The organism is Nonomuraea aridisoli (genome assembly GCF_003236395.1).
Taxonomy (GTDB): Bacteria; Actinomycetota; Actinomycetes; order Streptosporangiales; family Streptosporangiaceae; genus Nonomuraea; species Nonomuraea aridisoli.
The window spans coordinates 1-49,065 of the sequence record NZ_POUD01000031.1 but is presented as its reverse complement, the minus strand read 5'-3'; the positions used below and the strand labels follow the sequence as shown (position 1 = coordinate 49,065).

The 49,065-nt window shown below is 72.4% G+C and carries 47 protein-coding genes; 26 read left to right on the top strand and 21 right to left on the bottom strand.

Features of this window, described 5'->3' with window-relative positions; genetic code table 11:
- Window positions 1-185 precede the first annotated feature (185 nt).
- The 3 genes from C1J01_RS10745 (at window position 186) to C1J01_RS10735 (ending at window position 2,044) form a co-directional block, all read left to right on the top strand.
- On the top strand, window positions 186-575 hold the full coding sequence (locus C1J01_RS10745) for a hypothetical protein (RefSeq protein WP_111178751.1): 390 nt from the start codon (window positions 186-188) through the stop codon (window positions 573-575).
- 11 nt (window positions 576-586) lie between these two features.
- Window positions 587-973: a hypothetical protein gene (locus C1J01_RS10740; RefSeq protein ID WP_111178749.1), complete on the top strand. Its 387-nt coding sequence runs from the start codon at window positions 587-589 to the stop codon at window positions 971-973.
- A 207-nt stretch (window positions 974-1,180) separates the two neighbouring features.
- Window positions 1,181-2,044 (top strand): TIGR03560 family F420-dependent LLM class oxidoreductase, encoded by an 864-nt coding sequence (locus C1J01_RS10735; RefSeq protein ID WP_111178747.1) that lies wholly within the window; start codon window positions 1,181-1,183, stop codon window positions 2,042-2,044.
- On the opposite strand, the gene C1J01_RS10730 is transcribed toward C1J01_RS10735, so the two are convergent.
- Complete coding sequence (locus C1J01_RS10730) at window positions 2,025-3,407, bottom strand: sensor histidine kinase (RefSeq protein ID WP_235854372.1); 1,383 nt, start codon at window positions 3,405-3,407, stop codon at window positions 2,025-2,027. The two genes, C1J01_RS10735 and C1J01_RS10730, sit on opposite strands and share 20 nt — an antisense overlap.
- A gap of 336 nt (window positions 3,408-3,743) precedes the next feature.
- Between C1J01_RS10730 and C1J01_RS10725 the strand changes: the two genes are divergently transcribed.
- The 4 genes from C1J01_RS10725 to C1J01_RS10710 are packed head-to-tail and all read left to right on the top strand — an operon-like array spanning window position 3,744 to window position 7,496.
- A complete protein-coding gene (locus C1J01_RS10725; RefSeq protein ID WP_111178745.1) occupies window positions 3,744-6,182 on the top strand; it encodes a sensor histidine kinase in 2,439 nt (812 codons plus the stop codon).
- A complete protein-coding gene (locus C1J01_RS10720; RefSeq protein ID WP_111178743.1) occupies window positions 6,163-6,594 on the top strand; it encodes a roadblock/LC7 domain-containing protein in 432 nt (143 codons plus the stop codon). The genes C1J01_RS10725 and C1J01_RS10720 overlap by 20 nt, the downstream gene beginning before the upstream one ends.
- Window positions 6,584-6,934, top strand: a complete 351-nt coding sequence (locus tag C1J01_RS10715; protein ID WP_111178741.1) for a DUF742 domain-containing protein — start codon at window positions 6,584-6,586, stop codon at window positions 6,932-6,934. Before C1J01_RS10720 ends, C1J01_RS10715 begins: the two co-directional genes overlap by 11 nt.
- Window positions 6,915-7,496, top strand: coding sequence for a GTP-binding protein (locus C1J01_RS10710; RefSeq protein ID WP_111178739.1), 582 nt, complete (start codon window positions 6,915-6,917; stop codon window positions 7,494-7,496). The genes C1J01_RS10715 and C1J01_RS10710 overlap by 20 nt, the downstream gene beginning before the upstream one ends.
- A 3-nt stretch (window positions 7,497-7,499) precedes the next feature.
- Here C1J01_RS10710 and C1J01_RS10705 read toward each other — a convergent pair whose 3' ends face one another.
- Window positions 7,500-8,474 (bottom strand): GlxA family transcriptional regulator, encoded by a 975-nt coding sequence (locus C1J01_RS10705; RefSeq protein ID WP_111178737.1) that lies wholly within the window; start codon window positions 8,472-8,474, stop codon window positions 7,500-7,502.
- Between the two features lie 98 nt (window positions 8,475-8,572).
- Between C1J01_RS10705 and C1J01_RS10700 the strand changes: the two genes are divergently transcribed.
- From C1J01_RS10700 to C1J01_RS10680, 5 genes are all read left to right on the top strand, one after another.
- The gene (locus C1J01_RS10700; RefSeq protein WP_111178735.1) at window positions 8,573-9,193 is read left to right on the top strand and encodes a hypothetical protein; all 621 of its coding nucleotides are present in this window, start codon (window positions 8,573-8,575) and stop codon (window positions 9,191-9,193) included.
- A gap of 9 nt (window positions 9,194-9,202) precedes the next feature.
- Window positions 9,203-10,168, top strand: a complete 966-nt coding sequence (locus tag C1J01_RS10695) for an NAD(P)-dependent alcohol dehydrogenase (RefSeq protein WP_111178733.1) — start codon at window positions 9,203-9,205, stop codon at window positions 10,166-10,168.
- An 83-nt stretch (window positions 10,169-10,251) separates the two neighbouring features.
- Window positions 10,252-11,457: a cytochrome P450 gene (locus C1J01_RS10690; protein WP_181448682.1), complete on the top strand. Its 1,206-nt coding sequence runs from the start codon at window positions 10,252-10,254 to the stop codon at window positions 11,455-11,457.
- Window positions 11,451-12,137: a TetR/AcrR family transcriptional regulator gene (locus tag C1J01_RS10685; protein ID WP_111178731.1), complete on the top strand. Its 687-nt coding sequence runs from the start codon at window positions 11,451-11,453 to the stop codon at window positions 12,135-12,137. The genes C1J01_RS10690 and C1J01_RS10685 overlap by 7 nt, the downstream gene beginning before the upstream one ends.
- Complete coding sequence (locus C1J01_RS10680) at window positions 12,138-12,422, top strand: SDR family NAD(P)-dependent oxidoreductase (protein WP_111178729.1); 285 nt, start codon at window positions 12,138-12,140, stop codon at window positions 12,420-12,422. It abuts the gene before it with no gap.
- Between the two features lie 102 nt (window positions 12,423-12,524).
- On the opposite strand, the gene C1J01_RS10675 is transcribed toward C1J01_RS10680, so the two are convergent.
- Window positions 12,525-14,159 (bottom strand): FAD-binding protein, encoded by a 1,635-nt coding sequence (locus C1J01_RS10675; RefSeq protein ID WP_111178727.1) that lies wholly within the window; start codon window positions 14,157-14,159, stop codon window positions 12,525-12,527.
- A 220-nt stretch (window positions 14,160-14,379) separates the two neighbouring features.
- Here C1J01_RS10675 and C1J01_RS10670 point away from each other — a divergent pair, with 220 nt between their 5' ends.
- Entirely contained in the window at window positions 14,380-15,423 is a 1,044-nt protein-coding gene (locus C1J01_RS10670) for an endo-1,4-beta-xylanase (RefSeq protein WP_111178725.1), read from the top strand.
- Window positions 15,424-15,494: 71 nt separating this feature from the next.
- Here C1J01_RS10670 and C1J01_RS10665 read toward each other — a convergent pair whose 3' ends face one another.
- The 5 genes from C1J01_RS10665 to C1J01_RS10645 all read right to left on the bottom strand — a co-directional run bounded on the left by C1J01_RS10665 (window position 15,495) and on the right by C1J01_RS10645 (window position 19,752).
- Window positions 15,495-16,355 (bottom strand): alpha/beta fold hydrolase, encoded by an 861-nt coding sequence (locus C1J01_RS10665; RefSeq protein ID WP_111178723.1) that lies wholly within the window; start codon window positions 16,353-16,355, stop codon window positions 15,495-15,497.
- A 67-nt stretch (window positions 16,356-16,422) separates the two neighbouring features.
- Window positions 16,423-17,034, bottom strand: coding sequence for a hypothetical protein (locus C1J01_RS10660; RefSeq protein ID WP_111178721.1), 612 nt, complete (start codon window positions 17,032-17,034; stop codon window positions 16,423-16,425).
- On the bottom strand, window positions 17,031-17,420 hold the full coding sequence (locus C1J01_RS10655; protein ID WP_111178719.1) for a hypothetical protein: 390 nt from the start codon (window positions 17,418-17,420) through the stop codon (window positions 17,031-17,033). Before C1J01_RS10655 ends, C1J01_RS10660 begins: the two co-directional genes overlap by 4 nt.
- Window positions 17,417-18,691 carry a DUF8832 domain-containing protein gene (locus C1J01_RS10650; protein WP_111178717.1) on the bottom strand — a complete coding sequence of 425 codons (1,275 nt, stop codon included), beginning with the start codon at window positions 18,689-18,691 and terminating at the stop codon, window positions 17,417-17,419. Before C1J01_RS10650 ends, C1J01_RS10655 begins: the two co-directional genes overlap by 4 nt.
- Complete coding sequence (locus tag C1J01_RS10645; protein WP_235854371.1) at window positions 18,688-19,752, bottom strand: hypothetical protein; 1,065 nt, start codon at window positions 19,750-19,752, stop codon at window positions 18,688-18,690. The genes C1J01_RS10650 and C1J01_RS10645 overlap by 4 nt, the downstream gene beginning before the upstream one ends.
- A 216-nt stretch (window positions 19,753-19,968) precedes the next feature.
- Between C1J01_RS10645 and C1J01_RS10640 the strand changes: the two genes are divergently transcribed.
- On the top strand, window positions 19,969-21,060 hold the full coding sequence (locus C1J01_RS10640) for a PP2C family protein-serine/threonine phosphatase (protein ID WP_111178713.1): 1,092 nt from the start codon (window positions 19,969-19,971) through the stop codon (window positions 21,058-21,060).
- Here the strand turns inward: C1J01_RS10640 and C1J01_RS51195 are convergent.
- The 4 genes from C1J01_RS51195 to C1J01_RS10625 form a co-directional block, all read right to left on the bottom strand.
- Complete coding sequence (locus C1J01_RS51195) at window positions 21,045-21,347, bottom strand: hypothetical protein (RefSeq protein WP_220039839.1); 303 nt, start codon at window positions 21,345-21,347, stop codon at window positions 21,045-21,047. The genes C1J01_RS10640 and C1J01_RS51195 overlap by 16 nt on opposite strands.
- Window positions 21,281-21,907, bottom strand: coding sequence for an ADP-ribosylglycohydrolase family protein (locus C1J01_RS53715; RefSeq protein ID WP_369122753.1), 627 nt, complete (start codon window positions 21,905-21,907; stop codon window positions 21,281-21,283). The genes C1J01_RS51195 and C1J01_RS53715 overlap by 67 nt, the downstream gene beginning before the upstream one ends.
- A 68-nt stretch (window positions 21,908-21,975) precedes the next feature.
- Complete coding sequence (locus C1J01_RS10630; RefSeq protein ID WP_111178711.1) at window positions 21,976-22,923, bottom strand: glucosyl-3-phosphoglycerate synthase; 948 nt, start codon at window positions 22,921-22,923, stop codon at window positions 21,976-21,978.
- A gap of 32 nt (window positions 22,924-22,955) precedes the next feature.
- The gene (locus tag C1J01_RS10625) at window positions 22,956-24,428 is read right to left on the bottom strand and encodes a helix-turn-helix domain-containing protein (RefSeq protein ID WP_438943111.1); all 1,473 of its coding nucleotides are present in this window, start codon (window positions 24,426-24,428) and stop codon (window positions 22,956-22,958) included.
- A 280-nt stretch (window positions 24,429-24,708) separates the two neighbouring features.
- On the opposite strand from C1J01_RS10625, the gene aceA reads away from it, so the two are divergent.
- Window positions 24,709-25,995: an isocitrate lyase gene (gene aceA / locus C1J01_RS10620; protein WP_111178709.1), complete on the top strand. Its 1,287-nt coding sequence runs from the start codon at window positions 24,709-24,711 to the stop codon at window positions 25,993-25,995.
- 166 nt (window positions 25,996-26,161) lie between these two features.
- Here aceA and C1J01_RS10615 read toward each other — a convergent pair whose 3' ends face one another.
- The 3 genes from C1J01_RS10615 to C1J01_RS10605 form a co-directional block, all read right to left on the bottom strand.
- Window positions 26,162-27,685, bottom strand: a complete 1,524-nt coding sequence (locus C1J01_RS10615; RefSeq protein ID WP_181448681.1) for a serine/threonine-protein kinase — start codon at window positions 27,683-27,685, stop codon at window positions 26,162-26,164.
- Window positions 27,686-27,881: 196 nt separating this feature from the next.
- Entirely contained in the window at window positions 27,882-28,703 is an 822-nt protein-coding gene (locus C1J01_RS10610) for a siderophore-interacting protein (RefSeq protein ID WP_268958646.1), read from the bottom strand.
- A 90-nt stretch (window positions 28,704-28,793) separates the two neighbouring features.
- On the bottom strand, window positions 28,794-29,771 hold the full coding sequence (locus C1J01_RS10605) for an alpha/beta hydrolase fold domain-containing protein (protein WP_235854370.1): 978 nt from the start codon (window positions 29,769-29,771) through the stop codon (window positions 28,794-28,796).
- A 397-nt stretch (window positions 29,772-30,168) separates the two neighbouring features.
- Between C1J01_RS10605 and C1J01_RS10600 the strand changes: the two genes are divergently transcribed.
- From C1J01_RS10600 to C1J01_RS10590, 3 genes are read left to right on the top strand one after another with little or no spacing between them, the layout of a single operon-like run.
- Entirely contained in the window at window positions 30,169-30,855 is a 687-nt protein-coding gene (locus tag C1J01_RS10600) for an ABC transporter permease (RefSeq protein WP_235854369.1), read from the top strand.
- The gene (locus C1J01_RS10595; protein WP_111178658.1) at window positions 30,848-31,636 is read left to right on the top strand and encodes an ABC transporter permease; all 789 of its coding nucleotides are present in this window, start codon (window positions 30,848-30,850) and stop codon (window positions 31,634-31,636) included. The genes C1J01_RS10600 and C1J01_RS10595 overlap by 8 nt, the downstream gene beginning before the upstream one ends.
- A gap of 5 nt (window positions 31,637-31,641) precedes the next feature.
- The gene (locus tag C1J01_RS10590) at window positions 31,642-32,388 is read left to right on the top strand and encodes an ABC transporter ATP-binding protein (RefSeq protein WP_111178757.1); all 747 of its coding nucleotides are present in this window, start codon (window positions 31,642-31,644) and stop codon (window positions 32,386-32,388) included.
- Here C1J01_RS10590 and C1J01_RS10585 read toward each other — a convergent pair.
- Window positions 32,382-32,831, bottom strand: coding sequence for a hypothetical protein (locus tag C1J01_RS10585; RefSeq protein WP_235854368.1), 450 nt, complete (start codon window positions 32,829-32,831; stop codon window positions 32,382-32,384). The genes C1J01_RS10590 and C1J01_RS10585 overlap by 7 nt on opposite strands.
- A 153-nt stretch (window positions 32,832-32,984) precedes the next feature.
- Here C1J01_RS10585 and C1J01_RS10580 point away from each other — a divergent pair, with 153 nt between their 5' ends.
- Both C1J01_RS10580 and C1J01_RS10575 read left to right on the top strand, forming a co-directional pair.
- Window positions 32,985-33,524, top strand: a complete 540-nt coding sequence (locus C1J01_RS10580; RefSeq protein WP_235854367.1) for a PEP-CTERM sorting domain-containing protein — start codon at window positions 32,985-32,987, stop codon at window positions 33,522-33,524.
- Window positions 33,525-33,571: 47 nt separating this feature from the next.
- Window positions 33,572-34,303, top strand: a complete 732-nt coding sequence (locus tag C1J01_RS10575) for a YcnI family copper-binding membrane protein (protein WP_111178654.1) — start codon at window positions 33,572-33,574, stop codon at window positions 34,301-34,303.
- Window positions 34,304-34,345: 42 nt separating this feature from the next.
- On the opposite strand, the gene C1J01_RS10570 is transcribed toward C1J01_RS10575, so the two are convergent.
- Genes C1J01_RS10570 through C1J01_RS10560 form a run of 3 tightly spaced genes read right to left on the bottom strand, consistent with a single transcriptional unit; the run spans window position 34,346 to window position 37,543 of the window.
- Window positions 34,346-35,422, bottom strand: a complete 1,077-nt coding sequence (locus tag C1J01_RS10570) for an ABC transporter permease (RefSeq protein ID WP_235854366.1) — start codon at window positions 35,420-35,422, stop codon at window positions 34,346-34,348.
- A complete protein-coding gene (locus C1J01_RS10565) occupies window positions 35,409-36,398 on the bottom strand; it encodes an ABC transporter ATP-binding protein (RefSeq protein WP_111178652.1) in 990 nt (329 codons plus the stop codon). The genes C1J01_RS10570 and C1J01_RS10565 overlap by 14 nt, the downstream gene beginning before the upstream one ends.
- Window positions 36,395-37,543, bottom strand: coding sequence for a LolA family protein (locus C1J01_RS10560; RefSeq protein ID WP_111178650.1), 1,149 nt, complete (start codon window positions 37,541-37,543; stop codon window positions 36,395-36,397). Before C1J01_RS10560 ends, C1J01_RS10565 begins: the two co-directional genes overlap by 4 nt.
- A gap of 275 nt (window positions 37,544-37,818) precedes the next feature.
- Between C1J01_RS10560 and C1J01_RS10555 the strand changes: the two genes are divergently transcribed.
- Window positions 37,819-38,493, top strand: coding sequence for a response regulator transcription factor (locus C1J01_RS10555; protein WP_111178648.1), 675 nt, complete (start codon window positions 37,819-37,821; stop codon window positions 38,491-38,493).
- Window positions 38,486-39,832: a sensor histidine kinase gene (locus C1J01_RS10550; protein ID WP_111178646.1), complete on the top strand. Its 1,347-nt coding sequence runs from the start codon at window positions 38,486-38,488 to the stop codon at window positions 39,830-39,832. Before C1J01_RS10555 ends, C1J01_RS10550 begins: the two co-directional genes overlap by 8 nt.
- A gap of 991 nt (window positions 39,833-40,823) precedes the next feature.
- Here C1J01_RS10550 and C1J01_RS10545 read toward each other — a convergent pair.
- Window positions 40,824-41,693, bottom strand: coding sequence for a LysR family transcriptional regulator (locus C1J01_RS10545; protein WP_111178644.1), 870 nt, complete (start codon window positions 41,691-41,693; stop codon window positions 40,824-40,826).
- 520 nt (window positions 41,694-42,213) lie between these two features.
- On the opposite strand from C1J01_RS10545, the gene C1J01_RS10540 reads away from it, so the two are divergent.
- Together C1J01_RS10540 and C1J01_RS10535 are read left to right on the top strand one after the other, a co-directional pair.
- The gene (locus C1J01_RS10540) at window positions 42,214-43,203 is read left to right on the top strand and encodes a neutral zinc metallopeptidase (RefSeq protein ID WP_235854365.1); all 990 of its coding nucleotides are present in this window, start codon (window positions 42,214-42,216) and stop codon (window positions 43,201-43,203) included.
- A 382-nt stretch (window positions 43,204-43,585) separates the two neighbouring features.
- Window positions 43,586-45,016, top strand: a complete 1,431-nt coding sequence (locus tag C1J01_RS10535; protein WP_235854364.1) for an LCP family protein — start codon at window positions 43,586-43,588, stop codon at window positions 45,014-45,016.
- A gap of 40 nt (window positions 45,017-45,056) precedes the next feature.
- Here C1J01_RS10535 and C1J01_RS10530 read toward each other — a convergent pair whose 3' ends face one another.
- Window positions 45,057-47,093: a spermine/spermidine synthase domain-containing protein gene (locus C1J01_RS10530; protein WP_111178638.1), complete on the bottom strand. Its 2,037-nt coding sequence runs from the start codon at window positions 47,091-47,093 to the stop codon at window positions 45,057-45,059.
- Between the two features lie 187 nt (window positions 47,094-47,280).
- Between C1J01_RS10530 and C1J01_RS10525 the strand changes: the two genes are divergently transcribed.
- Both C1J01_RS10525 and C1J01_RS49720 read left to right on the top strand, forming a co-directional pair.
- The gene (locus C1J01_RS10525; RefSeq protein WP_111178636.1) at window positions 47,281-48,636 is read left to right on the top strand and encodes a S8 family serine peptidase; all 1,356 of its coding nucleotides are present in this window, start codon (window positions 47,281-47,283) and stop codon (window positions 48,634-48,636) included.
- 158 nt (window positions 48,637-48,794) lie between these two features.
- Window positions 48,795-48,953, top strand: a complete 159-nt coding sequence (locus C1J01_RS49720; RefSeq protein ID WP_181448680.1) for a hypothetical protein — start codon at window positions 48,795-48,797, stop codon at window positions 48,951-48,953.
- Window positions 48,954-49,065 lie beyond the last annotated feature (112 nt).

Here is a 49,065-nt window from a genome sequence, read left to right as displayed (position 1 = left end):
GGGGGTGGGCAGCGCCGAATTCTTCGGAATTCGCCCCTTTCGACCCGGCGGAACGGCCGGATGCCCGCCCCGGTGGTCAATTTTTCTTGGGTATCGCCGTGCGGGGTGGTTCGTGGCGTGAGGGGTCCCTCTCACCTACGTTTTCGGCTGCAGATCACTTCTGTGTGTAACCGAAAGGGGACTCCATGTTCCGTCGTACCCTGGCGGGTGGGCTCGCGCTGGCCGCCACCGGTCTCATCCTGGCCACCGCCCCGGCGGCGAACGCCGAAATCTACGCCCCGTACACGAGGGCCGCGGCGATCGTCAACGCGAACGGCACGCTGATCAACGCCAAGAACATCATCAACTCCCGGCGCGCCGCGGCCGGGACGTACTGCGTGCAGGTCAAGGGCCGGGTGAACGTGGCGGACTCGCTCATCCAGCTCACCCCGCGGCACGCCAGGCGAGTGCCCTTCATCGCCTACCGCAGCCCGTCGGCGCTCTGCGGCAACCAGGAGAACACGGTCACCGTCCAGGTGTACAGCACGATCACGAACCGGCCCGCCGACGGCGGCTTCGACCTCGCGATCCTCTGACGGCGGCGATCGTGAGGACCATCCACCGCCTCGCCGCGGGGCTGCTCTCGGGCGCGGCCGTGCTGACGTTCACGGCTCCCGCCGGGGCCGACACGCCGTACGCCCAGGCGTCGGCGCTGGTCGCGCCGGACGGCTCGCTGGAGAACGGCACGAACATCATCCGCAGCTGGCGCGTCGGGGCGGGCGACTACTGCGTCGCGGTCGACCCGAGCGTCAACCTGGAGGAGACGCAGGCGGTCCACGCGACCCCGGCCGGCCACGACCGCCCCGTCCGGGTGCTGTCGGTCCACGTCGGGTCGCCGATGTGCGGTGACTGGCGGGTCGACGTCATCGGGGTGCACAGCAGGGACGTGCGCGACCGCGGGCGTGACACGGCGTTCTACCTGACCGTCTCCTGACGTTCTGAAGGGCGCCACAGCCGCGCCGGCACCGCGACGACGGTGCCGGCGCGATCCCAAGGCGTGATCCAGGGCCCTTGGCCATGAGAGAATGAGAAAGACGGCCCTCTCCGCTTCGGCGAGAGGGTTTTTTCGTGCCCGCGTATCCGTGGTGACTCTTCCCGCGGCGGGCGCTTCCCCTTCTCACCCCGCACAAGGAGTGCTCTCATGGAGCTCGGTCTGACCTGCCCGCGTTTCCTCTGGCCCGGAGGCGACGCCGCCATCGCCGAACGGTTCGCCGCCGTCGCCTGCGGCGCCGACCAGGCGGGCCTGCGCAGCCTGTGGGTGATGGACCACCTGTTCCAGATCCCGAACTTCGGCGCGGTGGAGGACCCGATGCTGGAGGCGTACGGGGCGCTGTCGTACGCCGCCGCGCTCACCTCGCGGGTCACCCTCGGCGCGCTGGTGACCGGCGTCTGCCAGCGCGAGCCGGGCCTGCTCGTGAAACAGGTGAGCACCCTGGACGCCCTCTCCGGCGGCCGCGCCGTGCTGGGCATCGGCGCCGGCTGGTACGAGGCGGAGGCCCGCGGCCTCGGCCTGCCCTTCCCGCCGGTGGCCGAGCGGTTCGAGCGGCTGGAGGAGACGCTGCGGATCGCCCGGCTCATGGCGAGCGACGCGGACGGGCCGTACGAGGGCCGCCACTACCACCTGGAACGGACGCTCAACGCGCCGCAGGCGAACCCGCCCATCCTCATCGGCGGCAGTGGCGAGACCAAGACCCTCCGCCTGGTCGCCCAGTACGCCGACGCGAGCAACCTCCTGTACGGCGCCGACGTCCGGCACAAGCTGGGCGTGCTGCGCGCCCACTGCGAACGGCTCGGGCGGCCGTACGAGGAGATCGAGAAGACCCTCCACATGCGCATCGCCGACGGGCAGAGCATGCGGGAGAGCGTCGAACGCTGCGCGGACCTCGCCGCCCAGGGCATCGACCACGTCATCGTGGCCGTGCCCGACCCGGCGGACGGCGCGTGGCAGGCGTACCTGGCCGAGCTGGCCGAGCGGATCGCCCCGATCACTCCGGCGGGTCGCTGAGGCGCTCCAGGAGCGGCAGGCGAAGGACGAAGCGGGCGCCCCTGTCGGAGTCCTCGATCGTCAGGGTGCCGTCGTGGACCTGGGCGGTCTCGCGGGCGATGGCCAGACCGAGGCCGGTGCCGCCGGCGTCGCGGCTGCGCGAGGCGTCCAGGCGGGTGAAGCGCTGGAAGACGATCTCACGCTGGTCGGGCGCGATGCCGGCGCCGTCGTCGAGCACCTCCATGACGGCCGTGCCGCCCTCGCGCCGCACGGTCACGTCGATCCGGCTCTCGGCGTGCCGTTCGGCGTTGTCCAGCAGGTTCGTCAGCAGCCGGGCCAGCTGGAGCCGGTCGCCCGAGACGACCACGCCCTCCTGCAGCGAGGTGGTCACGGGCTTGGCGCGCGGCCGCGCGGTCTCGTCCTCGACCAGCCCGGCCAGGTCCACCGGGATGCGCTCGGCGGGGACATGGGAGTCCAGCCTGTTCAGGGTGAGCAGGTCGGCCACGATGGCCTGCAGCCGGTCGAGGCTGGTCAGCACCTCTCCGCCCACCTCGCGCCAGTCGGTGTCCTCGGGGTGCAGCAGGGCCCCCTCGATCTGGGTGCGCATCGCGGTGATCGGGCTGCGCAGGTCGTGGGAGGCGTCGGCGGCGAACCTGCGCTGCTGCTCCATCGCGACCTCCTGCTGCCGCAGCGCCGTCTGGAGCCGTTCCAGCGTCTGGTTGGCGGTCACGGCGAGGTCGTGGATCTCGTCGTCGCAATCGGGGACGGGGATCTGCATCCCGCCGCCGCCCGCGCTGATCTCGCCCAGCCGCCTGGTGATGCCGCCGACCGGCGCCAGCGTCCTGGAGACGACGCGGTAGACGCCGAACCAGGTCAGGACGACGAGCAGCAGGGTGACGCCGATCTGGAAGAGCAGCACCTCGGGGCCGACGTACCAGGGGACGGCGGGGCCGAAGGCGTAGACGACCCATTCGCCGTCCGGCTGGAAGGCGACCAGGGTCACGACGAGCTTGCACTCCTCGTGGAAGGCGGGCAGGCCGCAGATCTCGGCGCTGTCGTTCGCCAGGCCGCGGCGGGGGATCGCGGTCAGCTGGCGCGGCTCACCGGACAGGTTGGGCGTCCAGGCGACCAGGCGCCCGCCGGCGTCGACCACCTGAATGCCGTCGAGGCCGTCGGCGTCGAGGGTCATCGGCAGACTGTCGCGCTTGACCATGAGGAGCACGCGTACGGCCTTGCTCGAGACGTCGTGCGCCCGGATGTCGGCGACCTCGTTGCGGATGCCGAACAACACGAACGCGCTGACGACGATGTTCAGCAGCAGCATGGCGATGCTGGCGAACAGCGCCAGGCGCGTCCGCAGCGAATGATTCAACCGTGTGCTCACGCCCGTCCCCCGGGAGACAGAAGACCATGGGGGTGGCTTTCACCGCTAATTCCGGGAGATTCCTACATAAAGGGGCATGACAAAAACGCCACGACCACACAACCGGCTGTCACGATGAGTGAGGCACCTGGCCGTCACGGTCACGAACCGTATGCTGACAAGGAGTCAACTCGCCATTCGTGATTTTTCCTCACATGCGCACCTTGAAGTGCATCTGCCCCATCGGCATAGTGGACGGGTCACAGACGTAGCCAGTCGTGACGGACATTCCTCGGGGGGCGGTACCGGATCACGGCTGCCCTAGCGCACCAGAACGCGCGGAATTGGACATGATGCATGAGTTCGCCCCCGCCGATCCGTACCAAGCTGCTCAGGATCCTGCTGCTTCCGCTGGTCTCCATGGTGGCGTTATGGGGCTTCATCGCGTACTCCAGCGTCGATGAGATCAGGACGGTCTCGCAGACGCAGGACCGGTGGGAGGCCATCGGCGCGCCGGTGCTGCAGCTGATCGTCGAGCTGCAGCGGGAGCGGCAGCTCTCGGCGGAGGCGCCGGGCAGCACCGCGGCCCACCGGCCGCTGGCCGACCAGCGGCGGGTCACCGACGGCCGGGTGGCGCGGCTGCGCGAGGTGATCGGGGCCGTCGCCGCCGACCCGGACAGCGGGCAGCAGCCCGAGCAGGTGCGCGCGATGGTGCAGGCCCTCGACGGGCTGCAGGAGCTGCGCGCGTCGGCGGACGGCGGCGTGCTGGCGCCGCCGTTGACGGTCATCCAGGCGTACGACGGCCTGATCGCCGTGGCCAACCGGCAGTTCAACGACCGCGACGTGCTGAGCGACGTCTCCTCCTTCCAGGCGGTGCGCGGCATGGCCGCCTACAGCACCGCCGCCGAGTACCTGGGCCGCGAGCACGCCGTGCTGACCAGCACGATCGTGCACCGCAGGATGACGCCCACCGACCGGGCCGCGTTCGTCGCCGCGATGACCGGCCGCCGGCTCGCGTTCTCCAACGCGGGCCGGGACGTGGGGCCCGAGCTGCGGGCGAAGTACGACAGGCTGGTGGCGAGCCCGGCGTACCAGCGGCTGGAGGCCGTGGAGGACCTGCTGTTCTCGTGGGACACGGGCGGCGCGCCGCCGGTCGGCGCCCTCGCCTGGCGCACCGACGCCGAGACCGTGCTCGGCGCGATCAACCGCGACACCCAGACGGAGCTGGCCCGCGTCCAGGCCGAGAGCGAGGACCTGAAGACGGGGGCGTACGTGCGGATCGGCCTCGTCGTGCTGGTGGGACTGGCCGCGGTGCTGCTGTCGCTGGCGCTGTCGTACCGGTTCGGGCGTTCGCTCGTGGACGAGCTGACGCGGCTGCAGGGCTCGGCGATCGAGCTGGCCGAGCAGCGGCTGCCCCGCCTGGTCGAACGGCTGCGCCGCGGCGACGACGTGGACCCGGCCACCGAGGCCCCCGTCCTGGAGCCCGCCGGCACGGCGGAGGTGGACCGCATGGTGGAGGCGTTCTCCGCGGTACGCCGCACCGCGGTCGAGGCGGCGGTGGGCCAGGCGGCCCTGCGCAAGGGCGTCGGCCAGGTCTTCCTCAACCTGGCCCGGCGCAACCAGACGCTGCTGCACCGCCAGCTCGCGCTGCTCGACGTCATGGAGCGCCGGGTGGAGGAGCCGGAGGTCCTGGAGGACCTGTTCAAGCTCGACCACCTCACCACCCGCATGCGGCGGCACGCCGAGAACCTGATCATCCTGTCCGGCGCCTCCCCCGCCCGCCGCTGGCACGACCCGGTGCCGCTGTTCGACGTCGTACGGGCGGCGGTGCTGGAGGTCGAGGACTACACGCGGGTCACCGTGGTGCCGATGCAGCACCCCGCGCTGCTGGCGGGCGGCGCGGTCACCGACGTGATCCACCTGGTCGCCGAGCTGGTGGAGAACGCCGCCGTCTTCTCCCCGCCGGACACGACCGTGCACGTGCGGGGCATGACGGCGGCCAACGGCTTCGCGATCGAGGTGGAGGACCGGGGGCTCGGGCTGGCCGAGGCGGCCCTCGCCGAGCTCAACGCGCGGCTGGCCGATCCGCCGGAGTTCGACCTGGCCGACAGCGACCGGCTCGGCCTGTTCGTGGTGGCCCGGCTGGCGGCCCGGCACGGCATCAAGGTGGTGCTGCGCCGCTCGCCGTACGACGGGACGACCGCGATCGTGCTGCTGCCGAGCACACTGCTCTCCCCCGCCGAGCCGGCCGCGCCGGCTCCCGTCCTGGCGCTGAGCGCGGCCGGGCCGGCGGGCCGCGCGAGGCCGCCGCGCGCGCTCGGCGCGGCGGTGATCGCGCCCTCCGCGACGGATTCGGACGCCGGCGAGCCGTCCGGGCCGCCGCGGGCGGGCGGGGTGGCCGTCGCCTCGGAGCCGCAGCCGTCCACCTGGTTCGAGCCCGGCCCGCCACGACGACCCGCCCCCGCGGAGCCGGGGCCGTCCCGGCGTCCCGCGCCCACCACGGAGCCGGAGCGGCCGGGGCCGCCGGCCGGGTGGAGTGTGACGGTGCCCGCCCACGAGGCGGACGAGGACCTCGACGGGCTGCCCATGCGGATCCCGCAGGCCAGCCTCGCCCCCCAGCTGCGCACCGACGCCCGCGCCGACCGGCGCGTGGCCGGGGAGCGCTCGCCGGAGGAGCTCGCACGGATCATGGCGTCCATGCAACGGGGCTGGCAGCGGGGCCGCGGCCAGACGGGGCAGGAACACGACGCGCGCAACGGAAAGGACGACCATCCCGATGCCCGATTCCAGAAGTGAACTGAGCTGGCTGCTCGACGACCTCACCCAGCGGGTCCCCGGCGTGCGGCACGCCATCGTGCTGTCCGCCGACGGGCTGGCCATGGGCGCCTCGCGCGACCTGACCCGGGAGGACGCCGAGCACCTGTCGGCCATCTCCGCGGGCAGCCACAGCCTCGCCGCGGGCGCCGGGCGGCACTTCGGCCTGGGCGGCGTACGGCAGACGATCATCGAGCTGGACGAGGGCTTCCTGTTCGTCACCGCGGCCGGACAGGGCGCCCGGATGGCCGTGCTCGCCTCGGGGGACGCCGAGCTGGGCCTGGTGACGTACGAGATGGCCCTGATGGTCAAGCGGGTCGGCGAGCATCTGAGCGCGCAGCCGAGGGGGGCGGCACCGGCACCCGTCTGGAACGGCGCGGGCCGTGACCGGTGAGGATCCCGGGCCGCTGATCCGGCTGTTCGGGCTGACCGGGGGCCGGGCGCGCCCCCAGGGTGAGATGTTCGACCTGGTGGCCATCGTCACGACGGTCTACGGGGCGCGCCCGCCCGTGGACCTGCTCCCCGAGCATCACACCGTGCTGCAGCTGTGCCGCAGGCCCACGCCGGTCGCGGACGTGGCGGCGCACCTGCGGCTGCCGGTCAACATCACCCGGGTGATCCTCGGCGACCTGCGGCGCGAGGGCCTGGTCGCCATCGAGCGCCCGCGCCCGGCCGCGCAGACGATCGACGAACGCATCTACAGGGAAGTGCTGGATGGGCTACGCAGCCTCTGAGCCGGGGACGACCGCGGTCGCCCCGGCCCTGGCCATCAAGATCCTGGTCGCCGGCGGCTTCGGCGTGGGCAAGACGACCATGGTCGGCACGATCAGCGAGATCCGCCCGCTGCACACCGAGGAGCTGCTGAGCGACCGGGGCGTCGGCGTGGACGACATCTCGGGCGTCGAAGCCAAGATCACCACGACGGTGGCGCTGGACTTCGGCCGCATCACCATCCGCGAGGGGCTGTGGCTCTACCTGTTCGGCACGCCGGGGCAGGACCGGTTCTGGTTCATGTGGGACGAGCTGGCCCTCGGCGCGCTCGGCGCGGTCGTGCTCGCCGACACCCGCCGGCTGCAGGACTGCTTCCCGGCGGTGGACTACTTCGAGCAGCGCGGCATCCCGTTCGTGGTGGGCGTGAACTGCTTCGAGGGGGCCCGCCGGTACGACCCGGACAAAGTGCGGCGGGCGCTCGGGCTGAACGCGACCATCCCGATCGTGCTGTGCGACGTGCGCGAGCGCGACTCGGTCAAGGAGGTGCTGACGACGCTGGTCACGTACGCGGTCGAAGGGCCCTGAGGGCTACCCGGGCCGGCTGCGGGCGTGGGCGTCGCGGTAGTGGGACGGGGCGACGCCGTACGCGCCGACGAACGCCTGGCGGAGCGTCTCGGCCGAGCCGAAGCCGCAGCGGGCCGCCACGGCGGGCATCGTCAGCGAGGTGCCGGCCAGCAGGTGGGCGGCGGCCTCCAGGCGGGTCCGGCGGACGTACTGGCCGGGGCTTTCCCCGAGCTCGGCGAGGAAGAGCCGGGTCAGGTGGCGGGCGCTGACGCCGGCCACGGCGGCCAGGGCGGTGGTGGACAGGTCGCCGGCGAGGTGGCCGCCGATGTGGTCGAGCACCCGGCGGACCAGGTCGTTGCCGGGCGGCGGCGCGGCGGTGAACATGCTCATCTGCGCCTGGTTGCCCGGCCGCTGGAGGTAGATCACCAGCTCGCGCGCCACCCGCCGGGCCAGGTCGGGGCCGTGGTCCTCCTGGATCAGCGCCACCGACAGGTCGAGCGCGCTGGTGACGCCCGCGGAGGTGACGAGGTCGCCGTCGCGGATGTAGATCGGGCCCGGGTCTACGCGCACCTCGGGATGGCGGGCGGCCAGGTCGCCGGCCCAGCGCCAGTGGGTGGTGACGCGGTGGCCGTCCAGCAGCCCGGCGGCGGCCAGGATGGCGGCTCCGGTGCAGACGGACGCGACGCGGCGGCTCTCGCGGGCGATGCGGCGCACGTGGGCGACGATCAGCGGGTCGTCGGCGGCCCGCCGGTGCCCCCAGCCGCCGGCGACCAGCACCGTGTCGAAGGGGCCGGTGATGCGTTCGAGCGCGTCGCCGCCCGCCAGGGCCAGCCCGGTGGGCAGGGTGATCTGGCGCGCTCCGGGGGTGACGAAGGCGATCCGGTACGGCTCCCGCGGCGAGCCGAGCACGTTCGCCATGCCGAGGCTGGTGGTGACGGCGGCGATCTCGATCAGCTCGGCGTCGTCGTAGCCCACCACGACGACCAGACGCTCGTTCACCCGCCGAGTGTAGTCCGGCAGGACACACCTCCCAATATTCACGACATGTCACCGCAGCGTCTCGGCGGACGGCGGCGCCCTGCTCCAGCATCGTGAGCATGACCGACACTCCGCACGCCCGCACCGCCGCCGAGTCCCCGCCCGTGCCCGCGCGCCGGTGGTCGCCGGGCCGGGCGGTCGCGGCGCTCGCGAACCGCTGGCCCACCTGGTGCGGGCTGGCGGCCGCCGCGCTGAACCTCGGCGACGCGCAGGACGGCCGCGCCCTCGGGTTCATCGTGTACCTGGCCGCGCTCATCTACCTCGCCACGGCGGTGGTCGACCGGCCGGGCGTGGCCTGGACGCTGTTCTGGCTCTCGGTGGTGGCGGTGGCGCTGATGAGGGCGTTCGACCTGGATCCGTGGCCGCTGCTCATCGCGAGCGCGGTCACCGTCGTCGTCCTCGGCCTGGCCGGCGGGCTGCCGCGCCGGGGCGGGCTCACCGCCGCGCAACTGCCCGCGATGCTGCTCTTCGGCGGCGCCGCCGTGTTCGCGCTGTCCCTCTCCCCCGAGGCCGGGGGCGCTCTGGTGGCGGCGGCCCTGATCGGCCACGCCGTGCAGGACGTCGCCGTCCTGCGGGCCGGCAAGGTCGTGGCGCGGTCGATGGCGGAGTTCTGCGCGGTCCTCGATTTCACGCTGGGGGCGGCGATTCTGGTCCTGATCCTCGTGCCGTTCGGTGGCTAGACTCCGGTCATGAAAGCCGCAGTACGCGTCGCCTACGGACCGCCGGACGTGGTGCGCGTCGCAGAAGTGCCCGAACCGGTGGTCAAGGACGGCGAGTTGCTCGTCGCGGTGCACGCGACGACGGTCAATCGCACCGACTGCGCGTTACGCGCGGCGAAACCGTTCTTCTGGCGGGTGTCCACCGGGCTCGTCCGCCCGAAGATCACGATTCTCGGCAACGAGTTCGCGGGCCGGGTCGAGGCCGTGGGACGGGGGGTCACGGCGTTCAAGACCGGCGACCGGGTGTTCGGCTACAACGACGTCGGCTGGGGCGCGCACGCCGAGTACATGACCATCTCCCAGCACGGCACCGTCGCGCTCGTCCCCGACGGGCTGACCTACGACGAGGTGGCCCCCGGCCTCGAGGGCGCCCACTACGCGCTGACGATCATCCGCGGCGCGGGCGTGCGAGCCGGGCACGACGTGCTGGTGAACGGCGCGACCGGGGCCATCGGGTCGGCGGCCGTCCAGCTGCTGCGGATCGCCGGGGCCCGGGTGACCGCGGTGTGCGAGCGGGCGCACGCCGGCCTGGTCAGCGGCCTCGGCGCCGAGCGGGTGATCGACTACACGACCGAGGACTTCACGAAGGACGCCGGGCGCTACGACGCCGTCATCGACGCGGTCGGCAAGAGCACGTACGCGCGGTGCCGGCGGCTGCTGAAACCGCGCGGCGTCTACGTCGCGTCGGACCTCGGGCCGCTGTGGCAGAACCCCTTCCTGGCGCTCGCCGGGCCGCTGCTGGGCGGCAGGAGGGTGCGCTTCCCGCTGCCGAGGAACGACGCCGCGACGGCGCGGCATTTCGCGGAGCTCATGGCCTCCGGCGAGTTCAAGCCGGTGATCGACCGGTTCTACCCGCTCGACGACATCGTGGCGGCCCACCGCTACGTCGAGACCGGCCGCAAGACGGGGAACGTCGTCATCACCGTCTCACGATGAGCCCGGCCCCTGAGTTGAGTCGATTGACTTAAAAGAGGTGGGCGGCTTGAATGGGCCTTTGATCCACGATCGTGGGAGGCATCGTGAGCAACGCCGACGTGCACGTACCGGATTATCCGTTCCGCAACCCCACGGCGCTGGAGCCGCCCGAGGAGTGGGCGCGGTTGCGTGAGCAGTGTCCCGTGGCGCCGATCCGGCTTCCGAGCGGCGACCGGGCGCTGCTGCTGACCCGCTACGACGACGTCAGGCAGGTGTTGTCCGACCCCCGCTTCACCCGCGACCTCGACGCGCCCGACGCCGCCCAGGTGACCGCGAACGAGTCCGGCGGCGTGTTCGGCGGCATGTCCAGTATGAGCAGCGAGAACCACAAGGCGTGGCGGCAGCTCATCGGCAGGACGTTCACCGCCAAGCGCGTCTCGGCCATGCAGCCGCGCATCGAGGCGATGACCGGCCACCTGGCCGGCGAGATGGTCAAGCAGGGGGCGCCCGCCGACCTGGTGAGCTCGCTCGGCTTCCCGCTGCCGGTGTGGGTGATCTGCGACCTGCTCGGCGTGCCCGACTCCGACCGCGACAAGTTCGCGTACTGGTCCGACACCATGCTGAGCCTGACGAGATTCACCCAGGACGAGATCGACGCCGCGCAGGCCGACTTCGAGAGCTATCTCAGGGCCCACGTCGAGGCCAAGCGGGCCGAGCCGGGCGACGACCTGATCAGCGAGCTGATCTCCATCGTGGGCGCGCTCGACGGGCGGCTGACCGAGCAGCTCATGATCGGCACCGCCAAGGGCCTGCTGGTCGCGGGGCACGAGACGACCGCCAACATGATCGGCAAGATGGTGGCGATGCTGCTGGCCGACCGTACGCGGTGGGAGCGGCTGCTGGCAGACCGCGCCTTGATCCGCACGGCGGTGGAGGAGAGCCTGCGCTTCGACGCCAACCCGGGCTTCGGCATGCCGCGTTACCTCAGCGAGGAGGTCGAGGTCGGCGGCGAGCGGCTGCCCGCGGGCACCACGGTCGTGTGCAGCATGGCCTCGGCCAACCGCGACGAGCGGCAGTTCGCCGACGCCGACGCCATGGTGCTCGACCGCCGGCCCAACACGCACGTCGCCTTCGGTGCGGGCCCCCACTCCTGCATCGGCCAGGCGCTGGCCCGCACCGAGTTGCAGACCGTGCTGGAGGTGCTGCTCGACCGCCTGCCCACGCTGCGCCTGGCCGAGCCTGCCGAGGCCCTGGCCCGGCGCGAGGGCCTCGTGGTCGGCGGCCTGTCGCGGGTGCCGGTCACATGGTGAACGTCGCCCGAACCCGCGAGTCCGGCGGGCGGGCCGCCGCGACCCGGACGGCGATCCTCGACGCCGCCGAGCGGCTGTTCGCCGAGAACGGCGTGGCCGCGGTGTCCAACCGGCAGATCAGCGAGGCGGCCGGGCAGGGCAACCACTTCGCGGTCGGCTACCACTTCGGCACCAAGGCCGACCTCGTCCGCGAGATCGTCCGGCGGCACGCCGCCGCCATCGAGCACCTGCGGGTGCGGATGCTCGACGAGATGGCCGGCTCCTCCGACCTGCGCGCCTGGGTGTCCTGCCTGGTGCGGCCGTTCACCTCCCATCTCGACTCGCTGGCCGTGCCGAGCTGGCGGGCCCGCTGCATGGCCCAGGTCACGACCGAGCCGGCACTGCGCGAGATCGTCATCGACGAGACGGTCGCGACGCCCGCCATGCGCCGCACGCTGGAGGGCCTGGGCCGCGCCGTGCCCGGTGTGCCCGGCCACGTCCACCGCGAGCGCTCCGACATGAGCCGCGTGCTGATCGTGCACACGCTGGCCGAGCGCGAGCGTGCCCTGCACGAGGGCGGCCCCACCCCGCGCACCTCCTGGGAGGCGACCGCCGTCGGTCTCATCGACGCGATGGTCGGGTTGTGGCTCGCCCCCGTCACCGCACTCCCCGACGACCCCCCGACGAGAACGGACACCTGAATGCGCGGTCTTGCGAACAAACGCGTCGTCGTCTGCGGCGGCGCCACCGGCATCGGCGCGGCGACGGCCGAACGGCTGGCCGAAGAGGGCTGCCGGGTGCTGATCGGCGACGTGAACGCCGCCGGCGCCGAGGCCACCGCCAAGAGGATCACCGCGGCCGGCGGCACGGCGCTGTGGGCCGAGTTCGACCTGGCCGCCGCGGCGGCGTTCCTGCTGTCCGACGACGCCGAGTGGATCAACGGGCAGACCAGGTCGATCGACGGCGGCGGCTCGCTCCACGACTGAGAGCCGGTTCAGCGACCTGCCGGAAGGAACCCTCAGGGGCTCCCGCACCCCCGAACCCTTCCCCGCCCGTGTCCCTTTCGACGATCCGGCGGGCGGGACGACTCATGGTGATGAGGCTCCCGCGGCGTGCAGGGCGGCGAGGTGGCCGAACACCACCGCGGGGCCGATGGTGGAGCCGGGGCCCGGGTAGGTGCGGCCCATGACCGAGGCGGTGGTGTTGCCGGCGGCGTACAGGCCGGGGATGGGGGTGCCGTCCTCGCGCAGCACGCGGGCGTGCTCGTCGGTGAGCAGGCCGCCCTTGGTGCCGAGGTCGCCGGGGTGCACGCGCATCGCGTAGAAGGGGGCCTTCTCCAGGGGGCCGAGGTTGGGGTTGGGCTTGACGCGCGGGTCTCCGTAGTAGCGGTCGTACGCGGTGCGGCCCCGGCCGAAGTCCTCGTCGACGCCGGTGCGGGCGAAGCCGTTGAAGCGCTCGACGGTCGCCCGCAGCGCGGCCGGGTCGATCTCCGTCTTTGCGGCCAACTCCTCCAGCGAGCCGGCCTTGAGCAGCAGACCGGCGTCGTACCAGCGCTGCCGTCCGGCCAGCAGCGCGGCCGACAGGTAGCGGCGGGCGTGGCGGGCGTCGGTGACCAGCCAGGCGGGCAGCTTGCCGAGGGCGAGCAGGTCGTGCCCGAAGTCGATGTACGACGCCGACTCGTTGGTGAAGCGCCGCCCCCGCGTGTCCACCACGATCGAGAACGGCATCGAGCGTTCCCACAGGACGAAGTTGGGGTGGCCGTCGGGGCCGATCAGGGCAGAGCCCCACCAGGCGTCGTCCATCAGGGCCAGCGCCGCCCCGGCCCGCGCGCCCAGCTCGATGGCGGTGCCGAGGTCTCCCTCCGGGGCCGAGGACCAGCCGGGGATGCCGTGGTGCTTCTGCCGCCACTCGGGGTTGTGCGCGAAACCGCCCGCGCCCAGGACAACGCCGTTCCTGGCGCGTACGCGGATCGAGCGGCCTTCGCGGGAGACCACGGCGCCGGTCACGCGACCGTCCTCCATGATCAGCTCGGTCAGCGGCGACGACAGCCACACGGGGGTCTGCTGGTTGCGGACGACGTACATGAGGGAGCAGGCCAGCGCGCCGCCGGAGCCGAGCAGCCGCTTGCCGGTCGCCACGCCGCCCAGCGTGCGGAAGACGAGACGGGCGCCGCGGACGAAGCCGTCGGGGCTGGACCAGGCCCGGGAGAGCTGCCAGACGTCGTCGGTCATGACGGGCACGGGCAGGCCGTCCAGCGCCCGGGAACGCTCGGCCCACGGCCCGAGCAGCCTGGCGTCGAACGGCCTGACCTCGATCGCCCGGCCGATCCTGCCGCCGGGCCGGTCGGGATAGTAGTCGGGATAGTCCTTCGAACGGGCCCAGCGCACGCCGTGCCGGTGCAGGAACCGCACGACCTGCGGAGCCGTCTTCAGGAACGCCAGCTTGCGCTCGCGGGAGGAGGCCGGGCCGACCTCGCCGATGACGTCCTCCATGTACGTCAGCGCCTCCTCCAGGGAGTCGTGCACGCCGGCGTGCCGCATGAGGGGGTTGTTCGGCATCCACAAGCCGCCGCCGGAGATGGCGGTGGTGCCGCCCCACTTGTCGGTGCTCTCGACGAGCAGCGCGTCGAGTCTCCTGTCGGCCGCCGTGATGGCCGCGCTCATGGCCGCGGCGCCGCTGCCGGCGATCAGCACATCGACGATCCTGTCCCAGTCCTCTGCCATCGCGGCTCCTTTGCTCGAGCGTGCACGGTCGAACGGGCGCTTTCCGACGGACTGCGGGCAGCGTAAGTCGGGCAAGTTGTTAAATCAAGTGACTTATCAGGACTTCTGGTGCTTGACGCCGCCGCCATGAGCGCTTACGTTTCCGGCAATCGGTGAAATTATCGTCATATATCCGAAACTTTCGGAAACGTCCCCGGCATCCCACCCGGAGGTCACCTCGGTGAAGCCCCTGCTCATCGCCCTCGCCCTCATCCTGGCCGCCCCCTTACCGGCCCACGCCCACCCCCGCGACCCCCGCGACCTGCGGGAGCTGGCGCAACGGCACGGCATCAAGGTCGGTTCGGCCGTCGACGTCGCCGCGTTGCGCGCCGAGGCCGACTACCGCAAGGTCCTCAACCGGGAGTTCAACCACGTCACCGCCGAGAACGCGATGAAGTGGGAGTCGGTCGAGCCGCAGCGCGGCGTGTACACCTGGGCCGACGCCGACGCCGTGGTCGAGAACGCCCGCCGCAACCGCCAGCAGGTCCGCGGCCACACCCTCGTCTGGCACAACCAGCTCCCCGCCTGGCTGACCTCCGGCGTCGCCGACGGCTCCATCGACGCCGCCGAGCTCCGCTCGATCCTGCGCGACCACATCACCACCCAGGTCGGCCGCTACAAGGGCAAGATCAGGGCCTGGGACGTGGTCAACGAGGTCGTGGAGGAGGACGGCACGCTCCGGCAGAACATCTGGCTCACCCACCTCGGCCCCGGCTACATCGCCGACGCCTTCCGCTGGGCGCACCGCGCCGACCCGCGCGCCAAGCTCTTCATCAACGACTACAACCTGGAGTGGAACCAGCCCAAGATCGAGACCACGCTGTCGATCGTCAAGGACCTTCAGTCCCAGGGCGTGCCGATCCACGGCGTCGGCTTCCAGGGCCACCTCGGCATCCAGTACGACTACCCCGGCGACTGGGCGAACGTCATGCGCCGCTTCGCCGACCTCGGCCTGGAGATCGCCGTCACCGAGCTGGACGTGCGCATGGTGCTGCCGGTGACCCCCGACAAGCTCGCCACCCAGGCCGACTACTACCGCCGGGCGCTCACCGACTGTGTCAGCGTCAAGGCGTGCAAGGAGCTGACCCTCTGGGGCTACACCGACCGGCACTCGTGGGTGCCCGGCTGGTTCGAGGGCGAAGGATCCGCCTGCGTCATGGACGAGAACCTCGCGCCCAAGCCCGCGTACCACGCGCTGCTGACGGTGCCCCGCCAGCGCCGCTGACCGCACCGCTCCACTCGGGTCCGTGCCACGAGCCCCAGAAGGATGGCACGGACCCGAGTGAGGGCTTGAGCTCACGCGCGGAGGAACGCCAGCAGTGACTCCGCCAGTTCGCCCGGAGCCTCCTCGGCCATGTGGTGGCCGCTGTCGATCGCATGGCCGGTCACGTCGTCGGCCCACGTGCGCCAGATCGCCAGCGGATCGCCGTAGAGGTCCTCCATGTCGTCCTTGGACGACCAGAGGAACAGCGTCGGACAGGTGATGCGCCGGCCTGCGGCGCGGTCGGCGTCGTCGGCGGCGCGGTCCACGGTCAGGCCGGCGCGGTAGTCCTCGCACATCGCGTGGACCGTGTCCGGATCATGGATGGCGCGGCGGTAGTCCTCATAGGCGTCCTGGCCCATCTGCTCGGCGGTCGCCGCGTACCAGGCGTCGGGGTCCGCGCTGATGACCCGCTCGGCGGGCTTGGCGCTCTGGCCGAGGAAGAACCAGTGCCACCAGGCCGCGGCGAACTTCGCGTCAGCGCGAGCCAGCGCCTCTCCGATGGGGATGCCGTCCATCACGATCAGGCGGGTGACGGCGTCGGGATGGTCGGCGGCGAGGCGATGGGCGACGTACGCGCCGCGGTCGTGACCCGCCACGGCGAAGCGGTCGTGGCCCAGCACCCGCATGAGGGTGAGCATGTCACCGGCCATCGCCCGCTTGGAGTAGGGCGCGTGATCGGGGCCGGTGGGCGGCTTGCCGGAGCGGCCGTAGCCGCGCAGGTCCGGGCAGACCACCGTGTGGTGCGGGGCGAGAAGCGGGGCGAGGCGATGCCAGGTCGCGTGCGTACGGGGGTGGCCGTGCAGGAGCAGGAGAGGGGTGCCGGAGCCGCCGTGCCGGACGAACAACTCCGTCTCGCCCACGTCGACCATGCCGGTCGCGAAGTCGTCGAACATCCGCCGCTTCTACCCCGGCCCTGTGTCGATCAACTGGTGTCGCCGGCCCCGCCGCGTGCCGGATCCGCTATCGATCCCGCTGAGGATCAGTCACGTGCGGAAAGGGGCTCGCCGGGCCCGGTTCGAGGCGCTGCAGGAGGCCGTAGACGAACCGGGCCCGGTGAGTGGTGCCGGCGTGCGGGAAGTCGACCGTCCAGTGCTGCGGGGCGGGGCCGTCCAGCTGGACGGCGCCGGGGAAGCTCGCCCCCACGTCGGCCACGACGCACGTCCACGGGACGAGCTCGGCGAAGGTCAGCGCGGCGGCGCCGGACGGCCGGACGAACCACTGGTTCCACAGCTGCCCGCCGGGGCCGAGCAGCACCTCGAACTCCAGCCCGGGCCAGGACGGCAGCGGCCAGCGCAGCACCTGGCAGCGCAGGCTGCCCGCCGTCCGGCTCCCCCGGTACGGCGCCGGCCCGAGCGCCCGGCGCACCGCCGCCGCCCCCTTGGGCGCCCTCGGCGCGTGGGCCGTGCGCGTCCAGTGGGCGTGCGCGGCCCGCAGCTCGCCCCGGGAGGCCCCCATGGCCTCCAGCGCCTCCTCCACCCGGCCGGGGTTGAGATCGCGCATGCGATGCATCAACGCCAGCTCGAACTCCCGCACCCCGAACGCCATGCCGTCCAGCTTGCCAGCCCCGTTCACCCGTCGCCGATCAGGGCTTTGACGGTGAGCTGCTCCTCGCCCGCGGGGCCGTCGAAGCGGAGCGACAGGTCCCAGACGCCGCTCATCGAGAACAGCTCGCCCTCGGCCAGGAAACGGCCCGGCCGCTGTTCGCGGGCGGTGAGCTCCGGCGTGGAGTGCCCCATGTCCGGCATCACCGCCGACACGGCCAGGGTGTCGGCGTCGCCCGAGTCGACCACGACCTTCACCGAGACGCGGCCGGTGACGGGCTCCTCGATCAGCACGGTGGCGGCGTACCGAGTTCCGGTGGTGCTCGCGCGGAGCGGTTCGGCCGCCGCGTTGCCGCCGGCCACGAACAGCGCCACCGCGGCGGCCACCAGCACGGCCACGGCCGCGAGCCGCTTCATCGGGCGCTCCCCGCCGCCGCGACGTCCACGGTGAACGGCGCGGTCACGATGCGGTCCGCGGTCGCGTACTGGGCCCAGGCCAGGTAGCGGCCCGGCTCGGGGAAGCTGAAGGTGAAGCGCAGCCGGGAGCCGGGCGTGCCCATCTCGTGGACGTGCCCCATGAACGCGCCGTCCTGGCTGCGGACGAGCAGGTGGCCGGTCATGCCGAGCCAGGGCCGTACGCCGGCGGGCGCGTCCAGCTCGATCGTGGCCGGCCGCCCCGCGACGGGGGCCACCGGCTGCAGCCGCGGCGCCACGGCCGCCGCCTGGACGCTCTCACCCGCCGGCGCGTCGCCGGGTCGCACCGTGAAGGCGCCGGTGAGGAGCTGGCCGCCGGAGTCCTGGCGTTCGACCTCCGTGTGGGCGAAGTAGCGGCCGGGGCGGTCGGCGCGCAGCCGCACCTCCAGCCGTCCCGGCGCGGTGCGCAGCGGGTGGACGTGGCGGAAGTACCGTCCGTCCTCGCTGGTGACGACCACGTGGGCGATGGCCTCGTGGTGGACGGCGAGGTCGTCCACGGGCCGCCCGGTGGAGCCGTCGACGAGGTCGAGCCGCAGGGTGAACTCCTCCCCCTGCGCCGGCCGGTCCGGCACCGTGACCACCTTCCCCTGCGCGAACGGCCGCCCGCCCACCGGCGTCGCGGCCACGGGTCCGGCCCCGTCGGGCGGCGGCGCGGGCAGGGACTGCTCGAACACGACCACCATGGCGGCCACCGTCACCCCGGCCGCGGCGCCCCCGGCCAGCAGCATCGCCGTCCCCCTGCGGGCGATCGCGCCGGTGAGCACGCCGCCGACCAGCAGCGTCCCGGCGAGGAACAGGCCGCCGTAGATCAGGAAGTCGCCCGCCGAGCCGCGTTCGACCAGGACGCGGAAGGGGATGACGGCGACCTCGTCGCCGGCGCGCAGCGTCAGCTCGTGCGGGCCCGTCCTGGTCACCGTGAGCTCGGTGTAGCGCGGGTCGCGGGGCGCGGCCTCGGCCGTGCCGGTCACCGTACGGCCGTCCTCGACCGAGCGGACCTGGAGACCGAGACGCAGCGTGGTGACCGGTTCGTAGGCGACCACCCCGATCCGCAGCGGCCCCGGCACCCGGGACGTCCCCTTGATCACCACCGTGAGCTCGGCGCCGTCGATCGTCTGGGCGATGCGCAGGTCGGCCCCGGCCGTGACGTTGTGCGCCGCGGCCGGGGCCGCCGTCACCAGCAGCAGGACGGCGACGAGGCAAAGGAGTCGGATCATGCCCGCTCGGGGGCGGCGTTCGGCAGGAACAACGCTCCGAGCGCGAGGCCGATCAGCCCGGCGATGATCGGCCCGCCGGTCCACAACTCCGGCACGGCGGGCAGCCCGCCGCCGGTGGCCGAGGCGACCCCGATGAACAACGACCAGGTCGCGAACGCCGACAGCCCCGCGAACGCCCAGTACGCCCCTCGCCGCGTGGCCGACGGCCGCAGCCACCGGATGAGCAGGTCGCTCACCAGACCGCCGGCCACGAAGCCGACCAGGATCGGCAGGTTCTCGAACTCCGTCTGCGCGCCCGGCATGAGCACGGCGATGGCGTACATGAGCGTCACCGACCCGAACGGCAACTGCCAGCGGCGCACCAGGAACAGCACGGGGGCGAGCAGGACGACGTTGGTGAGCGCCATCGAGGCGGCGAGCCGGTCGGCGCCGGGCCCGTCGAGCAGGGAGAACGCCTCCACCACGCGCTCGGCGCGGTACTGCATGGCGTCGCCGTACATGAGGAAGAGCGACACCAGCGTGGTAGCGAACGCCAGCCCGATCAGCGCGGGCAGCAGGCGGCCCAGCGACGGCCGCTCGCCCACGTCGGGGGCGCTCCACGCCGAGCGCAGCGGCGTCGTGACGATGAGGAGCATCGTCACGATCAGCCCGAGATGCGAGGGGCTGAACAGGATGTCGATGGTGGTCTCGATGCCGAGGAACGTGTGCCACATCATGTCGGCCAAGCCGAAGGCGGCGAACGCCGGGATGGCGAGCAGCCCGGCGAGATACCCCTTGGGGACGGCGGCCAGCCCCTGCCGCCCGGCGCGGACGCCCCGCCACGCCTGCCAGAGGATCCACCCCGAGACGGCGGCGAACCCCGAGTAGAACACGGCGTGCCAGGGCGTGAAGAACGTCTCCAGCTCCGCCAGGTTGGTGTGCGCCCAGGCGTCGATCATCAGGCCGATGCCGAACCAGACCCCGAGCAGTGCCGTGACGAGGTCCGTCCGGAGGGAGACCCAAGCGCGAGGTTCTCCGGAATCGGCCAGTAATCGGCGCATGCCCGCGTGCGCGACAGCCATGGTGGCTCCCTTCTGTCGGCTCGAATCTATCCAGCGAGGACGGGCCTCGCGGGGAACGCGTCGGCGCCGTCCGGCCGTTCACGGGTGCGCCGGGAAATGTTCCGCGTTACGGGGCTTGACAGCGGAAGGTTTACCCTGATGACCCCGCTTGAGAAGGACGGCGCCTCTGCGGGATGCTGGTACGTCAACGGCGGTTGATTTCTGCTCGGGGGTCGGATGAGGTCTTTGCGGGTCCTGCGCTGGCTGCCCTTCGTCGTGATGTTCGGCGTCGCCCTGACCGATGTGCTCGCCGGCCGGTCGCTGGTGTTCCTGCCGCTGCTCACGCTCGGCCCGGCCTTCGCGTCGGTGTCGGGCGGCGTACGGCGCACCGCGATGGTGGGCGCGGTGGCGCTGGCCATCTGCGTGCCCATGGCGGCGCACAACGACCTGCTGTTCACCTGGGAGAACAACCTCACGGTCGTCAGCATCGCGGGGGTGACCGCGGCGAGCATGCTGGCCGCCCGCCTGCGCCTGCAGCGCGAGCGGGAGCTGGCCAGCGTCCGGCAGGTCGCCGAGGCCGCCCAGCGGGTGCTGCTGCGGCCCGTGCCCCGCAGGGCGGGCGACCTGCGGGTGGCGCTGTCGTACACCTCCGCCGCGGCCGAGGCCCAGATCGGCGGCGACCTGTACGAGATCGTCACGACGCCGCACGGTGTCCGCCTGCTGATCGGCGACGTGCAGGGCAAGGGCCTGGCCGCGGTGGAGACGGCGGCCTGGGTGCTCGGCGCGTTCCGGGAGGCCGCCTACGACCAGGCCGACCTCGCCGACATCGGCGAACGGCTGGAGGTCAGCCTGGCCCGCCACCTGGGCCCCGAGCAGTTCGTCACCGCGATCATCGCCGAGGTCGGCGACGAGGAGCTGACGCTGGTGAACTTCGGCCACCCGCCGCCACTGCTCGTCCTGGCCGGAGGTGAGCCGCGCACGGTCGACCCGCCCGAAGGCGGCCTGCCGCTGGGCCTGGGCGCGTTCGGCCCCGGGTCGGCCAAGGCGCACCGCGTGCCGTTCCACGGCGGCGACCGCATCCTGTTCGTCACCGACGGGGTCATCGAGGCCAGGAACACGTCCGGCGACTTCTACCCTCTCACCGAACGCGCCGGCCTCCTCACCCGCGACGACCCGCAGGAGGCGCTCGACGCCCTCCGCGCCGACCTGGTGTCCCACGCCGGCGGCCCCCTCCCCGACGACGCCGCCATGCTGCTGCTGCACCGCCCGACCGGCGCCCACCGCGGCACCGGCGCGACGGAGTCCGGCCGGGTTCACCAGCCCGGGTAGCGGCCGAACCAGGAGGGGTCGGAGGCGCGGCCGTACGCGCTGCCGGACGGGTTCTCGGTGAGCTGCGCGACCAGGTCGCGGGCGAGGGTGTCCATGACCCACACCAGTTCGAGCCGGTTGAGGAGCGCCAACGGCCACACGTGAACGCCGTGCACGGCGCCGAGCATCGCGCCGGTGACGGCGGCCACGGAGCCGGCGGCCGGGGCCGTGGCGGCGAAGCTCAGCGCCTCCGCCGCCTCGGCCGGGCCGGCGCAGGAGGCGGCCGCGTACACGCCGCCGAGCAGCACGGACGGCGCGGTGGCATCGGGCGCCAGCCGCGCCAGCGTGGCCGTCCGCCTGGGTTCCCGGCGCGCCTCGGCGCAGGCCGCGCAAAGCGCGTCGAGGAGCTCCGCCGTGTCCGGGGTCCGCAGGCCAGCGGCAGGGAACGGGTGAGCGCATGACAGCCGCGGCTGTGGGTGGCCGGTTCGGCGACCGTGCCCTGCTTCTGCCGTCGCAACGCCGTGACGGTGGCGGGCGCGGAGCCGCGCCGCCGGCCGAGCTCCGGTACGCCGGCCGGCCAGCCGTCCGGCCGGTGTCCCGCTCCGTCCCATCGCGGGAGCTCGATGCCCTGCAGGGCGGCCCACCGGCGGTAGGCGTGCCACACCACCGACGGCGGATGGCAGATGCCCTTGTGGTCCTGACGAACCAGCGCGCGGATGACGCCCTCGATCGTGAACACCGCCAGCTGCGTGGTCACCCCGGCCCGGATGGGCCCGGAGGGCGACACCGCGCCGTGGCCATGGCTGTCGCCCAGCGCGAGGCCGAGCACCAGACCGCGAACCCGGTCGGCCCGGGTGGCTTCACTCATGACCCTCGTCGTCCCGTCCGCCGTCGAGATCCCGATTGTCACGCACATGACCCCGCCGGCGGAGGCCCTCACCTGGCCCGGCCGGTCAGGGGCGTGCCGATGGTGATCATGGGTGGGCGTTCGTCGATGTGGATGTCCTTGGTGCACACGTCGTAACCGGTCTCCGTCCGGCGGAACTGGGCCAGGCGCGGCGACGGGGAGGGACCGGCGGTGATCCTGCCCTGGCGCTCCAGGCGGGACCAGGCGGCCAGCATGATCTGGCAGGCCATGCAGCCGAGGGCCTCGGTCGACTGCGGCGCGTGCTCGCGCGAGCCCAGGTCCACCTGGGCGAACGCGTCCAGCCCCGCGAGGTCGAGCAGGTCGATCAGCAGCCCCAGCTCCACCCCGTAGCCGGTCAGGAACGGCACGCGTTCGAGGGCCGAGCGGCGGCCGGCGTACTCCCCGGCGAGGGGCTGGACGAAACCGGCGAGCTGCGGCCAGTGCAGGTTGATGAGCGGGCGGGCGACGAGCTCGGTGACGCGGCCCCCGCCGTTGGGGGCGCCGTGGAGCGGCCGGTCATAGCACCCTTTGACATACGCGACGCCCGGATCCCCCAGCAACGGGCCAAGCAGCCCGAATACCAGAGAAGAGCGAAATTTCCGGATATCGGCGTCGGCGAACACCAGTACATCCCCCGACGTCACCGCCAGCGACTTCCACAGTGCCTCCCCCTTGCCGCTGAGCGGCTCGAGGTCGGGCAGGATCTCGCCCTGGGCGTGCACCTTGGCCCCGGCCCGCGCGGCCACCAGGGCCGTGTCGTCGCTGGAGCACGAGTCGATGACGACGACCTCGTCCACGAGCGCGTCGAGCTCCCGCCGGATCACTCCGACGATCTCCCCCACGGTTTCGCGCTCGTCACGGGCCGGGAGCACCACGCTGACCGTGGTCTCCCCTTTGGCGGCCACCAGGTCCCGGATGTTCCAGTCCCCGGCGGACGAAGTACGGCGTCGCAACCATCCTTGCACTTCAGGAAGCATGCGAGCCTCCCCCCGTATACCCACATGTCAGCTTATGTGGTGGTGGCGTGCCGCTCCAGGAACGTGTAGACGTCGGCCTCGTCCACCCCCGGGAACGACCCGGGCGGCAGCGCGGCCAGCACGTGGGAGTTGGCCCGCGCGGACGGCCAGGCGTAGCCCTCCCAGCGCTCGGCCAGCGCGGCGGGCGGGCGCCGGCAGCAGTCGCCGTTCGGGCAGTTGGACTTGGTGCGGTGGGTGGTCTCGCGCCCCCGGAACCAGCGCGACTCCTTGTACGGCACTCCGAGCGTGATGGCGAAGTCCCGTTCCCTCGACGGGTCGACGTGGGCCACGCAGAAATACGTACCCGTGGGAGAGTCGGAGTACTGGTAGTACACCGAGAACCGGTCGGGCGAGGCGAACACCTGCCTCCCCGACCACTGCAGGCACATCCGTTGCCCCTCGATGGCCCCCTGCTCGTCGGCGGGGAAGACGATGCCGTCGTTCTCGTACGCCTTGTAGATGGTGCCGCTGGCGTCGTTGCGCACGAAGTGGCAGACGAGCCCCAGGTGGTGGGTGGCGAGGTTGGTGAAGCGGTGGGCGGCCATCTCGTACGACACCGCGAACACGTCGCGCAGGTCCTCCACCGACAGCGCCCGCGCGGCCTTGGCCTCCTGAAGGTAGAGCGCGGCTGCCTTCTCCGGCACGAGGACGGCGGCGGCGAAGTAGTTGGCCTCGGTGCGCTGGCGCAGGAAGTCGGCGAAGTCGCGCGGCCGGTCGTGGCCGAGCGCGAGGTGGCCGAGCGTCTGGAGCAGGATCGTGCGCGGGGTGTGCATGCCGAGCTGCTCGTGCTTGACGTAGATGCGGCGGTTGCGCAGGTCGGTGATGGAACGCACCGAGCGCGGCAGGTCCTGGGCGGTGTGCACGGTGTAGCCGAAGTGCGTGACCAGGCTCTGGATCATGCTCTGTGACAGGGCGCCCGTACGGTAGCCGACCGCGACGAGCGCCTCGGCGGCGGCCTTCTCGATGTCGGGGAAGTAGTTGCCCACTTCGCGCTGCCGCCGGCGCAGCTCGGCGTTGGCGACCCTGGCCTCCTCGGGGGTGGCGGTGCCGCGGGCCTGGCGGGCGCGCAGCTCGCCGTACAGGCCGAGGATGTGCTCCAGGACGTCGTTGGGCACACGCGCGGAGACCTTCAGCCGGGGCAGCCCGAGCCCGGCGTAGAGGGGGTCGCGCTGCGCCTCCTCCAGCGCGATCTCCAGCTGGGCCCGGCGGTTGGGCGGCTGGCGGCGCAGCAGTTCCTCGACCGGCACGCCGAGGGCGGCGGCGAGCGACTTGAGCAGGGAGAGCTTGGGCTCGCGCTTGCCGTTCTCCAGCAGCGAGAGCTGGCTCGGGGCTCGCCCGACGCGCGATCCCAGGTCCGACAGCGTGAGGCCGCGCTGTTTGCGCAGGTGGCGCAGGCGCTGGCCAAACGCGATGAGATCGAGCTCCTGCGTCAAAGACAGCGGTTCTTCGCCGAGCAAGGAGACCATGGCGGCATCTTAGACAGAAAATCGGCCCATTTTCCAGACTTCGCAGCCCGGCCTGTCGCACCGGGCCTCCCGCGGGCGCCGGGCCTCCGGCAACCCCGTTTCCGCCGAGGCATTGGTCTAGGCCATTGGTAAAACTTGCGATTTCTTCGCTACTGAATACCCGTGGGTAATGCACGATGACGGAATTTCTACGAATGTTCTTCCGGCTGCGGGCTGTTGACCCGGTCCCCTGGGGCAGAAACTCGCCGTAGGCCCCCAGGGGACGGCAAAGGAGTGAACAGTGAGCGATCGCCTCAAGGGAGCTGCGGAGCAGCTGCGGGACGAATGGGACAACAACCCTCGCTGGGAGGGCATCGAGCGCACCTACACCGCCGAGGACGTCATCAGGCTGCGCGGCAGCGTGCAGGAAGAGCACACGCTCGCCCGGCTCGGCGCCGAGCGGCTGTGGAGCCTGCTCCACACCGAGGACTTCGTCTCCTCGCTCGGCGCACTCACCGGCAACCAGGCGGTGCAGCAGGTGCGGGCGGGCCTCAAGGCGATCTACCTGTCGGGCTGGCAGGTGGCCGCCGACGCGAACCTGGGCGGGCACACCTATCCCGACCAGAGCCTCTACCCGGCCAACTCCGTGCCGGCCGTGGTGCGGCGGATCAACAACGCGCTGCTGCGCGCCGACCAGATCACCTGGTCGGAGGGCGCCGAGGACGCGCCGTACTGGCTGGCGCCGATCGTCGCCGACGCCGAGGCCGGCTTCGGCGGCGTGCTCAACGCGTTCGAGCTCATGAAGGGCATGATCGCGGCCGGCGCGGCGGGCGTGCACTGGGAGGACCAGCTCGCCTCCGAGAAGAAGTGCGGCCACCTGGGCGGCAAGGTGCTGATCCCGACCGGCCACCACATCAAGACCCTGAACGCCGCCCGGCTCGCCGCCGACGTGTGCGGCGTGCCGACACTGGTCATCGCGCGGACCGACGCCCAGGCCGCGACGCTGCTGACCAGTGACGTGGACCCGCTCGACCAGCGCTTCCTCACCGGAGAGCGCACCTCCGAGGGCTTCTACCGGGTCAGGAACGGCCTGGAGGCCTGCGTGGCGCGCGGCCTGGCGTACGCGCCGTACTCCGACCTGCTCTGGATGGAGACCGGCACGCCCGACCTGGACGTGGCCCGCGCGTTCGCCGAGGCGATCAAGGCCGAGTATCCGGACCAGATGCTCGCCTACAACTGCTCGCCCTCGTTCAACTGGAAGAAGCACCTCGACGACTCCACCATCGCGAAGTTCCAGCGCGAGTTGGGGCACATGGGGTACAAGTTCCAGTTCATCACCCTCGCCGGGTTCCACTCGCTCAACTACTCCATGTACGACCTCGCCCAGGGGTACGCCACCGACGGCATGTCGGCGTACGTGGAGCTGCAGGAGGCCGAGTTCGCGGCCGAGCGGCGCGGCTACACCGCCACCCGCCACCAGCGCGAGGTCGGCACCGGCTACTTCGACCTGGTCAGCACCGCGGTCGCGCCCGACTCCTCGACCACCGCGCTCAAGGGGTCGACGGAGGAGGAGCAGTTCCACGGCTGATCACCTGAGCTCGCCGGACTCCTCCAGGGCATGCGAGGGCTTCCCGGCGACGGGCCGCGCCAGTCCCCCCAGCACTGGCGCGGCCCCCTCATGTCCGGCCCCGGACGCAGAGCCGTCGTCCGGGGCCGTCGTCCGGGGCCGTCGTCCGGGGTCGGCTTCAGGGGCTTCAGGGGCTGGGCGTCGCGGTGGGCGTGGGAGGTTCGGAGGTCGAGGCCGTGGGGTCCGGGGTCTCGCCGGGGCCGTCCTGCGGGATCGTGCTGATCGAGCCGGACGGCCGCGGGCAGTCCCGCCGCATGGCCGGGCCACCGCGCCTGCGTCCCGCCGGGTTCATGCAGCCCGGCTCGTCCACGCCCGGCCGTCCCGGCCCGGCGGTCTGCGACGGCGGTTGGGTGCGCCCGCGCCGGGGCGGCGGGCTGACCACCGTGCCCGGCCCCAGGGTGCGGGTGACGATCATCCTCGGCACCGTCGGCACCGTGGGCGCGGACGTCTCGGGCCGGGGTTCCGGCGTCCTGGCCGCGCGCACCGGAGGCCGGACCACCGGGGTCGCGGTCACCGGCCGCGCCGTCGAGTCGGCCCTGCCGTACGTCCGCACGGCCGGCGGGTCGCCGCGCAGCGCGCCCTCGGCGACGCCGAACCCGTCGCCGCCGGAGGCCGCCACGACCGTGATGGCCGCCATCGACACCGTGGCCAGGGCCGCGAAGCTGGCGTGCGAGAGCTGCGCCCCCGATCGGGCCCCCGATCGGGCCCGGCTCCTGCGCCGCCGCGGCTCGGAACGCTCCATCTCCCCCGCGGGCCGTTCGTGTCCTCCCGGATGCGGGACGGGCGTCCACGTCCTGGCCAGCACGTCCTCCACTGCGCGGCGCAGATCCCACGGCTCCGCCACTCCCCCGGCGGCCAGCAGCGCCCGCAGCAGGTCGGCGGCCTTCGGGCGGTCGGCGGGCTCCTTGGCCAGCGCCGCCGCCACCGCGGGACGCAGCAGGGCGGGCACGCCGTCGATCCGCGGCGGCTCGAACAGGATGCGGCGGGTCAGCACGTCGGGCTCCCCGCCGCCGAACGGGTGATGCCCGGTCGCGGCGAAGCCCACCAGGCACCCCCAGGCGAACACGTCGGACGACGGCAGCGCGGGCCCGCCGGTCAGCCGCTCCGGCGCCACCCAGCCGGGGCTGCCCATGACCTGCCCGGCCTGGGTGAGCGCGCCGGCGGTGTCCACGTCGCGGGCGATGCCGAAGTCGATGACGCGCGGGCCCTTCGGCGACAGCAGCACGTTGCCCGGCTTCAGGTCCCGGTGCACCAGCCCCGCCTCGTGCACCGCCACGAGCGCGGCGGCCACCCCCAGCGCGACGCCGTAGGCCAGGTCGGGCGTGAGCGGCCCCCGGTCGAGGACGACCTGGGAGAGCGCCGGGCCCGGGATGTACTCGGTGACCAGGTACGGGCGGTCCCGGTCGGTGCCGTCCTCGACGACGGCGGCCGTACAGAACGGCACCAATCTGCGCGAGAACGCCACTTCCTCAGCGAAGCGGGCCCGCAACGTGGCATCGTTGAGATGCACCGCGTGCGGCGTCTTGAGGGCGACCAGGCCGCCTCGAGGGTGTTCGGCCAGGTACACCACTCCCATCCCGCCCGTGCCGAGGCGGCCGAGGAGCAGATATCGGCCGATGACGACCGGGTCCCCCACCGTCAGCGGTCGCACGCCCGCAGGCATGTCGCTCGCACCACGCGCCATCCGGTTCGCCTCTCCTGTCCGCGGTCACGGCCAAGCACACTGTGGCCGCATCCGGAGAGGCTTTCCGCACGTCTTACATAAGGGGTATTGGAGGTAAGGCTGTCGTACCCCTTAAGTCATTAAATAGTGGGATCAGGTGGTCTGAAGTGGTGAAACATGAGACTCAGGAGGCGATCGCGGCGGCCTCTTCCGCCTCGACCTGACGGTTCCAGTCGCGCTTGACCGCCCGCCACGCCTCGTCGTCGACGCCGATCCGCCAGTAACCGGAGATCGACAGCTGGTCGAGGCCGACCCCCCGCTCCACCCGCAGGTGACGGCGGAGCTCCTTGACGAACCCGGCCTCGCCGTGCACGAACGCGTGCACGTCGCCGTCGGGGAACTCCAGCCCCCGCACCGTCTCCACGAGCCCCACGCCCACGGGACGGTCGCCCCGGTGGATCCACGTGACCCGCGCGTCCGCGGCCGTCGTCAGCTTCTGCTCGTCCTCGGGCCCGTCCACCTCGACGAACACGTGCGCCAGCGCGCCCGCCGGCAGCGCCTCCAGCGACGCCGCGATGGCCGGCAGCGCGCTCAGGTCGCCCACCAGCAGGTGCCAGTCGGCGCCGGGGTCGGGCGCGTAGCCGCCGCCGGGGCCCAGCATGAACAACTCGTCACCGGGAACGGCCCGCTCGGCCCACGGCCCGGCCAGGCCCTCGTCGCCGTGCACCACGAAGTCGAGGGTCAGCTCAAGGGCGTCGGGGTCCCAGGCCCGCACGGTGTAGGTGCGCAGCCGCGGCCAGTGCTCGCGCGGCATGGTCTCGCGGCACAATTCCATGGTGAACGGCTCGGGGTACTCGACGCCGTCGTACGGGAAGATCAGCTTCACGTAGTGGTCGGTGAGGCCGGAGGTGGCGAAGCCCGCCAGCCCGTCGCCGCCGAGGATCACGCGTACCATGTGGCGGGAGACGCGCTCGGTCCGCAGGACGACGCCCCGATGTTCAGCCAAAACAGCCCCCTGACAAAGTTAGGTATACCTAACCTTACACTTTGACCCTGGGCCGGCGCACGCCGATCTCACCGCCAAAACGGACAATACTCACGCCGCGGCGGTGCCGCCCATCGAGTCCGCCCGTTCGGCCACCGCCGTCAGGAACTGCGACATGTGCCGGAAGGCCTGCCGCGCCTCGGGCACCACGTCCGCCAGGATCGGGAAGACGTGCGGCATCCGCCGCCACTCCTCGTACCAGACCGGCACGCCCGCCTCCCTGGCCCGCGCCGCCACGCGCCGGGCCTCGTCCCGCAACACCTCCGTCGACCCCGTGACGATCATCAGCGGCGGCAGCCCCGTGAAGTCCCCGTGGACCGGCGAGACGAGCGGGTCCCGCGGGTCCAGCCCCGACGTCCAGCGCCGCGCCAGCCAGCGCACCCGGCTCTCCGGCAGCAGCGGGTCCTGCCACCGGTTCTCCCGGCGCGGGCTGTCGGTCAGGTCGGCCCACGGCGACAGGCAGATCGCCGCCCCCGGCAGCGGCATTCCCTGGTCGCGCAGCGCCAGCAAAGTCGCCAGGGTGAGGTGGCCCCCCGCGGAGTCCCCCGCGATGATCACGTCCTCCGGCGCGTGCCCGCGCCCCAGCAGGCACTCGTACGCGTCCAGCGCGTCGGTCAGCGAGTCGGCCAGCTTGTGCACCGGCCCCTGCCGGTAGTCCAGCGCCAGCACCGGCCGTCCGGCGATCGCCGACAACCGCCACGTGATGGACCGGTGCGTGCACGGCGAACAGAAGAAATAGCCGCCGCCGTGGAGGTACAGCACCACCTTGCGCTCGTCGATCCCCTCGCCGCAGCGCACCCACTCCCCCCCGCACGCGGTGAACGCCTCCTGCCCGAGCGAGACGTGTGCCGGATGGGGAACCTGGACCAGCCGCGCCAGGTCACCGAGCCGGGCCGCCCCGAACAACGCCAGCGGGTGGCGCATGAGCAGGCTGGACGCGGGTTTCAACGTGCCCCACATGAACCCGATGAGAGCCCGGGCCTGCCAGCTCATGGGGTAGTCCGGCACAACATCCTTGTCGATCCCCATATCGACCCTCCAAGGACTGTTGTTCCCCTTTCAACATCTTTCTACCGGCCAGTAAGTATCTCGTCCCTTACATGGATATTTCGGCCCTGTGACACGGCGCCCCCGCCCTGGCCCCCTTCCGCCGATCGGGCGTCGTCCTGGTCTTCTGCCCCAGGAGCGCCGTCCCGCACACCGGCGATTAATTCGTTGCGGCCCGGCCGCGCGGCGGCCGATAATCGCGTGTTTCCCATCGGTTAATCCATGCGCCTGCCCAGGCACGTCATGTCACCGTGCCGTCACTCTCCGGAGGTGTGCGACGGCCCCCCTCTACGCCAGACTCGTCTGGTACGGCTTCCGAAAACACGCCACCTACGTCTGGGCGGCGCTCGCCGGCGCGTTCACCAACAGCGTCTTCGGCGTGCTGCGCGCCTACGTCCTCATCGCGCTCTGGCAGGCCCGCCCCGGCCTGGCCGGCTACGACGTGGCCGACGCCGTCACCTTCTGCTTCGTCACGCAGGCGTTCATCGGGCCGATGCAGCTGTTCGGCGGCGGCCTGTCGCTGCCCGAGCGCATCCGCAGCGGCGACGTCGCGCTCGACCTCGTCCGCCCCGCCTCCCTGCAGCTGTGGACGCTGGCGGAGGACATCGGCAGGGCGGCCTACCTGTTCGCCGTCCGCGGGCTGCCGCCCATGCTGCTCGGCGCCGCCGTCTTCGGCATCGTCGTGCCCGCCGACCCCGGCCGGTGGGCGGCGTTCCTGGCCGGGTTCGCCATCGCGGTGGTCGTCAGCTTCGGCTGGCGCTATCTGATCGCGCTGTCGGTCTGCTGGCTGCTCGACGACCGCGGCGTGGCCGTCCTGTCGATGGTGCTGACCACGTTCTTCAGCGGCCTGCTGGTGCCGCTCAACCTCTTCCCCGGCTGGTTCGGCGACCTGGTGACCGCGCTGCCCTGGGCCGCGATGGTCCAGATGCCCGCCGACCTCTACCTCGGCAAGGCGCCCGTGCCGCAGACGCTCGCCGTCCAGGTGTTCTGGGCCGCCGTCCTGCTCGGTGCCGGCGCGCTCGGCACACGGGCGGTCCGCCACAAGGTGGTGATCCAGGGTGGTTAGGACGTACTTCCTGCTGGCGTGGACGTGGACGCGCGCCGCCGCCGCGTACCCGGGCTCGTTCGTGCTGATGGTGGCGCTCGGCTTCGTCGCCGCCGCCCTCGACGTCGCCGTGGTCCTGATCATCTTCGCCAACACCACCGCCCTCGCGGGCTTCTCCCGCGAGGAGGTGCTCCTGCTGTACGGCGCCGCCGGCCTGTCCTTCTCCCTGTGCGACACGTTCGTCAGCAACCTCGACCGGGTCAGCCAGCACATCAAGTCCGGCACCTTCGACACGTTCCTCATCCGGCCGGTCGGCGCCTGGATCCAGCTCACCACCGACCGCTTCAACGCCACCCGGGTCGGCCGCGTCCTGCAGGCCGCCATCGTGCTCGGCTACGCGATCGCCGCCCTCGGCATCGGCTGGGAGCGCGGCTGGATGATCCCCGTCATGGTGGCCACCGGAGTGGTCATCTTCGCCGCGCTCTGGACGCTCGCCGCGGCCCTGCAGTTCGTGCTGACCGACGCGCCCGAGGTCACCAACGCCTTCACCTACGGCAGCAACCAGCTCACCCAGTACCCGCTCGCCGTCTACGCCCGCGACCTGGTCAAAGGCGTCACGTACGTGCTGCCGCTGGCCTTCGTCAACTGGCAGCCCGGCCTGTACGTCCTCGGCCGCGACGACCCCTTCGGCACGCCCGAGGCCATGCGGTTCCTCGGACCGGCCGCCGCGCTCGTCCTCGCCCTGCCGGCCGCGCTGGCCTGGCGGCAGGGCATCCGCCACTACCGATCCACCGGGAGTTGATGATCATGATCGAGCTCGACCGGGCCGGACGCTCGTTCAAGGTGAAACGCGAGGTCGTCCACGCCGTACGCGACCTGTCGCTGACCGTGGCGGCCGGGGAGTTCGTCGGCTGCCTCGGCCCGAACGGCGCGGGCAAGTCCACCACGATCAAGATGCTCTGCGGCATCCTGACCCCCACGTCGGGCACGGTCCGGGTGGCCGGCCTCGACCCGTCGCGGCGGCGCACCGCGCTGGCGCGGCGGCTCGGGGTGGTGTTCGGGCAGCGGACGACGCTGTGGTGGGACCTGCCGCTGGTGGACAGCTTCGAACTGATCCGGCACCTTTACAAAGTAGATCGTGCGACGTTCCGGTCACGGCTCGGCGAGCTGACGGAGACGCTCGATCTGGGCGCGTTCCTGCGCACGCCCGTGCGCCAGCTGAGCCTGGGTCAGCGCATGCGCGGCGACCTCGCGGCGGCGCTGCTGCACGCGCCGGACGTCCTGGTGCTGGACGAGCCGACCATCGGCCTCGACGTGGTGAGCAAGGCCGGCATACGCGACTTCCTGCGGCGGGTCAACGCCGAGCGAGGCACGACCGTGCTGCTGACCACGCACGACCTGGGCGACATCGAGCGGTTGTGCCGCAGGGTGGTGCTGATCGGCCACGGGAGTCTGGCCTTCGACGGCACCCTGGAGGAGCTGATGGCCACCGCCCCCGGGCAGTCGTCCATCGAGGAGGTGGTGACCCGCCTCTACACCGCGGGCGCTCAGTAGTAGCTGCCCTCCGGGGCCGGCTCGTAGTCGTCGTCGAGCTCGTCCTCCCGGCGCGCCCAGCGCGAGGGCATCAGCACGGGGATGAACATGACCACGCCGAGCAGCGCGTACAGGCCGGTCGTGAGCATCGTGCGGTTGCCGGAGCCGGCGTCCCTGATGATCTGGTGGACCGACGCCTCGGAGGGGATGAACGACAGCGCGCGGGTCTTGTCGAGCGCGTAGACCACCGTCCAGGCCAGCAGCACCATGGACGGGACGAACGTCGCGAGCGGTGAGATGCGGCCGGCGGTCACCAGGCCGACGACCAGCCCGACGGCGGCCATCGCGCCGAGGGCGATCCACAGGTTCTGGTTGCCGGGCAGGTCGGCCGAGGCGTTGAGGGCGGCCTGCTGGACCGCCCAGCCGCCGCCGCCGAGCACGGCCGCGGTCACCACGAGTCCCACAAGTAATCCACCCAAATGCCGCAATATTCTCACCCCTGTGTCAACGTGGTGGAGACGACCATAGCGACAAATGCCATTTACGGCCCTGCCATTGCGCAGCTTGGAACAAGAGGTCGTAAGACTGCCTGCCCCGTGAGAGCATGGGGCACACCCATGCGTGCGCACCTACCCCTGAGGCTCGCGCGGACGGCCGCCTTCGCCGCCGTCTGCGTGGCGCTGGCCGCGTTCGCCCACCTGCTCGGCGGCGGTTCCGCCCCCGAGCCGGGGACCGCCGGTCTCGCGCTGGCGGCGGTGGCCGTGCTGGGGCTCGCGCTGTGCGGCCGGGAGCGTTCGGCGGGCACGATCAACACCGTGCTGGTCGGCGCGCAGATCGGGCTGCACGAGCTGTTCGCCGGCGAGGGCGCCGCCTACGTCTCGGTGCACGCGCACGCGCAGGGCGGCCTGGCCGTCAACGCCGGCATGCTGCTCACCCACCTGACCGCCACGGTCATCACCGGTCTGTGGCTGTCGCGGGGCGAGGCCGCGCTCTGGTCGGTGCTGCGCCGCCTCGGCCGCCGGCTCGTGCTGCTGGGGCCGCCGGTCGTCGTGCCGGCGCTGCGTCCCTGCCCGCCGGTCGTCCGCACCCGCGTCGTCCCCCCTCAGCCTTCCTTCCGGCACTGCCTGGCCAGGCGTGGTCCTCCACTTCCCGCCTGACCTTCTGACACCTCTTTTCTTTTCCCGACCCCAAGTGGAGATCCCGCATGTCCTTCGCACGCCGTGCGGCGACCGTGCTCGCCGCCGCCACCGCCCTCACCGCCGCCCTCGCGCTGCCCGCGCTGGCCCACGTCACCATCCAGCCGGGCACCGCCGAGCAGGGCTCGTTCACCAAGGTCGCCTTCCGGGTGCCGAACGAGCGCGACGACGCCTCGACCACCAAGGTCGAGGTGGCCTTCCCGACCGACCACCCGCTGGCGTTCGTCACCGTGAAGCCCGTGCCGGGCTGGAAGGTCGAGGTCACCGAGGGCAAGCTGCCCCAGCCCGTCACGACCGAGTACGGCCCTCTGGAGGAGGCCGTCACCAAGGTCGTCTGGTCGGGCGGCGAGATCAAGCCCGGGGAGTTCCAGGAGTTCGAGGTGTCCATGGGGCAGCTGCCCACGGACGTCGACCAGCTCCTCTTCCCGACGAAGCAGACGTACTCGGGCGGTGAGGTCGTCGACTGGGCGGAGGCGCCGAAGGCCGACGGCAGCGAGCCGGAGCACCCGGCGCCGCTGCTCAAGCTGCTGCCCGCGTCCTCCGCCGGAGGTAGTCACGGGGCCGCGACGGCGAGCGCGTCGCCGGCCGCCGCGGCGCCGTCGGTGACGCCGCTGGCCGCGGCCGGCTCGGCCGGCGCGGCCGACACCACGGCCCGGGTGCTCGGCGGGGCCGGGCTGGTCGTCGGCGTCATCGGCGTCGTGGTCGGCGTTCTCGGCCTGCGCCGCCGTCCCGCGGCCTGACGGGCCGTCACTCCGTGCCGGGGAGCGATCCCCGGCACGGGGTCAGGACGTGATGTCCTTGCCGGAGAAGCGGGCCCACGCGATCGAGCCGAACAACACGATGTAGGCCGCGAACGCCAGCACCCCGTCCCACAGCGCCGCCCAGTCGATCGGGGCGCGCAGCACCGCGTCGAAGTTCGTGAACCGGGTCGGCAGCAGGTACGGCGTGATCGCGTCCAGCTCGGGGATCGCCCTCAGCACCTGGCAGAGCACGACCAGCACCATCGTGGCCGCGATCGCCCCGATGGACACCTCGGTGAACGCCGACAGCGCCAGCGCCACCGCCGCGAGGGCGGCCATGGCGGCGCCCACGTAACCGACGGCGACGGCGATCCTGACCAGCCCCTCCCCCATGGAGATCGTGGTGCCCGACAGCAGCGTCACGGGCCCGGCGGGGAACAACACCAGCCCCGTCACCAGCGCCGACAGCGCCACCACGGCCGTGGCCGCGTAGGCGTAGACGGCGGCGTTCAGGTATTTCACCAGCAGCAGCCGCGTCCGCCCGGCGGGCGCGGCCAGCAGGTAGCGCAGCGTCCCGCCCCCGGCCTCGCCGGCGAGCGCGTCGCCCGCCACCACGCTCACCGTCACCGGCATGAGCAGCAGCACCAGGAACGAGAACGCGAAGAACGTCAGCATGAGGCTGTTGCCCGCCACCGAGGCGACGACGCCGCCCATGCCGTCGTCGGGCGCGCTGACCAGCCGCAGCGCCACGCCGATGATCACCGGCACGATGGCGAGCACGGCCAGCATGAGCAGGTTGCGCGGGCGGCGGAAGGTCAGGCCCAGCTCGGAGCCGAGCAGCCGCCAGAAGGCGCCCGCCCTGCGCGGCAGCGGCGCCGGCGGACCACCAGCCGCGGCGGGCACGGGGTCGCGTGGCGTGCGTTCCGCGGTGCCGAGGGTCTCCGCGACCGGCACCAGCCCCGGCATCCGCCGCGGCCCCGTGGCGGCGGCCGTCACACCGGCCGTCGCAGCGGCGGTGGCCGTCGCGGTGCCCGTCGCGGTGCCCGTCGCGGTCTCGCCGGCGGGCGTGGCCTCGGTGGCCGGTGGAGTCGTACGGGACGCGCTGTCAGCCGTCGACATCGAAGCCCTCCCCTGTCAGTCGCACGAACACGTCCTCGAGGCTCGGCCGCTCCACGGCCAGCCCCCGTACGGCCACGCCGTCGTCCACGAGCGCGGCGTTGAGCCGCTCCGGCGCGTGCCCGCCCAGCTCCGCCGTCACCGTGCCCCCGTCGCCGCCCCCCGGGTCCGTGCGGACGTCGGCCAGGCCGAGCGCGCCGAGCACCCGCGCGGCCCCCGCCGCGTCCGGCGTCTCCACCCGGATCCGCGCCGCCAGGCCGCCGCTCAGCGACGCGATGGTGCCCTGCGCGACGAGCCTTCCGGTGCGCATGATCGCGGCGTGCGTGCACATCTGCTCGATCTCGGCCAGCAGGTGCGAGGAGACGAACACCGTGGTGCCGTCGGAGGCGATCTCCTTGACCAGTGACCGCACCTCGCGGGTGCCCTGCGGGTCGAGGCCGTTGGTGGGCTCGTCGAGGACGAGCAGCTCACGCGGTCCCAGCAGGGCGGCGGCGATGGCCAGGCGCTGGCGCATGCCGAGGGAGTAGTTGCGGTACCGCTTGCCCGCGGCGGCCGACAGGCCCACCCGTTCGAGCGCCTCGGCGATCCGGTGTCGCGCGGTGGCCCGGGGCGCGGTCGGGTCGGCGGTGTCGAAGCGCATCAGGTTGGCCGCGCCCGACAGGTACGGGTAGAAGGCCGGCCCCTCGACCAGCGCCCCCACCCGCGGCAGGGCCTCCGCCTCGGGCAGCCCGAGCACGGAGTACTCCCCCGCGGTCGGCTTCACCAGGCCGAGCAGCATGCGGATCGTGGTCGTCTTGCCGGAGCCGTTCGGGCCCAGGAAGCCGAACACCGAGCCGCGCGGCACGCTCAGGTCGAGCGCGTCCACGGCGATCTGGCCGCTGCGGAAACGTTTGGTCAGCCCCCGGGTGACGATCGCCTCGCCCCCGGAGGGCGGGGCCGCCCCGAAGGGCGCCCCCGCTTCGCTCGTGACGGCGGTCACTTGACGCCCGCCGCCCGGGTGATCTCCTCCGGGGTGACCGCGCCGACCAGGAGACGGCCGTCGTCGGTCAGCAGGGCGGTGACCAGCTTGGTGCTGATCAGCCTGCCCGAGCCCCACGGGCCGCTCACCGGGGTGGCGGAGGCGAGCACGCCGTCGAGCAGCGCCCGGCCCTCGCCGCCCTCCCCCTGCTGCGCCTGTGCGGTCACGGCGTCCAGGTCGAACGGCACGACCGCCACCGTCGACCAGCCGTCGCCGACGATCTTCGTCTCGCCCGCGACGTCCTTGGCCCGCTCGGCGTGCTCCTCGGCCTGCCTGCCGGCCTCCGCGGGGAGGGCGAGCGTCTTGTCCTCCACCTTGGCGCCCGCGGGCGGGGTGAAGGTGAAGTTCTCGGCCGCCGGCGGCGTGAACGTCACCTGGGTGAACCCGACCTGGAACGCCGGCTCCGCCGAGCCCTTGGCGAACACCTGGACCTGGAGCGGGACGTACGTCTCGCCGTCGAGCGCGATCCGCACCTCCTGCACCAGCGAGCCGGCGTCCTTGGGCGACAGCACGAGCTGGTAGACCGGGCGGCCCGCCACCTCGGCCGTGTTGATCACCCGGATCGCGGTGTGCTCGTCGGCCTGGGCGAGCAGTTGCGCGGCCGCCTGCTGCGGCGTCAGGCCGGGCGACTCCGGAACGGGCGCCGGGGTCCGCGTCGCGGCCGCGGACGCCTTGACGCTCACCCGGGTGGCGGTGTTGGTGGCGCTGTCCCAGTACCACGCCTCGCCGCCGTTGACGATCAGGTTGGTCTCGTTCATCTGGGTCGGCATGGCGACGCGCAGCTTGTCGGCGGCGCCGTACCAGACCTTGACCTCATGGGAGCCGGACAGCAGGCTCAGCGGCGACGACGCGCCCGCCTGCGACAGGCCGGGCAGCGACGGCAGGCCGAGCGAGGCCGTCTGCTGGACCGTGCCGGACATGGGCGGGACGCCGCCCTCCTTGCCGGTGGCGGCCGCGGCGTCGGCCAGCAGTTGTTCCGCCGAGCGTTCCGGCAGCACCGGATCGCCGCTCACCGCGGCGATCACCGGGCCGGCGCCGATCGCGGCCCCGATCACGGCCGCCGCCGCGATCGGCACTCCCCACCTCACGAACGTGCCTCTGCGCATCTCACTCCTTAACGGTATGTCGATGCTCAGAGCCTGCGGCATCGATCCTGTGGCGGACCTGAGACAGCCTGAGACGTCTCTCAGCCCTGGACGACTCCGCGGCGGCCGTCCCCGGCCTGGGAGCCGCCGGCCGTACCGGTGGTTAGAGTGCATGGCGTGCGCATACGCCCCGTTCTGTCCTCACCGGTGACGGGCGGATCGTGCGCCCGCGGACGGCTGAGAGTGCTCTCAGCCTTCTCAGCGTCGTCTCAGCGCGGGACCAGGAGAATCACCCCATGAGAGTGCTTGTCGTCGAGGACGAGCGGCGGATGGCGGCCGCGCTCCAACGGGGTCTGCAGGCCGAGGGGTTCGCCGTGGACCTGGCCCACGACGGCGAGGAGGGGCTGCACGCGGCCCGGCACGGCGACTACGACGTCGTGGTGCTCGACATCATGCTGCCCAGGCTGTCGGGCTACGACGTGTGCAAGCAGCTGCGCGCCGAGGAGAACTGGGTGCCGATCCTCATGCTGTCGGCCAAGGACGGCGAGTACGACATGGCCGACGGGCTCGACCTCGGCGCCGACGACTACCTGACCAAGCCGTTCTCGTACGTGGTGCTGGTGGCCCGGCTGCGGGCGCTGATGCGGCGCGACGCGGGGCGGCGGCCGGCGGTGCTGGTGGCGGGCGACCTGTCGCTCGATCCGGCGCGGCGGCGGGTCGAGCGCGGCGAGAGCCCTGTCGAGCTGACGCCGCGGGAGTTCGCGCTGCTGGAGTACCTGATGCGGCGGCGTGACGAGGTGGTGTCGAAGTCGGAGATCCTGGAGCACGTGTGGGACACCTTCGACACCGATCCCAACGTGGTCGAGGTGTACGTCGGCTACCTCCGGCGCAAGATCGACGTCCCGTTCGGCAGGAACGCGCTGCAGACCGTGCGCGGCGCGGGATACCGGCTGGCGGGCGACGGTGGCTGAGTCGCCGCTTATCTGGTGGCGGCGGCAGGGGCTGAGGTTCCGGCTCACGGTCGCCGCCTCGGCGGTGCTCGCGCTGGCGCTGGCACTGTCGGCGTCGGTGCTGCTGAGCGTGCTCGAACGCGCGCTGATGGACACCGTGGACGAGTCGACGCTCACGCAGGCGCAGGCCGTGCGGGTGGCGGCCGACGCCGGCACGCTGACCAGCCCGATCACCACCCACGACGGCACGATCGTGCAGGTCATCGACGCGCGCGGGCGGATCACGCACGTCACGTACGGCACCGACCGGCTGGTGCCGCTGCTGGACGCCGGGGCGCGGGCGAAGGTCCTCGCGACCGGCGAGGCCACGCTGCTGGACGGGCGGCCGTACGCCATCCCCGGGTTCCTGCGGGCCATCGTGCTCAGCGCGGACCACGGGCAGACCGTGGTGGCGGCCCGGCCCATCGGCGAGATCCAGACCAGCCTGGCCACGGCCGGGCGGGTGCTGCTGGTCGGCACGCCGGCGCTGATCGTGCTGCTGGCGGTGGCGAGCTGGCTCATGATCGGCCGTACGCTGCGGCCGATCGCGGCGCTGCGCCGCGGCGCGGCGGACATCACCCACACGGCCCGCTCGCGTCGGCTGCCGGTGCCGCAGTCGCGCGACGAGGTCCATTCGCTGGCCACCACGCTCAACGACATGCTGGCCCGGCTGGAGGAGGCCGAGCAGCGGCAGCGGGCGCTGGTCTCCGACGCCGCGCACGAGCTGCGCAGCCCGCTGGCCAGCATCCGGCTGCAACTGGAGGTGGCGCTCGGGCATCCCGACGGGCAGGACTGGCAGGAGACCGCCGAAGGCGTGCTGGAGGACACGATGCGGCTGTCGCGGCTGGCCGAGGACCTGCTCGCGCTGGCCCGGCTGGACGAACGCGGCGGCGTGCCGGCCCGGCGGGAGCCCGTCGACCTCGACGAGGTGGTACGCCGGACGGTGGACCGCTACGCCGAGGTGCGGCTGACCGCGTGCGAGCCGGTCGTGGTCCGCGGCGACGCCCTCGACCTCGGCCGCGTGCTGACGAACCTCCTGGACAACGCGGTACGCCACACCTCCTCCAAGGTCGAGGTGGCGCTGACGGCGGACGGCGTGCTGACGGTCAGCGACGACGGGCCCGGCATCCCGGAGGCGGACCGGGAGCGCGTCTTCAACCGCTTCACCCGGCTCGACTCGGGACGCAGCCGTGACGAGGGCGGCACGGGGCTGGGGCTGGCGATCGTCCGCGAGACCGTCCGCGCCCACGGCGGCACGGTCGTCCTGGAGGACGCCTCCCCCGGCCTGCGCGCCGTGGTCCGCCTCCCGCCCACCATCTGACCGGTCCCGAGCCTCCGTAGGCGCTGTCCCGCCGAAGGGGCCGGTCAGCGGCTGATGCCGAGGTCGTCCAGCGCGGACAGGACAGGGCGCAGACCTTCCCCGCCGGGCTCGTCCGGCCGGTCTCCTGCCCTGGGCCGGAACATCTGGTGATGACCAGCGCCGCTGCGAGCAGCCGCGTCAGGTGTCGCTTGCGCACAGGTGTCCCTCCCTACGGGATCCGCCTCCGCCCCGGCCGGCAGCAGAGCACCCTACCCGCGCGAACCGGCCCGTCGCCTACGGTGCCGCGGGGGGCTATCGCCCCGGTGGCCGACCCGGGCCAGTCCCGTTGGGTACAGATGTCTGGTCACTGCGCGCGTGGCGTGTTAGGCACGAGTCATGCGTGCAGCGCGCAACACGCCGCCGGACCGCCCGGCCGGTGTCCCGGCGGGCCGTCCGGCCGGTGTCGCCGTACGCCTTGCCGTTGCCGGGCCCGCCGTGCGGTGCCCCGTCCACGTGGCGGGCACACGCCGCCACGGTGTGTGGCGGCGTACGCGCGGCGGTGTCTGCGCCGGTGGCGCTTCAGGGCGGCACGTCGATCGCCGGAGCCCGCGGCGCTCACGGGGACGGAGGCCGGCGGAACGGCGGACGGTGCCGAGGATCGCCGGCGGCGGGATGCCGTACGGCGGGATGGCCGCAAGGCGCGGCGGCGGGGCCGGAGGGGGCCTGCCGCGTGCCTGGCGCGGGCACGGCGGCGGCTTCCGGGGAGGTGGTGCGGATCAGGGGCTGAGAGCCGATGCCCGAAGATCCTCAGAGTGCGGCGTCTTCGCCGGACCCATCGGACCGAACGGCCTCAGGCCCCTCGAACGGGAGGGTGTCCTGCCTTGGGTCTCGCGGACCCTTCAGGCTGAACCGATCCCCATCCCTGCGTCGAGGGCACTCCTTGGGAGTCGGGGGGTCGGGTTTCGTGGGGAGCGCAGGCCCCAGGTGGGGAAATGGATCGTTCCCAAAGTGGTCAGGCTGCTGTTCCCTTCTCTGCGGTCGCCAGGAAGTCCTGGGCGATGAGCGGCAGGCGCCGGCGTGCGTGGACGACGGCGATGACCCTGCGTACGGCGGGTTCGAGCGAGCGCACCACCAGTCCCGCACGGGCGGCCTGTTCGGCCATCCCGCGGTACCAGAGCAAGGACGCCTGCCCGGCCCGTACGGCGTTGAGCCAGCCGTTGCGCTCGTCGGTTTCGAGCACGACCACCGGTTTCACGGCGTACTTGCCGAACATCGCGTCGAGCTCCCTGCGCCGCAGGCTGCCGCGGGCGGGCAGCGCCAGGCGCATGCCGTTCAGCTTGCCCATCGGCACCGGGTTCGGCAGTTCGAGCCCGGGCGGGGAGATCAGCACGATCTCCTGGCGTTCGAGCGGGTGGGTGATGAGATCGGTGGGCACGGGGAGATCGGTGAGCCCGAGATCGGCCCGCTGATCCCTGATGGCGCTGACGACCGCGTCTCTGCCGTCGCACCGCACGATGTGCACGCGCACGCCCGGGTGTTCGGCCGTGTAGGCCGGCAGAAGCCGTCCCGCGAGGCCGGGTTCGAGGCTCGGGGTGGAGGCGATGCGGAGTTCCGCCTCGGTGACGCCACCCTGGCCGGCCAGTCCTTCGATCTCGTGGACGGCGTCGAGCGCCTCTCTGGCCAGCTTGACCACCCGTCGGCCTTGGGCGGTGACGACCACGCCTCGGCCGGAACGGGCGAACAACGTCATGCCGAGCTCTCGCTCGAGATCGCGGATCGCGCGTGACAGCGCAGGCTGCGCGATGTAAAGCGACCTGGCCGCGTCGGTCATGGTGCGGTGCTCCGCAGTCGCGACCACATAGCGGAGCTGCTGGAGATTCATGCCAAAGAAGCTAGGACACCACCCGCCGCGCGGACCGGGAGATAGCAGAGATCACCTCGAATGATTTCGGACTGTAACCGAGCACCGCTACATCCGTGACGGGTGATAAATCAGTATGCTTTTGCCCCAAATTTGCCAAGGGTCCGTCAAGTCGAGACGCAAATGCCTGCATTACGGACAAGCGGGTGAACGGGGAGACACGGTGACAGGCAACGGGCATTACCCACCGCCGCCACAGGGGCCAGGCCGACCACAGCGGCCACCCTCCTTACCGTGGCCCCCACCGGGCCGACGTCAGCCCCAACCCCAGCCGTACGGCCCCGGCGGTGCGAGCGGCCCCGGCGGTCCGGGGAACCCGTACCCGCCGCGGGCGAACCCTTACCCGCCTCCCAGACCGCCGAGGCCCCCGTACGGACAGCCGCACGGGCACGGGCAGCCGCCCCCACCGCCGCCCCGGCCGCCGATGCCGCCGATGCCGCCGCGCCAGTGGCAGCCCGCTCCGCCGCGCAGGAAGCAGGGTATGGGCGCGGCAGCAGTGCTCGGCGTGGTGTTCGGCTCGCTGGCGGCGCTGTTCGTGCTGATCGTCGTCGGGGCGGTGATGATCGGCGGCTCCTCCGGCTCGGACACGACGACGCCGGTGGCGATCCCGACGTACGAGCCGTCGGAGGAGGAGTCCGGCGAGCCCGCCCCCACGCGCGACGACGAGCCCTCGGACGAGCCGACGCGCGAGGAGGAGCCGGATCAGGAAACCGTCGATCCGCCGGCGCAGCCCGCGCTCAACACGAGCCTGAAGAACAACACCATGTACCGGGCCGGCGGGCTGCCCCGGCTGGCCTGCCGGGCCGGCAACGCCAGCATCTTCAGCCACAGTCAGCTCAAGTCGCTGATCCTGAAGACCGGCAGATGCATGGACCGGGCCTGGCGACCGATCCTGGAGAAGCAGGGCATCGACTTCAGCCCGCCCAACTACGCCATCGCCTCCGGGCGGGGCAGGGGCGCGTGCGGCGACTACCCGTCGGCGGGCAGCATGGTGCCGTACTACTGCCCGCGCAACAACACCATCTACGCCTCCACCTCGGCGATGGCGCGGGGCAACGGCAACGCCCGCGGGTACGGCCAGATCATCAGCTGGCACGGCGGCATCATCAGCATGATGGCCCACGAGTACGGCCACCACGTCCAGAACATCACCGGCCTGATGGACTCCTGGTGGAGCGCCACCCTCGACACCGGCAGTCAGAACACCAAGCTGTCGCTCAGCAGAAAGATGGAGCTCCAGGCGACGTGCTTCGGCGGCATGTGGATGCGCTCGGTGGCGGCCTCGTACCCGGTCAGCACGGCGAACCGCAGCCGGCTGTTCTGGTTCTACGGACAGGTGGGCGACCACCCCGGATACCCGCGTGACCACGGCTCTCCCGCGAACAACAACCGGTGGTTCCGGCAGGGGTGGGAGAAGAACCGCACGTTTCAGTGCAACACGTGGCGGGCGCCGTCCTCGACGACCTCGTGATGTTGACCTGCAGTTCATCTCAGGTTGAGCACATGTCTCTGTTGTCCATATATGGGGGCTAGAATCCTGGCAATCTTGTGCCAATGGGGGCTGGACATCAGTTTTGCCTGGTAGGCGTGTAAGGGAGCCGGGTGTGAGCAATCGCGATGGGGTAGAGAGCGTGCCAGGAGGCAGGAAACGGCGCCCAGCGCGACGACCTCGCCCCGGCCGCACGCCCTCCTCCTCGCAGGGAACTCGCGCGTCGGGACCTTCCGGCCCGGGCTCCTCGAACGCCCAGGGCTCCTCGAACGCCCAGGGTCCCTCCTCGCGGGGCTCCTCGAAGCGCTCCCCCGCCTCGGGCTCCGCCCGGCCGCGTTTCGCCCGGCCGCTGACACCCGCCTCCGTGCTCGGCTGGACCGCCCTGTCCGCCATCGTGCCCGGCGCCGCCCACCTGCGCGCCGGGCACCGTCGTACCGGCCTGGTGCTGGTCAGCGTGTACGCGGTGCTGCTGCTCGCGGCGCTGGCCTACGGGCTGAGCGTGGCCAGCGACCTGGCGAACGCGACCATGTTCGCGAACACCGGCGCGATGATGTGGGTGATCGTCCTGGCGTCCGTCGCCGCGCTGGCGTGGTTCGCGCTGCTGGTGACGTCGTACATCGTGCTGGGCCCGAACCGGCTGAACCAGCAGGGCCAGATGCTGACCGGCATCGTGGTGGGCGTGCTGTGCGTGGCCGTCATGTCGCCGTTCGCGATGACCGCCCAGTACGTCGTGGCCGCCCGCGACGCGGTCGGCTCCATCTTCAAGAGCGCCGCCGACGACCCCGACGCTGCCGCGGCGCCCACGAACCCGGCCGACCCGTGGAGCGGCAAGACCCGGGTCAACTTCCTGCTGATCGGCGGCGACGCGGCGAGCAACCGCACCGGCGTGCGCACCGACAGCATGAACGTGGCCAGCGTCGACGTCAGAACCGGCAACACGGTCCTGTTCAGCCTGCCCCGTAACCTGCAGCACGTGCGCTTCCCGGAGTCCTCCCCGCTGCGCAAGCAGTTCCCGAACGGCTTCATGGCCGAGCTCCCGAACGGCGGCCTGCTCAACGAGGTCTGGCAGTACGCCAACGACCACCCGGAGATCATGGGGGGCCACAACAAGGGCCCCCGCGCCCTGATGGACGCCATCGGCTTCACGCTGGGCCTGCACATCGACTACTACGCGATGATGAACATGTACGGCTTCGCGGACCTGGTCGACGCCATCGGCGGCCTGCGCATCCGGGTCGAGCAGGACATCAAGTGGGGCGGCCTGTACGGCACCGCCGGCACGATCAAGGCCGGCTACCGCAAGCTGTCGGGCGAGGAGGCCCTCTGGTACGGCCGCTCGCGGGTCAACAGCGACGACTTCTCCCGCATGGCCCGCCAGCGCTGCGTCATCGGCGCGTTCGTCCAGCAGGCCACCCCGGGCGTGATCCTGAGCCGCTTCAACCAGATCGCCAGCGCGGCCAAGCGGCTCGCCCAGACGAACATCCCGCAGGAACTGCTCCAGCCGCTGCTGGAGATGGCCCTCAAGGTCAAAGGCGCGAAGATCACCAGCCTGCAGTTCGTGCCGCCGGAGTTCTACTCGGGCGCGCCCGACTGGGTCAAGATCCGCCAGGCGACGAAGAAGGCGATCAACGACTCGCTCCGGCCGCCCCGGCAGGCGCAGGCGGCCAACGTGAGCGCCTCCCCGAGCGTGACGTCCTCCGCCGCGCCGAGCACCCGCGCGGCCGCGCCGAAGCAGACGCCCACCCGCAACTCCCAGCGGGCCGGCGCGAAGTCCATCGACGAGCTCTGCGGCTAGCCCGTCGTGCCGCCCCACCGCCGGGCGGCACGACGGAGGGTCAGGCCAGGGCGCGCTGTCTCGGCAGCAGGGCCATGGCGCCAAGGTAGAGCAGCGCGGCCACGACGAGCAGGCCCTGGTAGCCGATGACCAGGGCCGCGTACTCCAGGCAGCCGCCCACCATGGCGCCGAGCAGGTTCGCGCCGAACGACGTGGTGGCGTCGGCGGTCTCGGCGAAGCGCTTGGCGAAGACGACGTTCGCCGCGAAGATCGGCAGGAACGCCACCACCACGGCGGCCACGGCGCGCAGCGGCACCGGCAGCGACAGCAGCCACTCGGTGGGCACGAACCACGCCAGCAGCAGGCCGGCGAACAGCACGCCGTACATGACGGGCAGCGGCGGGGTGCGGAAGCGGCGGGTCACCTCGACGGCGGCGAGCACGGCGACCAGCACCCCGGCGAACACGATGGCGTTGACCACCCACGTGGTGCCGAACAGCAGCGCGAACCCGGTCACGCTCTTGGTCTCCAGCAGCATGAACGCCACCCCGAGCAGGAACAGGTCGGCGTACGGGCGCATGCGCCGGTACGGCCCCGCGACGACGCGGACGGCGATCAGGCTGACGGCGAGGATCAGGCCGAGCGTGATGAGGTAGATCGGCGGGATCGTCGCGTCCTTCAGGTAGAGGAACGGGCGGTCGTCGTCGGCGGGTGTCGGTGTGCCGGGGGCGGCGCCGGGCCACTCGGCGGCGCAGCGCTGGTCGGCGGCGGTCAGCCCGGCGGTGATGACGGCCTGGTGGCCGGCGGTGCTGACCACGTCGACGCAGGGTTTGTGGCCGAAGGCGCTCTGCACGGTGGACGCGAGGCGGTCGACGAGCCAGCTCTCGCGGTAGTAGTTGTACATCGAGAAGGCGCCGCCGGGCTTGAGCCGGGCGCGGGCGGCCTTCATGGCCTCCTCGGTGAACAGGTAGCTCTCCAGGCGCAGCGAGCTGGCCCCGGAGACGAGGGTGAGCGAGTCGGGCAGCGCGAAGAGGATCAGGTCGTAGGCGCCGGAGCCGCGTTCGAGGAAGGCGCGGCCGTCGGTGATGTGGGTGGTGACGCGCGGGTCGGCGTACGGCCGGTCGGGGTGGACGGCGGCGCCCAGCTCGCGCAGCTTGGGGTCGATCTCCACGGCGTCGACTCGGGTGGCGCCCTTGGACAGGGCGATGGCGACGTCGGTGCCGCTGCCCGCGCCGACGATGAGCACGTCCTTGGGCGGTCTGGCGGCCCGCTCGTACGGCAGGCCGTACTGGCGCTCCAGCTGCAGGCGGGCGGCGGCGGGCATGGTCTGCTGGTGCGGGATGCCGTTGACCGCGATGTCGGTGACGGGGACGCTGAGGCCCTGGAGCTCGCGGAAGGTGACCTTGTAGTACGGCGACCAGAGCGCGCCGGCGGTCAGCGTCTCGGCCAGCAGCAGCCCCACCACGGCCACGGACGGCACGGTGACCAGCCCGACGTAGAGGGCGCGCGGCCGGGGCACGAGCAGCACCCCGTAGCAGGCGGCCGCGATGATCCCCCAGACCACCGGCGGCGCGCTCAGGAACGACAGCGCCGTGAACGCGGCGATGCCCGTGAGGCTGCCGATGAGGTCGTAGCGGTAGGCCTCCAGGCGCGGCAGCTCGGGGAAGCAGCGCCCGACCAGTTCGGCGGGGCCCATGAGGATGACCGCCGCGGCGCAGAAGATCACCGGCAGGATGAGCCAGGCGGGCGGGCCGGTGGTGGACAGGCTCGTCCAGTACAGGACGCCCTCGGTGTCGCGGTCGACCGTCACGGGGAAGGCCAGCACGACGATCACCAGGATCGCCAGCACGATCGGCGAGTAGTACGGCTGCCGCCGCGAGCGCCCCACGCGCAGGAAGCCGAGGCCGATGCCGAGGAAGGAGCCGAGCAGCACGAAGTTCGTGAAGTAGCTGAGGTGGACGATGTTGGAGCCCGTCCAGCGGATCAGCGCGAGCTCGAGGAAGAGCATGAAGGCGCTGGCGAGGACGAGCCTCGGCCGCACCGCCAGCCAATGGGCCTTCTCACCGTCGTCGACCGGCTTCTGCGCCTGGAGCGTCATGGTGCCTCACCGTAGTGAACGGACCGGAGACACGGAAGCCTGACGCCGCCGGACAAGAGATCGTCCACTTCGTGGCAAACGTCGCATTATTGCAGGTCACGAGCCTGCCGATAGCGCTGGACGAGCCGGGACGGATGAAGGAATGTTGGGAGGTTCCTTCCCCTCCCCACACGTTCGGTGGTGACACATGCGGGTCCTGATCCAGCTCCGCCCCTCCCCCGACCTCGTCTCCACGCTCTCCGATCCCCGCGGGACGGTCAGCGCGGCCGACGTCGCCGGCGGGCTGCCCGGGGTCGAGCTCGACACGGCCTTCACGCCCGTGACCGTGCCGCGACCGGCCGGCGACCCCCTCACGCTCCGGCCGTTCGACGCCGCCGAGGACGCCTGCGTGCTGGTCCGCGGCACCCTCTGCGACGACCGGCCGCTCGGGCCGGGCGTGACCGTCCACGCCGACCCGGCCATCGAGGCCGTGCCCGTGCGCGCGGGCGGCCCGCCGATCGGCGACTGGCACGACGTCGAGCGACTGCTGAACGTCGCCGGCCTGCACGCCGAGGGGCTCGACGGCGACGGCGTGGCGCTGGCCGTGCTCGACACGGGGATCGACGGCGCGCACACGGCCCGGCGGCTCGGCCGCAGCGTCACCCTGGACGCCGGGTCCCGCTGGAACGGGTCGGCCCGGCCGGGCGAGTCCGCGACCGGCCACGGCACGATGTCGGCGTTCGACGCGCTCATCGCCGCCCCGCACGCCACGCTCGTCGACCTCCCGGTGTTGCCGCCGGGGCGCGGCGCCCTGCTGTCGGACGCCCTCTCCGCCCTGGCCGGCCTGCTTACGGCGCTCGAGACGCAGCCCGAGGAGTCGCGGGCCCTGGTGGTGGTCAGCGGGTGGACGGTGGCCACACCGACCCTGCCCGCCGGCTATTCCGGCAGTACCGCACACCCCCGCGGCTTCCCCGGCCACCATTGCGGCCGTACCGCCCAGCCCGGCGGCTACCCCGGCGATGCAGCCCACCCCGGCGGTCGCTCCGGCGAGGCAGCCCACCTCGGCTGTTACTCCGACGACGCCGCGCACCCGGTCAATCTCATGATCGCCGCGCTCGACCGGGCGGGCGCCGACGTGGTCTTCGCGGCGGGCGACCACGGGCGGCCGATCGCGGGCGCCTGCTCCCATCCGAAGGCGCTGTCGGTGGGGGCCGTGGACGTCAACGGCGACCGCCTCGGCTACTCCTCCCGGGGACCGGGGCGGCTGACCGCCCGCAAGCCGGACGTGTGCGCGTACGCGCATTTCGCCGGGTCGGGAGCGTTCGGGCCGGACGAGCCGGACGCGGGCACCGCCGCGGCGGCGGCAGTGACGGCCGGGCTGGTGGCCGCGGTACGCACCCGGTGGCCGGCGTCCCGGCTGCCGCCGGCCGAGCTGCGGGCGCTGCTACGGCGGACCGCCGAGGACCGCAGCGAGGCCGGGTTCGACTACGACTACGGTTACGGCAGCGTGGACCCGGCCGGAATCATCGCCGCACTCCAGCGGCGAGCCAGAAACGCGGCCTGAGCCAACGCGCACTCACGGTGGAACCCGCGCGCGCCGATCACCACGCGGATCAACGCAGATCACGCGCCGCCATCGCGTGGACCGCAGCGCCGAGCGCCGTACGGACACCGGGGCGGCTGCCGTGGAGACGGCGGGGCGGCACGCTGTTCGGCCGCGGTGTGAGCGACCGGGTGGTGATCGAGTGCGCCTGGGCGTTGGAGTCGCAGCTGCGCAAGCTGGAGACCCGCCGGTGCGAGGAGTCGTGCTCGATGCGGCTGGGCGTGGAGGGGGTTCGCGGCGGCGAAGGGCCGCACCGGTCGCCGGTGCGGCCCTCGTGATTTCGCCGTGGTTTCGCCGCTACAGGCACATGGCGTCGGGTGAGGTGGCCTGTTGGCGGGCGATTGAGGTGGCCTGTTGGCGGGCGATCGGGGTTGCCGGTCGATCAGCCAC

Bases quoted from the DNA above. Each gene is read 5' to 3' on its own strand.
- C1J01_RS10735 (WP_111178747.1), top strand. From the start codon at position 1,181: ATGGAGCTCGGTCTGACCTGCCCGCGTTTCCTCTGGCCCGGAGGCGAC.
- C1J01_RS10590 (WP_111178757.1), top strand. From the start codon at position 31,642: ATGATCGAGCTCGACCGGGCCGGACGCTCGTTCAAGGTGAAACGCGAG.
- C1J01_RS10720 (WP_111178743.1), top strand. From the start codon at position 6,163: ATGCCCGATTCCAGAAGTGAACTGAGCTGGCTGCTCGACGACCTCACC.
- C1J01_RS10560 (WP_111178650.1), bottom strand. From the start codon at position 37,543: ATGCGCAGAGGCACGTTCGTGAGGTGGGGAGTGCCGATCGCGGCGGCG.
- C1J01_RS10630 (WP_111178711.1), bottom strand. From the start codon at position 22,923: ATGCTTCCTGAAGTGCAAGGATGGTTGCGACGCCGTACTTCGTCCGCC.
- C1J01_RS10710 (WP_111178739.1), top strand. From the start codon at position 6,915: ATGGGCTACGCAGCCTCTGAGCCGGGGACGACCGCGGTCGCCCCGGCC.
- C1J01_RS10640 (WP_111178713.1), top strand. From the start codon at position 19,969: ATGAGGTCTTTGCGGGTCCTGCGCTGGCTGCCCTTCGTCGTGATGTTC.
- C1J01_RS10555 (WP_111178648.1), top strand. From the start codon at position 37,819: ATGAGAGTGCTTGTCGTCGAGGACGAGCGGCGGATGGCGGCCGCGCTC.
- C1J01_RS10580 (WP_235854367.1), top strand. From the start codon at position 32,985: ATGCGTGCGCACCTACCCCTGAGGCTCGCGCGGACGGCCGCCTTCGCC.
- C1J01_RS10700 (WP_111178735.1), top strand. From the start codon at position 8,573: ATGACCGACACTCCGCACGCCCGCACCGCCGCCGAGTCCCCGCCCGTG.
- C1J01_RS10570 (WP_235854366.1), bottom strand. From the start codon at position 35,422: ATGTCGACGGCTGACAGCGCGTCCCGTACGACTCCACCGGCCACCGAG.
- C1J01_RS10540 (WP_235854365.1), top strand. From the start codon at position 42,214: ATGGGCGCGGCAGCAGTGCTCGGCGTGGTGTTCGGCTCGCTGGCGGCG.
- C1J01_RS10545 (WP_111178644.1), bottom strand. From the start codon at position 41,693: ATGAATCTCCAGCAGCTCCGCTATGTGGTCGCGACTGCGGAGCACCGC.
- C1J01_RS10675 (WP_111178727.1), bottom strand. From the start codon at position 14,159: ATGGCAGAGGACTGGGACAGGATCGTCGATGTGCTGATCGCCGGCAGC.
- C1J01_RS10680 (WP_111178729.1), top strand. From the start codon at position 12,138: ATGCGCGGTCTTGCGAACAAACGCGTCGTCGTCTGCGGCGGCGCCACC.
- C1J01_RS10745 (WP_111178751.1), top strand. From the start codon at position 186: ATGTTCCGTCGTACCCTGGCGGGTGGGCTCGCGCTGGCCGCCACCGGT.
- C1J01_RS10525 (WP_111178636.1), top strand. From the start codon at position 47,281: ATGCGGGTCCTGATCCAGCTCCGCCCCTCCCCCGACCTCGTCTCCACG.
- C1J01_RS10645 (WP_235854371.1), bottom strand. From the start codon at position 19,752: ATGGCTGTCGCGCACGCGGGCATGCGCCGATTACTGGCCGATTCCGGA.
- C1J01_RS10685 (WP_111178731.1), top strand. From the start codon at position 11,451: ATGGTGAACGTCGCCCGAACCCGCGAGTCCGGCGGGCGGGCCGCCGCG.
- C1J01_RS10530 (WP_111178638.1), bottom strand. From the start codon at position 47,093: ATGACGCTCCAGGCGCAGAAGCCGGTCGACGACGGTGAGAAGGCCCAT.
- C1J01_RS10575 (WP_111178654.1), top strand. From the start codon at position 33,572: ATGTCCTTCGCACGCCGTGCGGCGACCGTGCTCGCCGCCGCCACCGCC.
- C1J01_RS10650 (WP_111178717.1), bottom strand. From the start codon at position 18,691: ATGATCCGACTCCTTTGCCTCGTCGCCGTCCTGCTGCTGGTGACGGCG.
- C1J01_RS10655 (WP_111178719.1), bottom strand. From the start codon at position 17,420: ATGAAGCGGCTCGCGGCCGTGGCCGTGCTGGTGGCCGCCGCGGTGGCG.
- C1J01_RS10725 (WP_111178745.1), top strand. From the start codon at position 3,744: ATGAGTTCGCCCCCGCCGATCCGTACCAAGCTGCTCAGGATCCTGCTG.
- C1J01_RS53715 (WP_369122753.1), bottom strand. From the start codon at position 21,907: ATGAGTGAAGCCACCCGGGCCGACCGGGTTCGCGGTCTGGTGCTCGGC.
- C1J01_RS10605 (WP_235854370.1), bottom strand. From the start codon at position 29,771: ATGGGGATCGACAAGGATGTTGTGCCGGACTACCCCATGAGCTGGCAG.
- C1J01_RS10665 (WP_111178723.1), bottom strand. From the start codon at position 16,355: ATGTTCGACGACTTCGCGACCGGCATGGTCGACGTGGGCGAGACGGAG.
- C1J01_RS10625 (WP_438943111.1), bottom strand. From the start codon at position 24,428: ATGGTCTCCTTGCTCGGCGAAGAACCGCTGTCTTTGACGCAGGAGCTC.
- C1J01_RS10695 (WP_111178733.1), top strand. From the start codon at position 9,203: ATGAAAGCCGCAGTACGCGTCGCCTACGGACCGCCGGACGTGGTGCGC.